Origin of the sequence: Candidatus Enterococcus huntleyi (assembly GCF_009933175.1) — a bacterium.
GTDB classification, from domain to species: Bacteria; Bacillota; Bacilli; order Lactobacillales; family Enterococcaceae; genus Enterococcus_K; species Enterococcus_K huntleyi.
Window position 1 is genome coordinate 1 of the sequence record NZ_MAEJ01000001.1, and the last position, 57,671, is coordinate 57,671.

The window sequence follows — 57,671 nt, forward strand, 5'->3', positions numbered from 1 at the left end:
TTTCTGGGAATTGAAAGTTTTTGTCTGTTAAACCAAGTAATTTTTTAGTATGATAGTCCATGAGAGATATCCTCCTTGATGATTGTTTTGTGGTGACTCAATTCTATCAATTTGGCTATCTCTCTTTCTATTTATTTGCTTACAAAAATAGTGTTGGGAGAAGATTCGAAAATCTTCCACCAACACTAAATATTATAGAACCAAAAGAAATAGGTGACTTTCACAAGAAAGGTTGCCTATTTCTTTTTTTTGATACGAACAAACTTTCGTTTTTTTAGTGACGATTTTTTTGGAAAATGGTATGATAAGTAAAAGAAATAGGTAGGGGGATTCCATTTCATGGTTAAGTTTATTCATGCAGCAGATTTACATTTAGATCGTTCATTTGAAGGGTTAGTCGGAATGAACAGGAACAGTCAAATGGAATTTTTGAAAGTAAATCAAAAAGTTTTAGAAAATCTTGTAGATATAGCAATCACGGAAGAAATTGATTGCCTTATTTTAGCGGGGGACACTTTCCATCAAAGTCGGCCTTCTTTACGCACACAGAAACATTTTTTTGAACAAATGACACGTTTATCGGAGAAGCAAATTCCGGTTTTCTTAATTTTTGGAAATCATGATTACTATCAAAGTGATCGCTATTGGTTCGAGTTTCCCGAAAATGTTGCCCTTTTTACTTCAGAGACAGTCGAAACTAAGCAATGGGTGACGCGTCATGGAGAATCAATTGCAATTAGTGGCTTTAGCTACACGAATCAGTGGTTGCAAAGGACAAAAGTAGATGAATTTCCGCCACGTTTTCAAGTAGATATTCACCTAGGTATTTATCATGGTGAACTAGGTAAAGCGGGGAATTATGCACCCTTCCAACTGGCCGATATGACCCAGAAAGGCTATGATTATTGGGCTTTAGGCCATATTCATGTACCAACTGAATTGAGTCTTCAACCACCGATTATTTACCCAGGTACGCCGCAAGGGCATTCACAAAAAGAAGAGCGAGTAGCAGGGGTTCTTCTAGTGGAGATTCAGCAGGGCGAAGTGATAAAGAAAGCTGTACCGATTGCTGAAGTCGCTTGGATAACCAAAGAAGTGTCACTGAAAAATTGCCGAACGAGTCAAGAAGCATTGGCTCAGATGGCACAAACTGATCAGATAGGACATTCTGTGGAGTCAACTGATCAAGGTTTGCAGAGTAACCAACGAGCATTAATTCAACTGAAGCTTAAGGATTTTGAACAGTTGGGAACGGATTTTCAAACGAGTATTGAAAATCATGAAGTTGTGCAGTATTTATTAGATAAAACACAGCAACGAATGAGTGATTCCTATCCAAATGCTTCCCTTGTTTGGTCAATTGAGCTTGTACATCAGTCAGATGAGCGCAAAATAAAGGTGGAAACATCGAGAGAATTGGCCAATCAGCTTTTCAGTGTGTATCATGATCCGGAGCAATTTCAACAAATTTTATCAGAAATTTATAGTCATCCAATCGCGCATCGCTTAGTAGCTGAATCAAAAGAATTTCAACAAGAGGTTCTACAAAAGGCTCAGCAGCAGATTGATGCGGACTTTACGATGGGAGGGTCTGAAATATGAGGTTGATAAAGGCAGAAATCACCGCTTTTGGAAAATGGCGCAATCAGGTGTTTGATTTTGAACAGGATAACCAGCTTTTTTATGGACGTAACGAAGCTGGGAAATCAACGTTGTATCAGTTTATTAGTGCGATGTTGTTTGGTTTTCCAACCAAGAATAAGAAGAAAAAGGATTATACACCGAAGGACGGGGCTGCATTTGGTGGCCGCTTATGGCTGACGTTACCGACTTATGGAGAAGTCATGATTGAGCGTTACAGACAACAAAATAAAGGACAGGCAAAAGTGACCATCGGTGAGCAGGTGGGCGATGAACAACTGCTAAAACAACTGCTCGCTCCATTAACAAAAGAACTGTTCCAACAAGTTTTTACTTTTCAACAGGAACAACTGACGGAACTTGAAGCACTAAAGGAAAATGAATTACACGAGTCGCTGATTTCTTTGGGAATTTCTGGGAGTACTCATTTATTTCAAAAAAGGCAGGCTTATCATACAAAGGCCCAACATTTGTTTAAAAAGAAAGGGCAAAAGTTACCGTTAAATCAGGCTTTATTGCAGTGGCAGGAGTTGCAGCAGCAGATTCAAAAAAAACAAGCACAAGAGGCGGAGTTTAGTGAATTGATTCGCCAGCAACAGCAGATGGAAATGACGTATGGACAGACCAGAAAAGAGCTGGCACAAGGCGAGAAAAAACTGAGTGAACTGCGTCAGCAGCAGCTGAATTTACCACTATATAAAGAGTGGGTTCAGCTGAAGAGTTTGCTGAAAAAACCGACCTTAACGACTGAGCAAAAGCAACAGTTACAAGAGGTTTATCAACAGCAGCAACAGCTTTCTAGGCAATTGGAAGAGCTGGAGCAGCAGTTAGAGAAGCAGAGTGGCATGGATCAACAGTCTGCGCGTTACTATTTTTATTTGGAGCACGAAGAACAGATTCAGACGTTAGTGAAGCAGCAGATGGCGACGCAATTAATGGTGGATGAACAAAGTCGCTTAGCGCAGCAGTATCAGGAATTGACCTTTGAGTTAACGAGGCTTGCGCAACAATGGGACTGGGCTGAAAATCAGCCACCTAGGCCGGTTAATCAAGAGGATTTTGCGCAATTAGCTGCGCAAATGGATCAACTTGAGGAGGCGCGAGTACAGGGAGCCGTGCGGCGTGAGATGATTCAGGAGCAGCGTAACCAGGTGGAGGACGAGGTTAATCAATTCGAAACCAATCATCCGGAGCTGTTTGAACGGGAAAATAAAAAAACGAAGCACTCACCGATTCCTTGGCTGATTGCAGGCATCGGCTTAGTCGGTGGCATTATGTTGTCTGGCTTATTACGAGTTGTATTTTTACTGCTGATGATTGGCGGTGCAGGGGGCGGTTTATGGACCATTTTTGGCAAAAAACAAGCCTCCCCTCAGGTAGTAAGAGAACAGTGGCAAGAGAAGTTAAATCAGCTGGATATTTATGAAGAAAAATTGGCGCAAGAGCTGGCCCAAGAGGAACGGATTAGAGAGAAATTCCAGCAGCTAACGGATCAGTTGGCGGCTTATGTTGACGCGCATCATCTAGGGCAAATGAAGACAGTACCGCTGATTAAGGAAAATGCGTATCAGGTTACGCAGTATTTGGCCTGGGTGAAAGAGCAACAAACGGTTCGTGAGCAAAGCTTACAGCAACAAGCTGAGCTAGATAAGTGGACGGCTGCTTGTCAGTTCTTGCAAGAGTGGTTGCCGTTACAAGATAAGTCGCTGACTGAGAAAATGACGCTGATTCATCAGTTTGCAAAAGAAATGGAGCAACTAAAATTTGCGCGGAGCTATCAGCAAAATACCTTGTTGAAACAGCAGATGAATCAACTGCGTAAGAAACAAAAAGAAGGGCTTGCTCAACAGGCAGAACTGTTTAAAGAAACAGCTATTACGTATTTGGCTGAGATTCCGGCGCGATTGCAACAAGAAGAACTGGCGCAGAAAAATCAAAAGCGGTATGAAGAGCTGACAAAAACCATCGGTCAGCTCTTCAAAAGTGAGCTGACGGAAGCTTCTTTATTGCAGATGATTGAAGAGACAGAAGCTGTGCAGCAGCAATTAAATGACAAGAAAAATCAACTGTCAGAACTGCGTCAGCGTAATAAGCTGCAAGTTGAAATGCTTCAATCGGATGGTACGCTGGATCAGTTGTACCAAGAGGAAAGCCAGCAAAAAGCCGTCTTACTGGAGTTAGCGACACAGTGGGGGGCCTTAGAAGTAGCCTCTGAATTTTTAGGAGATTTATCGACAGAGCTATCCGAGCGGCAATTGCCACAATTACTAAAAAAAGCCGGGGAATATCTAGCCATCTTAACGAATGATCGTTATCGGGAATTAACCTTAGAAGAGGGTGTGCTGGCGATAATGAATCAGCAACAGGCATTTTCGGTCTATGAACTTTCGACAGGAACAAAAGATCAATTAATGATGGCGATTCGTTTTGCGTATCTTTCATTAGAAGGCGAGCGGATATTAGCACCAGTCATGATTGATGATGGTTGGTTACATTATGATCATCAAAGAAAACAGTGCTTAGCCAAACTCTTACAGGAATTTAGTGAAAAATATCAGGTGATTTGTTTTTCTTCTGACAAAGAAATGGTAAGCTATTACCAAGAGCTGAATCAGCCGGTGATAAGAATAGGAGACGAACGATGAAAAAAATTCGAGAATTATCTGTGGATGATCAATTTGAACTACTTGTATTAATTAAGAACGCGGATGTGCGGTTGGCAAAGAACAATAAAAAGTTTATTGCCTTTACTTTCCAAGATACATCGGGGACAATCGATGGGAAATATTGGGGCGCTTCTGAGGAAGATATTGAAGCCTTTAAAGCGGGAAAAGTTGTTTCACTGATGGGTAAAAGAGAAGTCTATCAAGGCAACCCACAAGTAAAGATTTTGAATTTACGCTTGCCCAACCCGACTGAGTCTGCAGACCCAACTTTGTTTATGGAAAGAGCACCATTGAAAAAAGAAGAGATGGAAGAAGAAATTAACAAGACGTTATTTGAGATTACGAATGCTCATTGGAATCGAATTGTTCGCTTCTTGTTGAATAAGTATCAAAAACAATTTTTTGACTATCCAGCGGCTAAGAGAAATCATCATGCGTTTGCCAGTGGTCTAGCGTATCATACGGTTACGATGTTACGTATAGGGAAGTCTTTGGTCAATGAGTACCCAGAACTGAACCATTCGTTGTTATATGCAGGGATTATTCTGCATGACTTAGGTAAAGTAATCGAGCTGTCAGGTGCGATGTCAACTGAGTATACACTGGCTGGAAATCTAGTGGGTCATTTAGTGTTAGTGGATGAAGAAATTACCAAAGCTTGCCTCGAGTTAAAGATTGATGAAGCCGCTGAAGATGTCGTGGTGTTACGGCATATGGTGCTAGCTCATCATGGTTTGTTGGAGTATGGTTCACCCGTGCGTCCTCGAATTATGGAAGCAGAAGTGCTGCATCAGATTGATAATATGGATGCCTCTATGCAAATGATGCTGACAGCGATTCGCCAAGCAACACCTGGTGAGTATACAGACCGTATCTTTGGGATGGATAATCGTAGTTTTTATGTGCCTAAAGAAATTTAATGCAGTAGGATTTTGACTACTACCCTTTTATAATAAGACAAATGCCTCCTTCAATTGACTTAGTTGAGTCGATTGAAGGAGGCATTTGTCTTTTAGTTCATAAGATTTTTTTGCAACTACTTCTTACTTGTAAAGTTGTTGGTTTGGCGATACTTCAATGGGGTCATACCAACGATTTGCTTAAATATTTTTTGAAAGTAACTTTGACTGGAGAAAGAGAGTTGTTCTGAAATATCAGAAATTGGGCGATCACTTAAAGCGAGCTGGCGCTGGGCTTCATTGACACGCTTTTCATTAATGAACTGAGGGAGATTTTTCCCTGTAACTTTTTTGAATTTAGTTGAGAGATATTCTGGTGAGTAACCAATATATTCAGCAATATCACCCACAGACAACTTTTCTCTAAAATGATCAGAGATATAGTTGATGCATCGATTAATCTCTTCATCCTCGATGGTATCTAATTGATTCTGCAAAGGTTGGACGGTCTTCACTCGTTGGCAATAATCTTTCACCATGGTACTGGAGAGAACATTTAGTTCTTGAATACTACTACTGGCCTCAATGTTACTGATATAAATTCCGCCAAGCCGATAACAAATATCTGAGTCGACACCTCCCGCAATGGCGGCTCTTAAGGCGAGTGAATTTAAAATAATAGCAGCATTTTTTGAATGGCGTAGCGCATCTGGACCTAAGCGATTAAGTGTGTGTGAAAAGCTGTCTAAAATTTGCTTCAATGCTTCTAAATCACCTTGTCGAATACAATAAGCAATCTTTTCTTCGTAATTAACTGTGTTTGTATGCTCGTTATTGTACTGATTTTCTTGCTCGAATTCATTGAGCTTACTTTGGATTTGGATAAGTAATGAATCATCCTCACTAGGTGAGGTTACAAGGGCTTGAGGTTGCACAATTTTCTGATTAACGAAGCATTCTGCTGCACAAATCGCATGTAAGAAAAATTCTAATGAGGTGTTTTCAAGCTTCGCCGCAGCGGGCAGAACCTGTTGCTCTAAGAGTTGCGTCGTTGTGTTTATCTTATTCTGCAATTCTTCTAATTCAGTCGGGTTGAAGATGCCAACTGTTCCGGGACCAATAATAATTTCTAACGCTTCTTCAGAAGAAATATAGCCGTAGAGAAAATAATCCTCCGTAATTAAGAAGTCTAATTTACTTTCTTCACTGGCATATTGAAATTTTGGTAGGACTTTGCAAATAGATTCTTGAAAAGCAGAATTACTAAAAATTAGCTGTTTATTCTGAAAAATACTATAACCTAATTTTTGGTTTTTCGTTTGTAAATTAAAAAAATGAATGAGTAAGTCTATTTTTTTATCCATTTTACCCTCCCTTTTCGTTTGAATATTACAATAAATGTTAAAAAATAGCAAGAATGCGTTTTCTGATTATGTTATTCTTTGATTATTGATAGCCATACATAATCATTTCAAAAAGATAAATGCCAGATGAAAGGGTAGATTCTCTTCTTTTTATCTGAGAGAAGCAGCAAAATCCATTTGAAGTTGGAGGTGAATATGACGGATAGAGAGGATCTAGTTGTTAATTATTTGAGTATGGGAGGGGAAAGAATTACTAAGTGTGATTCAAGGAAAAGCAATTATTTGTTCGTTCTACAGTAAATGAATCAAGGAGATGGATTTTATGGATAATGTACAAGAACCTCAAGTTATAGAAAAGAAGGAAGATAAATTAAGCTTAGGGAAGTTTTTTGTTTGGAAAGGTCGAGACGTTTCGCTTTCAGGTTTACAGGTAATTGTAACCGGATACTTGTTATTGTTTAGTACAGATGTATTAGGCTTATCGCCAGCTTTTGTCGGCAGTTTATTGATGGTGAGTAAGATTATTAATGCTTTTACCAATTTATTTGCGGGTTATTTGGTTGATAACACAAATACGCGTTTGGGACGTGGTCGACCGTATGAGTTTGCCGTAATTGGCGCGTGGATTTGTACGATTCTGTTGTTTAGTTGCCCACCAGGTTGGGGAACAACCGTCAAGGCAGTCTGGATTGTTGTGATGTACTTCTTTATTTTTTCCGTATTTAATTCGCTATTATTTGCTGCTCAAACACCCTATATGGTTCGAGCGTTTCCTTCAAGATCACAGGTCATTAAAGTCTCATCTTATGGCGGCGTTATTTCAATGTTGGGTGCGATGATCGTGAGTATTTCATTTCCAATTATGATGGGTAAATTAGCAACTTCAGATGCAGGATGGCGCTCGTTAATCTTAATCTATGCAATCCCGCTCGCTCTGATTGGAATTATGCGTTTAATTTTTGTGAAAGAAGATCAGTCAATCAATGCGGCTGAGGCTGGGGAAAAATTGAGCGTTAAAGAAATCAAAGACATGTTTTTCAACAATAAATATGTTTGGTTGTATGCAGCGATTGTTGGCTTGTTTAATGTGATTCAAGGAATGAATATCGCAGCCCAATATTTTACTTATGTTGTAGGAAATATTTCTCTGCAAGGGATTATGGGTATGTTATCGATGGTTATGTTACCGATTATGTTTGTTTTCCCTAAATTAATGAAAAAGATGAGTGTGGCCAATTTAATTCAGCTCAGTGCGGTTCTTTCTGGTATTGGTTATCTTGTCAATTTCTTTGCAGTAGGAAATATTCCAGCGCTGATTGTCGGGAATGTTCTTGCCAGCTTAGTCATGTTGCCACTTTCATATCTGGGAAATGTCATTATTATGAACTTAGCAACCTATAATGAGTCATTAGGTATGAAACGAATGGAGGGAAGTACCAACGTAAGTATTGGTTTTGTAGGAGCTGTGTCAAATGGCTTAGGGACAGGTCTGATTGGTTTGTTGCTAGCTGTTTCCGGTTATGTTGGGACAAATGCCGTTCAAACGCCTGGCGCTCTATTAATGATTCGCGGAATTTATGCGCTGATTCCGTTAGCCTGTATGGTAGGGATTTTCTTCTTAGCTTGGCGCTTTGGTAAATTAGAAAAATTGACTGCTGAATTAGATAAAAACGAATGATCGAAAAGAGTTTGATGTATTTGAAAGAGACTAGTTGACTGTATGAATTAGTTAACAAAAATTGCAAGCGAATCAATAGAGAGTGGTGAAGGTAATGGTAGATAAAGGAATTCAACAACTGCAGCTACGTCAAGAATTTACTTCAGAAAGTCGTGCCTTAAGTGCGCTACAAGCTGTGAAAGAAGCAGGCTATGACGGCATCGAATTAAATGGCTTCATGATGCAAAAAATGTCGTTAGGTGTACGAGCATTGTTACGAGCATCGGGTATGCCAGTTGGTAAAACGGGGAGTTTAAATTGGCCGTATTTACTGAAAGAAAGTCAGTTGAAAGTTATTAGTATCCATCAATATTTGAATGGATTAGAGACAGAGCCACAGAAATATATCGAAGAAGCACGAAACTTCCAAACAAACAAAATTGTTCTGACAGGCATGCGTCGCTTTGACTATAGTGATGAGGCGGAAGTTATAAAGTTGTGCGAACGATTAAATAAGATAGGAGCTACACTTGCTCAAGCGGACATACAGTTTCTCTATCATAATCACAACTGCGAATTTGTCAAACTGTCTAATAATAGGACAGCTTTTGATGTAATTATAGAAAATACGGATCCTGAGTTTGTTCAATTTGAGTTTGATTCTTTTTGGGCAGCTGAAACAGGCTGTGATGTGGAAGCTTTGATGCAAAAAATGGGCACACGTCTTAAGCTGTATCATATCTGTGATCGAGGAGTTCCAGCCAAAGAAGCGACCTCATCCATTGTGAAATCTGACAGTACAGAATTAGGGTATGGCAACATGAATCTTGAAAAATATGTAAATCTAGTCAATAACCATGTGGATGCGATTGTCGTGGAGACACTTAAAAACTGGGTAGATAATAGTGGGCTGAAGTCGATGCAGAAAAGTGCCGATTTTATGAATAAATTTGTCAAATAAAAGCGAAGGGAATGAATGAGTTTGGAAGAATTGAAAAAGCATTTTATTACATCAGAAAACGCAGAGTACACAGAAGGAGCGGTGACTGTTTTTGGTCAACAGCTACATTTAACAGAAAAACCTATAGCTGCGGAATTAAAGATGACGGCCTTGGGAATTTATGAGGCAGAGATAGATGGCGTAAAAATTGGTGATCAACTTTTTGCACCTGGTTATACGTATTATCCTAAAGATTTGTTTTATCAGACCTATGATATCTTGGATTACCTGACACCAGGAAGTCATGAATTAAAGGTCTATTTAGGCCAAGGCTGGTATAGTGGTCGCTTCACGCATGAAAATCAAGTGAAAATTTATGGGGATCGTACCGCTATTTCATGGGAGATTACTCTGACGTATGCAGCAGGAACGAGTGAAAAAATTTATTCTGATTCAACTGTAAAAGAATTGGCTTCACCTTACCAATATGCCGGTTTTTATGATGGTGAAATTTATGATAGTCGGATAGTAGAAGAAACCATTGGTCAGGTGGTTGAATTTACAGGAGCAATTCCTGAGAACCTATCGGAAACGCACCTAAAAGTTAAAATTCAAGAAGAGTTACCAATTCAAGAGGTAATTGTAAAAGAAGGCAAAACAATTATAGATTTCGGGCAGAACTTTGCTGGGATTGTTGAAATTAATCTGGATAAACTGCCAAAAGATGCCCATGTTAAGCTACGACATGCGGAGATTTTAACAGAAGATCAAGAATTATATACAGCGAATCTGCGTAAAGCTAAGGCTGAAACAGTCATCTTTGCAAATGGTGATTCTGGCTGGTACCGTCCAAGATTTACGTATATGGGCTTTCGCTATGTGGAATTGACGGGCGTTACCTATCAGGAAGGTTTGCTAGTCGGAAAGGCCATTTATAGTGAAATGCCAAGAACGGGCTCTTTCTCTTCAGCAAACAAAAAAATCGAACGCCTCTTTAACAATCAATTATGGGGACAAAAATCTAATTATGTCGAAGTGCCAACTGATTGTCCACAACGGGATGAACGGATGGGCTACACAGGCGATGGGCAAGCCTTTGCTTTGACTGGTAGCTACAATTTTGACACTGAGAATTTTTGGCGGAAATTCTTTAAAGATATTCGCTTTTCTCAGATGGATAACTCAGAAGATTTTGTTGCGCCAACGGTTCCTGCAACAGGGCCAGCGGGGATTGGGTTCCTTAACATGCTAGGGTGGGGAAATGCGGTGACGATTATCCCTGAAATGTTGTACTGGCAATATGGATCTTCAAAATTACAAGAAGAGCAGTATGAAAGTATGAAGAAATTTGTGGACAGTGAAATCCGTCATATGGAAAATGACTTATGGTTAGCACCTAATTTAGGCGATTGGTTAATGCCAGGAAAAGATATGGCTTGGATGGCTGTTAACAATGGTCCTGTATCGAATGCCTTTATTGTTAATGACTTAGTTATTTTAACTAGATTGGCTGAACGTTTAGGTCAGACTGAAGATGCCGCTTATTATGGACAGCAATTAGCCAAAACTCGAGCAGCTTATACGAAACAGTTCATTGATGAAGATGGTGTCGTAGCTGGTGATTACCAAGGTGCCTATGTGATGGCTATCCAATATGGCGATGTGACGCCTGAATTACGCCAAAAATTATTGGCTAATTTGGTGAAAGATGTAGAGAAGAATGGCTTGAATACTGGCTTCTTTGCTACGGAATATCTATTGCCACTACTAGTTGAGACAGGAGAAGAGAAATTGGCGTTTGATGTACTCTTAGATGAAGGTTGTCCAGGATGGATGTACCAAGTCAATAATGGCGCCACAACTATCTGGGAGCGTTGGGATGCGTTGAAGGAAGATGGCTCGGTAAATGATGTGAAAATCGAACATAGTAACGAGAACATGGTGTCCTTTAATCATTATGCTTTTGGGAGCGTTGGGAAATTCTACTATCAATATATTTTAGGGATTCAACCACTTGAACCTGGCTATCGTAAAATCTTGATTAAGCCATTTATCGATCCTAGAATTGGTGAAGTAGCCGGACAGTTTAACTCAAGAGCTGGAGAGATTAAGAGTGCCTGGAAGTATCTGACGGACGAAACAGTTGAATTTACGATTGTTACCCCACAACCAACCAAGATTGAATTACCAAACGGTGAAACTCACGAAGTCGAAGCCGGTGAATACAGTTACCAAATAAATATATAGGTCGTTGTAACAGAAGCTACTTCTAGCACAGTTTTTTATTTAGAAAAAAAGGATAGGACAAGATTTTTGTCACATAACAAAGCTCAAGCGAAACCAATAACACAACCACAAAAAGCAAAGCCTAAACAAAAAATACAACCACAAAATACAGTGAAAAAGGAGAATCATTATGGTCTTTTATATTGGCGCATCAACAGCAGCACATCAAATTGAGGGAAATAACAAAAATAGCGATTTTTGGACGCAAGAACAGTTGCCACATTCAATCTTTAAGGAGCCTTCATTAGATGCAGTCGACCACTACAATCGTTATGAAGAGGACATTGATTTATTGAAAGAGGCCGGCTTAAATGCCTACCGTTTTTCAATCGAATGGGCTAGAATTGAGCCTGAAAAAGGACGGTTTGATGAGAAAGAGGTTGCTCACTATCAAGCTGTGATTGATTATTGTAAAAAGAATGGGGTAGAACCGTTTGTCACGCTGCATCATTTTTCAAGTCCCAAATGGCTGATTACAGAGGGCGGCTGGGAGTCTGAAAAAACAGTAGAGTACTTTAGACGTTATGCTGAGTATATTATCACACAGCTAGGCGACTCATTGAACTTTGTGTGTACGATTAATGAAGCTAATATGGGTATCCAACTAGCGGCAATCATCAAAAGAATTTTAACGCAGATGGGGATCAACATCCAGGTTGGTGTTAACATGGCTTTAGGTGAGGAACAGCAGGTACAAATGAAGGAGAATGCTGAAGCATTTGGCCTAGCAGAAAATGAACAAGCGAATACCTTCCTTTCTCAGCGTACAGAAAAAGGCGATCAAATTATTATTGATGCACATATTGCAGCGCGTGAAGCAATCCGTTCAGTAAACAAAAACATTAAGGTGGGACTGACATTAAGTTTACATGATCTGCAATTAGGGGATGATAGTGAGAAGGCCAAGGAGCTGGTTGCCAAAGCTTGGAATGATGAATTTTTACATTATTTACCTGCCATTGAAGAAGACGATTTCTTAGGTGTCCAAAATTATACACGAGAAATATATACAGAAAACGGTGTGGCAAAGGTAGAGGATGAGACTCATTTGACAGAAATGGGCTATGAAAATTATCCACAAGCATTAGCCAATGTGATCCGTAAAGTAGCAGAAGTCTTCAAGAAAGACATTTATATTACAGAGAATGGTATTGCCGCATCTGACGATCGCCAGCGTGTAGAATTTATCGATACAGTGATGTCAGGAGTCAGTGATGTGATAAATGAGGGACTACCAGTTAAAGGCTATTTCCACTGGAGTTTAATGGATAACTTTGAATGGCAAAAAGGCTTTTCAATGAAATTTGGCTTAATTGAAGTGGAGCGAGCAACACAAAAAAGAACGCCTAAGCCTAGTTTGGCTTATTTAGGTGAACGAGGTAAAGCATTCAACTAATATCTCTAAGAAAATAACTAGATAAAAAGACCATCAAGTCGCAATTGCTTGATGGTCTTACTTGTATGTGATTATTCAGCTGAAGAACTTGCTTCAGTTTCTGTTTCTTTTGTACTGCTTGATTTTTCTGTTGCACTAGAGCTTTCTTCTGTTTTGCTTGAAGATTCAGTTGTGCTAGATTCTTTCGTTTCAGCAGCAGCTGTAAATTGAGATAAGATGTCTTTGAAGGCATCATCTTTAATTTTCACATTGGCTTTGATTAGCTCTTCGCCGATTGATTTTAAGACAAATTGTTGATCAGAAATTTTTGTTTTTGTAGCAATTTCTTTAATGTCTTTTTCGTAAGGCTTCATGTCATTGCCTTTTGCTTTGTTTTTAGTCATTTTTACAATGTAGAAAGTTGATTGACCGGTTGAACTATTTGTGTAAGTAATTGGTTCAGAAACTTCGCCGTCTTTTAAGGCAAAGGCTTCAGCTGCTACAGATTGAGGAATAGTCGTTGATTGAGAATCAAATTTGATTTTTCCACCATCATCTTTTGTCGTTGTATCGACTGATTTTTCTTTAGCAATTTTATCAAAATCGCCTTTATTATCTAACTCTTTCTTGATAGCTTTTGCATCCTCTTCTGTAGAAGAAACGATGATTTGTGCTTCAACTTCTGGATGGAATGAATCCCAAGCAGCTTTTGTGTCAGCCTCTGTTAATTCAACGTGCGCGCGCAATGCCACATCAACTAACTGTTGTTGTCTTAACAGCGCACGGTAAGTTTTCTTTGTGTAGCCAGCTTGAGTAAGTTGAGATTCGAATGTATCCCCGTAAGTTTTTTCTTCTGCTTTGTAAAGTTCATCTATTTTCTTATCTGTAACTTTATCGCCATACGCCTTTTCTAACACTTCATTTAAAATTAGGTTTGTCAGAACAGTTGTACTAGTTGCTTGTGGTTGAGTCTTCGCTTCATTGTAGAAATCTTCTACAGTGATCGTTGAACCTTTCATTGTTGCAATATCTTTGTCTGTCCCATTTGAACATGCGGCAAGCATGAATACACTTAATGCACCTGCTATAGCCAAAGTAATTTTTTTCTTCATCTAATTAGCACTCCTATTTATTTATATGATATTTTGCGATAATCACAAGTAATACTATACCATACTCTTTTTTATAAAAGAAATAGTCCTGGGGATACTTTCAAATAAAATTCACAGTAAAAACATATTTATTAAGAGAAATTTATTGATTTTGCTGAATATCAGTAAAATCAGTCGATGATTCAGAATGGTTTGATAGCTAATCGAGATGGTCCAGCAATTTTTCTCGATAATGCTGAGGTGTTACTTGAGTGATTTTCTTGAAAATTTTAGTGAAATAGCTTTGATCAGTAAAATTTAAGGCGGCTGAGATATCAGAAACACTGATTTTGGTCTGTAAAAGTAGATGTTTAGCCTCTTCTACCTTGGTTTTCTGAATGAAAGTAGACAGAGAAATCTGCGTATCCTGTTTGAATATTTTTGAAAGATAGGGAGCACTTACCCCAACATAATCAGCAATGTCAGTATGGGAAAAGGATTGATACAAATTGGCATAAACAAACTTAATCGCTTGTTTAACAATCGTTGAGTAGTCTGCTTCTTGATTTTCCCGGACCATTTTTGTAAAAACTTCCAGCATTTCTGCGACTGTCGCGTATAAATCTTCTCGAGAGAGTCCTTCCTCAATCTTTAGGATATATTCATCGCATAAACGCAAAGCTAATTCACTATGCAAGCCACCTTCAATAGCGGCTCGTGAAGTTAAAGCTGCTAACGTAATCAGATGGTTTTTTAGTGAACGCAGAAAGCTAACTTTTGAATAGAGTGCTTGTGACTGTTCTTCTTTAAAATAGGCGTGATTTGCTAAATTTTCAACTTCGCCATTTCGAACGATTTTAAGAATCTTCGTTTCAAATAAGCGATCATGCTGGAGATTGAACTTTGAACTGTAATCCAGCGTGTCTAATTTAACACTAGGTGCTTGCTTTTTTGATTGAAGATAATCTTTTTGGATAATCTGACTGGAAACAACTTCACCATTCAAAAGATAGTACAAAAGGACACTCAGGTTGATGAGTAGATTGATGGAATAGATAGGCATCTTTTGATAATAGTCCATCACTGTACCGATCACATGAAATACTTGATAGTCTTTGGCCAAGGCGAAGATTTGCTCATCGGTTAACGGCATAGATATGGTTGGCCCAACAATAAGCGTCCCTTTAAATTCATCCTCTTCAAAGATACTGAATAGAATGAAATTTTCCATAAATTCATTTTGTCGAATACGAGGAAATCTAATGGGTGAATCGAAAAAATCAATCGATAAAATTAACGATAAATTCTCAGAATAAAAGGGATTATAAGAAAAATCGTCGCCAAAAGTGAGTAGCTGAAATTCATCTGTCTCTAGATAACTCGTGGGAATATTGAAATTCGTCGTGATTAATTGTGAGATTGTTTCAATTTTATTCATCAAACGCTCCTTTTTTATTGTTCATGTTAATAAAATACCAAAAATGTTAACAAAATACAATTATATAAAGGTGAAAGGAAGTAATATATCAGTATAAGAAAGCGCTTTTATATAAGTGGGTAGAGGAGGAGAACAATGCGCAATATCGAGAATAAAAATTCGGATTGGTTCTTTTATAAAGGGGAACAAACGATAACACAAGTGAATGAACATTATTCAGAATGGGAGAACATTGACTTACCACATACTTGGAATGCGATTGATGGTAATAATGGCTTTGATTATTACCGAGGAGTAGGCTGGTATGTAAAAGAAGTTCACTTTTCTGAAATGGAACGCAACAATCAGCAATTTATTGAATTTTTGGGTGCCAATAGTGTGACAGAGCTCTATGTGAATAATCAGTATGTTGGTCAACACAAAGGAGGCTATGCGACGTTCCGATTTGATATTACCGAATATTTGACTTTTGGAGCAACGAATCTTATTCAAGTCAAAGTAGATAATGCAGAATATCAAGAGGTCTATCCATTAAGAGCCGATTTTACCTTTTATGGGGGGATTTATCGGGATGTTAACCTAATTTCGGTTAATCCATTGCACATTGACTTAGAGGATTTTGGCTCCAGTGGTGTGTATATTCAGCAAGAGGAGGTCACAAAAGAGCTTGCTGAATTGACAATTAAAACACGGCTGAAAAATAAGACCAATACGAGTCATAAAGTTCGTGTCTGGTATGAAATCCTGAATACACAAGATCAGCTAGTTACCTATGGTGCACAAGAAGTGTTATTTGATGAAACGCAAGAGGGGACGTCAATTGCTTTTGATTTGGCTATCAAAAATCCGCATTTGTGGAATGGTAAGAGAGATCCTTATCTCTATAGCTTGCATATCAAATTACAGCAATTTAATGACACGATAGACGAAGTGCGTATTCCTTTTGGTGTGCGATACTTTTCAGTTGATCCAGAAGAAGGATTCTACCTGAATGGGGAATCTTTACGTTTAAATGGTGTTTCTAGACATCAAGATAAGATGACGAAAGGCTGGGCCATCTCAAAAGAAGATCAGCGACAGGATATGGAGTTAATTAAAGAAATAGGGGCAACATCGATCCGGTTAGCTCACTATCAACATGATGGTTATTTTTATGATTTATGTGATCAGGCAGGAATGATTGTCTGGGCCGAGATTCCTTTTATTACCGAGGTTTCAAAATCCGACACGCCACAAGAAAATGCGGAGCAGCAATTGATTGAACTAATCAGACAAAATTTTAATCACCCAGCTATTTGTTTCTGGGGTGTTCAAAATGAAATTCAAATCGATCATGTCAGCGACAAAACTGCACGGGAAATTGTCAAAAATTTAATTGAGATAGCTAAAAAAGAAGATCCGACCCGTTTAACGACGATGGCGAATGTCTTAACCGTCTCTGATACGGACGAGTATAACTATTTGACAGACATTATTGGTTATAACAAATATTATGGCTGGTACATGGGCAAAGCCGAGGATTTTGCTGGCTGGATTGATGGCTATCATGAAACGAATCCACAAACAGCATTAGCAATCTCAGAATATGGTGCAGAAGGGATCGTCGAATATCACAATGACCATCCTCAGGTAAATGATTACAGCGAAGAATATCATGCGCTATTCCATGAAAAAGTCTGGTCTATTTTTTCGAAAAGAAAATTCTTATGGGCGACCTACGTTTGGAATATGTTTGATTTTGGTGCCAATGTTCGTGATGAAGGGGGCGTCAAAGGCCGGAATAATAAAGGGCTAGTGACGTTTGATAGAAAAATTAAAAAAGATGCATTTTACATGTATAAGGCTCACTGGTCAGATCAACCGTTCATTCACATTGCTAGTAAGCGCTACGTCGAGCGTGCGAGCCAAACAATCAACCTAGTCATTTATACCAATTGTCAAGAAGTCGAAGTATTTCTGAACGATCAGTCAGTTGGCACGTATCAAGCGGAAAATAAAAAAGTGACTATTCCAGATATCCAGTTGAATGGAGAACATAATCAGTTCAGTGTTCAAGCGTTAAATCAATCAGAGACAATTCAGGATACCGCTTATTTCCATCAGGTGTCAGAGCCATTTAAAGCGTATGAATTAGAGGATGATCGAGCAGGTGAGAATGTCGAAAACTGGTTTGAAATACCTGAGATTGATGAGAGTCAGCCGCTAGTTGAGGTTGAAATCACTGATGATGTGTATTCATCTAGAGACTCCGTTGAAACGTTAATGAATAACGAGCAAACAAGAGTGTGTATGGTGGAAACATTAGGTGACTTAACGCAAATTCCGATGTACGGCATGATGAAGAACATGACGTTAGATGTCTTAATGGAGATGGATTCAGAGGGTAAGAATTTTTCAAAAGCGCGAGTGAATAAACTCAACCAGAGTCTGACAAAAATCAAAAAGGTCTAGTACGTAGAGGTAAAATAGGAGGATACCATGAAATATAAAAATCCAATCATTTCAGGATTTTATCCTGATCCGAGTATCTGTCGTAATGACAAAGAGGAATATTTTTTAGTCAATAGTTCCTTTGAATATTTTCCGGCGATTCCACTTTTTAAAAGTACCGATTTAGTGAATTGGGAACAGATTGATCATGTGCTGACGAGAGAATCCCAACTTGATCTAGAAAGAGTCAGAGATTTCCCGGTATCACAAGGAGTCTATGCACCAACTATTCGCTATTACCAAGGCAAGTATTACGTAATTACTACCAATAATACCACCATGAAAACTTTTTACGTCTGGACGGAAGATCCGTTTGGCGAGTGGTCAGAGCCCATCTATATTGATGGGCTGATGGGCTACGATCCTTCCCTTTATTTTGAAGGTGAGACGGTTTATTTAACCGCTTCGGCTTATCCCATCCCTGGAGCAAAAGAGGGAATTATTCAAGCGACAATTGATCTTCAAACAGGTAAACTAACAAGTGAGTTGCAGCATATTTGGGCTGGGACAGGTCACAGTGCACCAGAAGGTCCTCATTTGTATAAAAAAGATCACTATTATTATTTGTTGGTTGCTGAAGGTGGAACAGAATTTGGTCATATGGTGACAATCGCGCGAGGAACTCAGCCATTTGGTCCTTTTGAAAGTTGTCCGCAGAACCCAATCGCGAGTAATCGCAGTACCTCATTGCCGATTCAAGCAACCGGACATGCGGACATGATTGAAAGCGTTGCCGGCGAATGGGTGGCGGTCATACTGGGGATTCGTCCGTTGGCTCGTCACAAAATCCACCATCTTGGGCGAGAAACGAGTCTTGTTCCGGTTACTTGGACAGATGATCAGTGGCCAATTCTGGGAGACAATGGCAGAGTTCTAGTAGAACATGAAATCAGTGGAGCGGGTGAGCAAATGATTGAGACGAATTGGTCTGATGATTTCTCTAGCCGCCAACTACACAATCGGTGGAATACGATTCGGCAGCTGGAACAGTCTGCTTGGAAGTTTTCAGCAGGACTTAGCCTCTATGGCAAAGCAGCCACTTTAAATAACACAGACACCGCACCTGTTTTTATTGGTTGCCGCCAAACATCACCGATCTGTGAAGTGTCTGTTGACTTCACTTTTTCACCAAACAATGAAGGGGAAGAAGCGGGTGTAACCATTTATATGAACGAAAATTTTCATTATGATGTCTTTCGTATGAACAAAGATGGACGACAAGTACTTAGCTTACGCAAGCAAGTGGGAGATATCTGTTACCTGGCTAACAGTTTGGATTATTCAGGCGAAAATGTCACACTAATCATCCAAGCGAAAGAGGACAAATATTATTGGTCAGTCAAAGAACCAAGTGGAAAAGAGCACCTACTAGGTGAAGGCGAGGCAAGATTATTAAGTAAAGAAATTGCCGGTGGTTTTACGGGCGTTTATCTAGGCATGTATGCGACAGGAAATGGCAAAATGTCGCAGACTCCGGCCGTATTTACTCATTTTTCATATGATAAAAAATAAACAAGCGACATACAAGAAAGCTAGAATGCTTATAATAGGGTGAAAGGAATGAATTAAAATGGCGACAGTTAATGTCAGTGAGCAAAACGAAATCAATGTAGAAAAAATAAGTCAACCCTCAGAAGTAGAGTATCGGCGTGCAAAAAATTGGGAAATTATCCTCTCTCAGTTTAATAATGCGTCTGCGATGGTCTTTTACACCTTAGTTGGGTTAATGAGTTATGTGGGAAATGAAGGCTATGGAATTGTGATGGCCGTGATGGGAATGATTCTAACGGTCAGCCGAGTATTTGACGGGTTGATTGATCCGTTTTTAGCAATCATGATTGATAGTATCAATACGCGTTTTGGTAAATTACGAATTCTCTTGGCGGTAGGTTGGGTTATTCGTTCAGTTGCCGTATTAATGCTCTTTACTTGGGGCTCTGGCGCGGGCCATGGCATGATTTATTTCATTACATTTTATGTCCTCTACATTATCGGTTCATCGGTATTTGATATTACGGGGAACATGATTCCCACGATTTTAACCAATGATCCTAAGCAACGACCAGCTGTTCAGGTTTGGAGTACCGTCTTTAGTTACGCGGTCCCTACCGCTTTAAGTTTAATCATGGTAATGGTCATGTTGCCACGCTTTAATAATCAGTACTCAGTCGAAATGTTGAAAGCAACAGCTGTACTATTTATTCTTATTTCGTTGGTTTTCACGACGCTATGTATCATTGGTGTTATGAAAATTGATAAGGCAGAAAATTTTGTTGGAATCCGAGCTTCTGGGGAAGAAACATCCGTGAATCTTAAGGACATGTTGGCTCTTTTCAAAGAAAATCGTCCGTTTCAAATGTATATCGTTTCTTCTGTTGCCGCAAAATTGGCGCAGCAAACAACTAGCCAAGCGATTGTGACTACCCTAATGTTTGGTATTCTAATCGGTAATATTCAAATTGGGACCATCATTAATACGGTCTCTATGCTACCAGCTATTCTTTTTGCCATTGTAGGCGCTCGGTATGCCGGGAAATTTGGGAATAAGGCGGCAACTGTCACGTGGACACGGATTTGTATTGTACTCTCAGTTGTCAGTGTGTTGTTCTTAGTCGCTATTGATATGCGGTCAATCGCTACGAACACCGTTCTGATGGTAGTATTCTTTGCTCTACTCCTTCTAACTAATGGAACAAAAATGGTGGTGACGATTGCAAATGGTGCGATGAGAAGTGACATTATTGACTTTGAGTTAGATAAATCGGGCCGCTTTATGCCTGCGGTTGTAACGGCTTCTTATAACTTCATCGATCAGCTAGTGACTTCTTTAGGAACCACGATTGCTGCGTTAGCTGTCTCTTTGATTGGTTATACAACAGTTTCACCGCAACCGACAGACGCACCAACACCCGCGATAAAATGGATGACTTTGTTCTTATTCTATGGGATTCCGATTATCGGTTGGCTGATTGGGCTAGTGGCGATGAAATATTATGACTTGAGTAGAGAAGAAATGGTCAATGTTCAAAGCCGAATTCATGATAAGAAACAAGCACTTAAGGAGAAAGCTGAATAAACTAGATTTAGCAGTATTCCATAAGGAAAACGTTGTAACCGTTTTCTATGAACCGTAATATATTAGCATAGTGGGTTAAAAAATGTTAAGAAGAAAAGAAGAAACAGACAGGGACAAAAATTCGCCCAGTCTGTTTCTTTTGGTTTATGTGAATTTATTCAGTTATACCTAAGGACGATTCAAATGAAATCGTTGACGCCCTTTTTGTTGTTCGCCAGAGAATTCGTTTGAGACTTGTTCAAGCTCTTCTGTCAGTTGATTGATTTGTTCTTGGATTTTAGCAATCCGTGGTTCTGCTTGGAATTTGAAGTCTTCAATATCTTTTTCTATGCCACTTTGAAAGACCGGCAATAATTCTGCGGCGGTTTCTTTTGTGACAATCAGCGCTTCTTTAAAACGCCCCAAGCTTTCGTTGACATTCATTGTTAAATCCGTGGTTTCGTCAATCTCTGAAATGATTTTTTCGCGAGTCTTTTTTCCACTGTCAGGAGCCAATAAAAGACCAGCCGCGGCACCAGTTAGGCTACCAAACAGTAAGCCTTTCATGAAGTTTTTAATCATTTTCGGCCACCTGCTTTGCAATTGTTTCAGCAATTTGGCTTAGTTCATGACTTTGATAGTCGTCTTGATGGTTGCCAAAATGTATAGAAAAGTCATCCTCTTTGCTATAACGAGGAATCAAATGAACATGTGAATGAAAGACGGATTGATAGGCTAATTCTTTATTATTATTAATCATGTTTAAGCCTTCCATTTCTGGAAAAGCTTTTTCGATAGCTTTGGCAATTTTTGGAATCCGTGCAAAGACAGCCGAAGCAAGCGCCTCATCATAGTCAAATAAATCAGTGACATGGGTTTTGGGAACGACTAGTGTATGGCCTTTTGTAACTTGTGAAATATCTAAAAAGGCATAAACAACGTCGTCTTCATATACTTTGTGGCTAGGGATCTTTTGATTGATAATTTTACAAAAAATACAATTTTCCATGAAGAACATCCTTTCATAACTCGAGAGTCAAAAATTCTTAGTAAGTTAACTTTACCACATCTTGAATTACTTGTAAGCGAAATAGGACGGGAAGTCGAAAAAAGTAACTAAGCGAGACCCTACAGCTATGGATTTCCATGCTCCAAAGAACCTCGCTCGTTTTCATCTAGGTTATTTTATTGATTCTTTCAGACTTTCTTTATTTCTTAGCGAGCAATTGCTGAACTTCTTCAAGACTCTTGGACTTAAGTAAACGTGTGACTTCACTTGCGACATTCTCTCTTTGGATTTTTGCAAAGAATAAATTTTTCATGGCTAACTCAACATATAAAGCTATTTCTTTTTCATTCATAAAAGTCCACCTCACATTTTTTCTAAAGTATAGCACGCATGAAATGACTTTGTATAATGGAAACCTAGATAGGCTTTATTTTTCTCTAGCAATTGTAATTTACGCCTAGTTAAAGCTAGGTATGTGATGATATTATTCATCTACAGAGTGTAATTTATATGATTAAGCAGAGACATAAAATAGGCAACTCAATATATAAAATAATTTTTTCTCCATTAAACGAGGTATTCTTTTAATATTTTCCAGAAAAATAAACCTTGATTTATAGGGTTTAGTAACATGTTTCTATGGTGTTTTTTTGCTTTAGTAGGTAGATTGGGTAGAGTAGATAAACAAATGATAGTAAGGTGAGGGTGTAAAAATTATGGAACTTAGTGAAACGTTGAAGGAAAAAAGAAAAGAATTATCAATGACACAAGAACAGGTTGCAGAAAAAATTTTTGTATCTCAAAAGTCTGTTTCAAATTGGGAAACTAAAAAGACATTTCCTGATATTGAAAGTTTAATCCGTTTAGCTCATTTGTACGACTTATTTTTAGATCATTTATTACTGGAGGGATCAGATATCGTGAAAGATATTAAGGTTCAAGCTGAACTAAGCACAATGAAAAAACTATCCATACCACCGTTTATTACCAATATTAGTTTAGTGATTTTATTAGTAAGTCAAAAATGGTGGGGGAATCTTTCAACACAAGCAACGATTATTATTGCAATCAGCCTATTTTCTAATTTTATACCACTGTTCTATTTTAAAAGTAGAGCTGTTAATTTAAAGAATGAATTAAAGAATAGTAAAATTAGTAACTGGTTTGTAGTTCCTTTGTTAGTGATGATTATAATTTTTGCAGTAGGGTTGATTATTTTTACTCCCACACTTTTTAAAAAATAATTTATCAGTTAAATTTGTAGAAGAGCAGTAAGCGGTTAAACGGTTAATAAGTCTCGAATATTTTGTTTTAAATTAGCTGTATAAAAATAATATCAAATGGAGGTGAGCTGATTTTTATAGGGTTCAAAGGCTATGAATAAAAAGTAACTAAATAATTTTATGGTGGCGTTAATAGGTTGAGAAAAAGTGAAGATTCTTTAGTGAAGACATGTACGCAAATTTTTTCCGTTTGGTTCTAAAAATGTTTATACATGTTTATACATACTGACGGAAACGTGCTATAATAGACTAAGAGCTGAAGGAGGTATTGAGATGAAAATTGCGATTAAAGAAATTAAGAAGTGGGGCAATTCGAAAGGGATCTTACTTTCAAAAGCCGATTTGGAACAACTAGGAGCTAAGGATAACAATAAGCTTCAAATGACGATTAGCAATGGAAAAATAACGCTGGTCCCAATTACTGATGAGCCAAAAACATTCGATGATTTATTCATTGGTTATGACGGGGAACCGTTAGGCGATAGTGACTGTTTTGAGTGGGGTGGAAATGTTGGGAGAGAAATTCTGTGATGAAAAATGATTATCAGAAATTAAGACAAGGCGATATATTCTATTTAGACTTTGACCCAACCCAAGGACATGAACAACGAGGGAAGCGACCCTGTATCATGCTGACAAGTACCAATAAACATATGGGCTATATGATTGGTGTTGCACCAATCACTTCAAAATCAAAGCTATTCCCCCTACATGTCTCATTGCCAGAGAGCGCTAAAATTCAAGGGCAGATACTGCTTGAACATCACCGTATGGTTGACATTCAAACAAGAGGTTTTCAATTTGTCGAAACTGCGCCTAAAAAAGTGACAACAAAATGTTTAGAAATCATGCGATTAATGTATAGCGAAAATAATCATGAATAAAAGGCAAAGCCGTAGTTGAGGGTTTGTCTTTTTTTATTGTATTTTTGAGTTTGATCTTGGATAGATAGATTAATTTTCTGATGTGAGATTTAATCGAACCACAGATTGTTGGAGAATTCCTGTAGAAGCAACCTTTTCACTGGATGTTTCACTTTGAACAAACGTGCGAATGAAAACTAATTAAAAAAATCGATAGTTCACTTTTACTCGAAATGTAACATACTCATTTTCACTTTGTATAATGGAAACCTTAATCTAGCTGACCTAAAAATAATAGGATAGTCATTTCAAAAAAATGCTATAATAATCTTAATGAAAAACTGGAGGAACGAAGATGAGTTTGAAGATTGAGCAAGTGACAGGTGGCTATGGCCATATTCCTGTTTTGAAAGATATAAGTTTTGACGTCAATAATGGCGAAATGGTTGGGCTGATTGGGCTGAATGGTGCTGGGAAAAGTACCACGATTAAAAATGTGATTGGTTTATTAACGCCACAAAAAGGCAAAATCACGATTGATGATTTGACGATAAAGAGTCAACCAGAAGACTACCGTAAAAAAATTGGTTACATACCAGAAACGCCTTCTTTATATGAAGAGTTGACGTTGAAGGAGCATATTGAAGTGACGGCGATGGCTTATGATATTCCTCAGGAGGAAGCTTTTAAGCGAGCTGATAAATTGTTAAAGACGTTTCGTTTAGAAAATAAATTAGAGTGGTTTCCAGCTAATTTTTCTAAAGGGATGAAACAAAAAGTCATGGTTCTGTGTGCCTTTTTAATTGAGCCGAGTTTGTACATTATCGATGAGCCATTTCTAGGGTTGGATCCATTAGCGATTCACGCGTTGTTAGAGTTAATGGACGAGATGCGTCGTGACGGAGCGGCGATTCTAATGTCGACACATATTTTAGCGACGGCTGAAAAATATTGTGATCGCTTTGTGGTGCTGCATAATGGCGAGGTTCGAGCGCAAGGAACAATGGCCGAATTACGTCAAGAATTCCAGTTGCCAGATTCTTCATTAGATGAAATCTATGTGGCGTTGACAAAGGAGCAAGACCATGAGTGATTTTTTTCAAAAACGCTTAGCTCGTCATCAGAAGCGTATGATGCGCTATATGCGTTATGTATTTAACGACCACTTCGTGTTAGTCTGTCTATTTTTACTGGGTGGGGTTGGTTTTTATTATTCTAATCTCTTGAAAACTTTGCCAGATAATTTTTTCTGGGGCAATGGAATTGTTGCGCTGATTTGGCTAGCTAGTTTATATGTAGGGAGTTTTGTAACCCTAGCTGAGCCAGCAGATATGGTCTTTTTATTACCTAAAGAAAATGAGATGGGTGCCTATTTTAAGCGAAGTTTTGCCTATTCGTGTCTCGTTCCTTTCTTTTTATTAGTACTTGTTAGTGGGTTTTTGATGCCGTTATTAGTAATCTCAGGTGGGTTTCAGTTTGGAGAGTTTTTTTGGTTTTTACTGATGTTGTGGAGTCTGAAATTTAGTCAGTTACAAGTGCAACGCTACGGGCTTTATCAAATTAGTCAGACCGAAAAGAATACCAGTCGGATCCTGTGGCTAGTCTCAGCAATTGTGATTTTATTTGTCGGTGTGTACACCTTTTCTTGGCTAGGGGCTATTCTTGGTGTGGCACAAGCAGTGGGCGTTTCATTCTACTTCAAGCGACGACTTTCTGCTGGCTTGGATTGGGAAGCGATGGTAGATAAAGAACAGAACCGTTTGCATCGTTTGTATCAATTCATTAATTTGTTTACAGATGTACCAGAGATTACAGCGACTGTTAAACGTCGGAAATATTTGGATGGCGTATTAAATTTCATTCCACGTCAGCATAAACAAACCTATCTTTATCTGTATGCGAGACGGATGCTTCGCGGATCAGAGTTTAGTGGCTTATATTTAAGACTCGTAGCTATCGGTAGTCTGTTTCTATATTTTCTTGATTCGCTATGGTTTAGTGTTGGTTTAGGAGTTGTTTTTCTCTATCTAATTGGCTTCCAATTGATTCCTTTATATAACCAATTTCATTATATGGTTCTGACGCAGCTATATCCCGTTTCCAGTGGGCAAAAAGGGCGAGCTATTCAGTCCTTGATTGGCTTGTTACTGCTTGTTGCAGCGGTGATCTTTGGTTTGTTTGCTTTGGTTGGTTTAAAAAATCTTCAAGAGGCTGGTATTTCTTTAGCAAGTTATTTAGTCGTCGTGCTAGGCTTTACTAAATTGTACGTTCCATCCCGAATTAAGAAGATGGAACGCTAGGCTTTCTTGATTTTATAGTAAAGTTCTGGTATCTTTCGACAAAAATGACTGGATAGGTGCTTGACGGTGGTGTTTTAGGGAGATAGAATAGTAGATACTGCGAAAACTAGTAGATAGGAGACAGTACCGATGGAGTTTCAGTTGGACCAAGAGTGGCGAGTCCGCCCGATAAAAGGGGACACAGGAAAAACATATATAGGTATGCGCAATAATGACCGTGTGTTCATTAAACGCAATACCACCCCCATGCTGGCTGCTCTATCGAGAGAAGGGATTACGCCGAGGCTTGTTTGGACAAAGAGAACCGGCAATGGCGATACCTTGACAGCCCAAGAGTGGATGGAAGGCCGTATCCTAACGCCTGATGAGATTGGTCGTCGAAACGACGTAATCGATGTATTGTACCATTTGCACCATTCTTCTACTTTAAAGACGATGATGGAAAAAATTGGTGGGAAATTTGTAACGCCAGAACTAATGTTGCAAGAATACCAACAGCAAATGCCAGATGCCATCAAGAAAAATAAATTTTTAGAGCTTGTCCTTCGTTATTTAAAGAGACAAATGCCGAGTTATAATAAAGAACAGTATACAGTGGTGCATGGCGATGTGAATCATCGAAACTGGATGGTTTGTCAAAATTATCTGTATCTTGTCGATTGGGATTCAATTATGTTTGCTGATCCAGCTGTTGATATAGGAACGATTCTAGGTCATTATGTGCCGCTATCGAGTTGGAGCCAGTGGTTAGTGAGTTATGGAATTCGTTCGTCAGATGAAACGTTGGAGCGGATGCATTGGTATGCGGTAATGAATCTTTTGCAAGAAGTTTCAAGGTTATATAAACGGAACGATTTCAAACGGATGAATGCTGAAATTTTACAGTTAAAACGAATATTTAGTGGCTGAAAAATAATTAAATAAATTAAGTAGAATTGAATACAGAAAAGTTACAGGCTTGGATGATTAATTGGATCCAAGCTTGTTCCTTGCCTGATAATAGTTTGAGCTAGGATAGCTTGAAAAGAGAGGAACGAGAGAGAAGATGCGTGTAAGATATCGTCAAGGAGCAGATGAATTAGTTGCTGCTCATCCAAATTATGTAGTGCAAAACCCAGAGGAATGGAAAGGGCGTTGGCATGAACGTTTTGGTAATCAAAACCCGATTCATATTGAGATTGGCACAGGAAAAGGTCAATTTCTTACAGAAATGGCAAAAATCCATCCAGAAATTAATTATATTGGTGTAGAAATGCAGTTGAGTGTTGTTTCGATGGCATTGGACCGTTTGGTGGAAGCTGGAATTACGAACTTACAATTGTTGCATGTTGATGGATCTGCGTTAACCAACTATTTTGCAGATAGTGAAGTGGATCAAATTTATTTAAACTTTTCAGATCCTTGGCCAAAAAAACGTCATGAGAAACGTCGCTTAACCTTCAAAACATTCCTCGAAACGGATGAACAAATTTTAAAACCAGCTGGCGAAATTCATTTTAAAACAGATAATCAAGGGCTCTTTGAATATTCACTAGCAAGCTTTTCTCAATATGGTATGAGTCTGCAAAAAGTTTGGTTAGACCTTCATACAAGTGATTATGAGGGAAATATTATGACTGAATATGAAGAAAAGTTTTCTTCGCGAGGACAACGTATCTATCGTGTAGAGGCCCGTTTCCAAGATAAAACTAAAAAATAGCCAGTGCACTAGGATTAGTTTACTAAAAGCAAGGCTAGACTAAATTGACTTAAAACAGTTTAAATAAAGAGACCTAGATAAATTAGTAAATAAGTTTAAAGAATAAAACGGTCATTTGATAGAACTAAAATAGAATTTACCTAGAAAGTTCTTTGTAGTAGTGATTTAAAATCCTACTACAAGGGACTTTTTTGTCTATTCTGAAGAAAATCAGGCTAAGAATAACCAAAAGGACTAGGGCTCAGTAAGCTATTGAAAATAGGAGAGATTGGTTTGTGGAACTATAAAAGGAGGTAGAAAATAGGAAGAAGTATCGAGATGTTTAGGGAAATAGGGCGAACAAGTCTTAGTGAGATGGGTAGAAAGCTGAGGCAGAATAGTTTGCGAAAAAATTTGAGGAAATGATTATTTTCAAAAAAACAAAAGATTGTTTGCGTATGTAAGTGATGAGAGGGCATGAAATAAAGTCGTTAAAGTAGAGGAGGATTTCTAAAAAAGAGGACGAAGAGAAGAAGCGAGGAGCGATTTCGGTGGTTACAGCGCTAGGTTTCTCGAAATGAGAACAGGCATAAGGAGGGAAGCTGATTTGACAGAGCATGTAACTTTTATAAAATAGTAAAAATAAACTTTCGAGCTATTTAGTGAGCGTCTGCAAAATTGACCAGAATAAACAGGGGAAACAAGCCTGGTGAGTAAGCAGGAAAAAGCTGAGAGCAGGAACGTTAAATGGCACTGTTTTATAGAGTTCTGGCAACGGGTATAGCATGATTCAACAGTTATCAGATGAATTAGTGATAGAAGGAAAAATAAAGCAGGTGCAAGATGTCTATGTGTTACCGAAGGGTCAAGAATATCAAATTATCTATCGAAGAAATGATCAATGGCAGGTACAGCAGCAGATTGAGGAGTCTCTCGCAGAACAGTTGATTAGTCGCTTTAAATATTTAGGCCAAATGGACGTTGGAGAGCGACGGAAAGCTCAGTTGGGTGCCTGTACGTATCTTGTTAATGGTGAAGTGCAACGGTTGCGCATTTCCACAGTTGGAAATTATCGACAACAGGAAAGTCTGGTACTTAGATTTCTACATGCATTTGGGGAAAGTCAGCTTTTATATTTCTGTCCAGAGGTGTTAGAAAAAATTCGAGAAGAGACGAATCGTCGAGGATTATATTTATTTGGCGGGCCTGTCGGTTCCGGTAAGACCACGCTAATGTATGCATTAGCCAAAAAAGTACATGCGCAAGTGATTACGATTGAAGATCCTGTAGAAATTGAAGAAGAACAATTCTTACAGCTGCAGATTAATCATAAAATTCAACAAGATTACGAAACGTTGATTAAGCTTTCGCTTAGACATCATCCTGATGTCTTAATTATCGGTGAAATAAGAGATCGACAGACGGCGTTGGCTGCTATTCGTGCGGCTTTGACGGGACATCGAGTCTATGCCACAATCCATGCCAAGAGTTTAACGGGAATTAGAGAACGCTTGGAGGAACTTACTCAAGGACAAGCGACCGAGGAAATTGATAATTGCTTGAACGGAATTATCTATCAACGACTCCTTACAGATCACTCAGATTCATTAGTGAAGGGATTGGTTGCGTACCAGTTGTATCATTGCCAGCAAACGACTGCGATAGACTGGAATACACAACTGAAGGAATTGTATGAAGAAGGGCGAGTTGATGAGGAAACCTACAAAATGGAAGAAGAATAAGCGCAGCCAACAACAACTTTTTTTACTGTTTTTTTCTGAGCTCCTCCAAAATGGTTTTAGTATCCAAGAAGCGTTACATTTTATCCAAAAAATGAACCAATTTCCCAATATTTTATTGGAACAATTCCAAGTGAACTTGAATGAGGGACAGAGCTTAGCGGCATGCTTTACTGATGCCGAATTCAATGCTCAACAAATCGTCCAAATTGAGTTGGCACAAGTTCACGGCAATTTTGTGAGTACGCTGCGCTCAATGGCTACTCAAATGAATTTACTGGAAACACAACGGAAAAACTTTCTTAAGCTATGTAGTTATCCAGCGTTGTTATTATTCTTTATGACCGGCGTGCTTGTTGGCATGCGTCAGGTTCTTTTACCCCAGCTTTTGTTATCTGAGATGGTGGATAAAAATCATTTGGGGATTCAATTTATTGAGAAAGGACCGATTTATTTTGGTTTGTTTTTTCTACTAATAGGAATAATCGCTGTAGTTTTTCATTTATTAATGCATCGGCGTACAGCTCTTCAAAAGGCTAAATTCTATAGTCGTCTATGGGGAATTGGTGCGTTCTATAGAAGCTATCTTTCAGCGTATGTCTCGTTAGAATGGGGTAAATTATTTCAAGAAGGATTGGAGTTAAAGCAGATTATTGAATGCATGGCAGTCACCAAAGAGGGAAGTGTAATGCAGGAGCTGGCAGATGATTTGAAAAGTGCTCTTCAACAAGGTAAGCCACTAGCTAAACAATTAGAAGAGTACCTGTTTTTGACAAAAGAGATGAGTCGTATTGTTATTCAAGGAGAGGCTAAAGGGAAATTAGGGGAGGAACTACTTTTCTATAGTGCATTTATGTGGCGCGAATTTTTCAAGAAAGTCGAGCGTTCATTGCAATGGATTCAGCCGATTATATTTTTAGTGATTGCCGTATTAATCGTTAGTATTTATGGAGCAATGTTATTACCAATTTATGGGAATATGGAAGGGGTGTACAAATGATAACAAGTTTGAAAAAAAATATGTATAGAGGATTTACATTAATAGAAATGCTCATTGTATTGCTGATCATTAGTGTTTTAATTCTCTTATTTGTCCCTAATTTATCTAAGCATAGAGACACGGTAAATGAAGAGAGTAATCAGGCGATTGTCAAAGTTGTCGAAACGCAAATGGAGCTATATTCGATTGAAAAGGATAGTGCGGTACCAGATACCGAAACTTTACTGAAGGAGGGTTATATCACCAAAGACCAGAAAGAGAAATATGATAAATTGCATGAGGTAACACCGTGATCAGAAGGCAGCTGAAGGGTTTTACCCTGATTGAAACATTAATTGCCTTGATGGTGGTGACCAGTTTTGTTTTTATTCCGACCCTAGCCAGCGCACCATTGCAAAAAAAGATTGAGGTAGAACAATTTTTTACGACTTTAGAGAAGCGGGTATTAGCTAGCCAACAAGCAGCCATTACAGGGATGCTGCCGTCGGAGGTTCAGATAAGTGCGCATTCTATTTATTTTCGAACGATGATCTCAACGGGGATTAAATGGGCAAATTTAGAGATTCCTAAAGAGTTAATCTATACGGGAACGCCAAAAATCGTCTTTGCGATGAACTCAGGTAATAATAGTAGCTTGAAAAAAATGAGCTTTTACTGGCAGGCGGAAAATAAAGTGATTAGCTATCAGTTTCAGTTGGGAAGTGGCCGGTATATTAAAAAAATCGCAGAATAAAGGCTATATTCTATTTGAAGCGATTCTTTCCTTTATTGTCTTTTCAACGATTATCTTATCCTTTGTTTATGCAGAAAGCTTACTGATGCAAAGAGGGAAGGCACAAATGCGTACAGTTGAGCTGTGTCGTGTTTTATATGAAGAAACGAGGGATTATCGCTTTCATCAAGGAGAGAAGGAGCGAGAAAAAAACTTTTCTAGACAATACCAAGTAAGTATACAGCAGAGTGCTTCTTATCAGTCCGCACAAATAATTGCTGGGGAGGAGCAATTGTTGATTGAATCAAAAAATCCATAAATCATACTCGGGTTTTACTTTATTAGAATGCTTAATTGCTTTGATTGTTTTGAGTGGGTTGTTTCTTCTCATCGGACCCTTTATCCAGATTACTCAGGAAACACATCAGCAACTGCAACAGACAAAGGAAAAAGAGTGGGAAATATTTCTTGTCCAGCTGGAGTATGAATTACAGGAGGATCTGTTTGTAAAAGTTGAAGGGGATACCTTCTATTTGAAAAATTCTACGGGTGGCGATGTCCTAATTGAACCCTATCAACACTTAATTCGTAAAAAAGAAAATGGCGGCCATCAACCTATGCTAACGGAAGTTGCGACATTTAAGGCGAAACAAGAGAATAAACAGATTCGATTGGAGGTGGTGTTTTTAGATGGACACAAACACTGGGGTCAATGGGAAATTCCAGAATAAACAGCATGGAGGGATTTTCCTTTCTGTTCTACTATTTTTTAGTCTAACCACTAGTTTACTCATTCTTATTTTAGAAGATGAAAAGTTAACAAGTGATTTTACGATTCGTACCACCAATCTGTATTATGCAAAAACCATGAAAGAATTATTCTTGATTGATTACTACCAGCAATCCGCAGACTCAAAAACAGTGGATAAAACAACAGACGAACAAAGCATCGGACTAGTAGCGGAAGAACCTTCTGAAAAGGGAAAACGTCTCTATAATAAAGGGGAACTGACCTATCAAATAGTTGCCGAAAAGATCAACATCACGATAAAAATAGATGGGAATTACTATAATTTTGAAGAGAAAGTACAACAGCCATCCACCTGATATTGTTAAAATGGATGGGCTGTGTAAGCAATTTTTAGACCGTTAAACTGACTAACAGCTTTCGCAAACTATAGAGTTTTTTGCTAGAATAGTATATAGTAATGAGCAGAGAGCGAGGGATAAACATGGGGTTTTTCGGAAATATTGATTTCAATTCATTATCTGCTACTGATCAGGCTATTTATCATTATATGAGTAGCAACGTGGATAAGGTTCCTTATATGCGGTTGAGAGATATTGCGAAAGAATCTCATACTTCGGCTTCTTCGGTGATGCGTCTGATTCGTAAACTGGGGTATGAGAGCTATACAGAATTTCGTAGCCAGTTTAGTATTGAGTCGGTTGAAAGTGATCGATTTGATGATGCCTTGAATATACTGAGTAGAAATCATTTTCCGCGAAATGTTGAGAGCAAATTGAATCAGATCGTTGAACGTATCCAGTATTGTGAGAATATTATTTTCTTTGGGATTGGTGCTTCGGGGTCCATTTGTGAGTATGCAGCGAGACGGTTTGCTTCTATTGGGTATAATAGCTTTGCGCTCATTGATCATACGTATCCAATTATGTCGAAACTGAAGAATACCAGTGATAATATTTTAGTTACGCTATCGGTGTCGGGAATGACCACTGAGGTTGTGGAAGTTGCTAATGGATTTCGGAATAAAGATGATTTTGTGACAGTAGCTATTACGGCAGATATTAATTCTACGCTGGCTAAAATGTCAGATTTTGTATTAGATTATCACGTAGATATCAGGCGTGTAAGAAAACATGAAGATTTAACGAGTCAGATTCCTTGTATCTTCTTGATTGAGCAGTTAGCCAATCGTTTACAGGAATAGTAAATGAAAAATAGGTAAGCATCACAGTTGGTACAACTTGTACCAATGTGATGCTTTTTTCTATTTGGTTGATTGGTAACCAGAGTGCTTAAGAACTATTGAATCGGAAAAAATCAACCACTATACTAGCTGTAATAAATAGACGAGGTGAGTGGATAATGATGAAACAATTTCCAAAGGATTTCTTATGGGGCGGCGCAGTAGCTGCCCATCAAGTAGAAGGTGCATGGGACCAAGAGGGGAAAGGCGTAAGTATCGCGGATGTAATGACAGCAGGGGCGAATGGTGTTTCTCGGAAAATTACAGAAGGTGTGCTAGAAGGAGAAAACTATCCGAACCACGAAGCGATTGATTTTTATCATCGTTACAAAGAAGATATTCAATTATTCAAAGAATTAGGACTAAAAGCGTTTCGGACATCTATCAACTGGACCCGGATTTTTCCTTTGGGGGATGAAGTAGAGCCAAATGAAGCAGGTTTACAATTTTATGATGATTTATTTGATGAATTGTTGAAAAATGGTATCGAGCCAGTAATTACATTGTCACATTTCGAAATTCCTTATCATTTGTACGAGCAATATGGGGGCTTTAGAAATAAAAAAGTCATCGACTTCTTTGTTCATTTTTCCAAGACCGTGATGACTCGCTATAAGGATAAAGTTAAGTATTGGATGACTTTCAATGAGATTAATAATCAAGCGGATGGCCAACATGATCTCCATACGTGGACGAACTCGGCGATGCGTTTTAAAGAAGGCGAAAATAGAGAAGCGTTGACCTTCCAAGCAGGTGTTAATGAGTTAATTGCTAGTGCAAAAGCAGTAAAAATAGGGCACGAAATCAATCCTGATTTTCAAATTGGCTGTATGATGGCCTATGTTCCGGTCTATCCGTATTCTTGTAACCCCGAAGACTTGATGGCTTCGGTCAAAGTTATGAATCGCCGTTTCTTTTATTCAGATGTCCATGTTCGCGGCAAAATTCCTACTTATACACAGAAATATTGGGAACAAAAAGGCTATGTCATTGATATTTCTGACGAAGAACGCCAAGCTTTACTTGAAGGAACGGTTGATTATATTGGATTTAGCTATTATATGTCTGGCGCTGTGACGACATTAGAAGACGTCGCAGGCGATCCGATAGAAGAATATCCGCATGCTAAGCTTGTTAATAATCCCTATGTAAATGCGAGTGATTGGGGTTGGCAAATTGACCCAGTTGGTCTGCGCTATACGCTGAATGTAATTTATGAACGCTATAATTTACCAATGTTCATTGTTGAAAATGGCTTTGGTGCCTACGATAAAATTGAAGATGGAAAAATCCATGATGATTATCGCATCGAATATCTGCAAAAGCACATTAATCAAATGGCTCTGGCTGTAACTGTTGATGGGGTTGAATTAATGGGTTATACACCTTGGGGCATTATTGATATTGTCAGCTTTGGTACGGGGGAAATGGAAAAACGTTACGGCTTTATTTATGTCGATAAAGATAATCAAGGAAACGGAACGTTGGAACGTCGGAAAAAAGATTCGTTTGACTGGTACAAGCAGTTGATTCAAACACAAACAAATCAAGATGAGGCATAATTATGGAAATTGAAAAGTTAAAGCAACGATTACTAAGTCTTTCTCTTGAAGAAAAAGTAGGACAATTGGTTCAAGTGACTCCTGATTTTTTTGGTAATAAAGGTGAAATCACGGGGCCATTGGGACAAAAAATTGCTGATTCGACACGTTATCAGATTGGTTCAGTGTTAGGGACTCATCGTGCAGCAGAGGTCAAACAAATTCAGGCTGATTATTTGGCGCATAGCAAACACCAAATTCCGCTCTTGTTTATGGCGGATGTGATTCATGGATATGAAACAATTTTTCCAATTCCTTTAGCTTTAGCATCTTCTTTTGATGAGGAATTAATCGAAAGAGTCGCACAGAATTCGGCAGTGGAAGCTGCTAGTGAAGGGATACATGTAACTTTTTCACCGATGGCTGATTACGTCAAGGATCCACGATGGGGAAGAGTGCTAGAAAGTAATGGCGAGGATCCTCGTCTATCTACGGCATTAACGAAAGCTTATGTTCGAGGATATCAAGGCGATGATTTGAAAAAGGAAACGAGTTTAGCTGCTTGTGTTAAACACTTCATTGGGTATGGAGCTGCTGAAGGCGGTAGGGACTATAACACCGTTGATATTTCAGATGTTGAATTGCATCAAAATTATCTACCGGCTTTTGAAGGAGCCATCTCAGCTGGCGTTCAACTGGTGATGACTTCATTTAATAGCGTGCATGGCGTTCCGGTGACGGCTAACAAAGCATTGATACAATCTGTTTTACGTGGGAAATTGAGATTTGATGGAGTTTTGATATCAGACTGGGCGGCTATTGCGGAATTAAAAAATCATCGAGTTGCTCAGACGTCACGCGATGCTGCAAAGAAAGCCTTTGATGCATCCGTCGATATTGATATGATGACCGACTGTTATTCGGAAGAGTTGGCTGCAATCGTGGAAGAAAATCACTTGATGCCACAGTTAGATGCTGCAGTTTGGCGGATCTTATTACTAAAAAATGAATTAGGTTTATTCGAAAATCCTTATCGTGGTTTAGAAAACAAGGTTGATAAGGACCAACTGAAAGTAGAGGCATTTGAAGTAGCGACTCGCTCAGCCGTTCTTTTGAAAAATGAAGCGATTCTTCCGTTAAAAAAAGAAGACAAGCTGTTAGTCGTCGGCACAAAAGCGGCGACCACAGATGTCTTAGGTGCTTGGTCATGGATTGGTGATTCAGATACGGCTATTTCATTAGCAGCAGGTTTAGAAAAAGAGTGTTCAGCAATTGAAATCATTGCTATTGACGATGAAAAAACTGACTGGTCTAAAATAAAATTGGCCGCTCATGCAGCCGAAAAAGTCGTAATCGCAGTTGGAGAAGATAGTCAAGAAGCGGGTGAGGCTGCAAGTCGGGCCAAGTTAAATTTATCAGCCATCGAACAAGAGTTGATTGATGTCATTTCTCACGAGAATAGCGAAAGTATCTTGGTGACGTTCAGCGGACGACCACTAGTATTGACGGATGTTGAAGAAAAAGTTAAAGCGATTGTAGTAGCTTGGTTCTTAGGTAACCAAACTGGGACAGCTTTGGCAGCTCTTTTAACAGGGCAGAAAAATTTCAGTGGTCATTTACCAATGAGCTTCCCTAGAAGCGTCGGTCAATTGCCTTATTCCTACCAAGAAATGTCTACGGGTAGACCAATGACTGAGGAAAATGCTGATCAGAAATATATTTCTCGTTATTTAGACGAAGAGAATAGTCCGCTTTACGCGTTTGGTCACGGACTATCTTATAGTGCGTTTACCTATAGTGAATTGCGCGTTTCGACGGATGAATTACGTAGTGGTTGTGAGCTGGAATTATCGTTTGAAGTCACAAACGAATCAGAGTTGGCAGGTTATGCATTACCGCAAATTTATTTTACAGATGAATATACAGAAGTGATTCGACCGAAACGAGAGCTATTAGCTTGGCAACAGGTTCAGCTGGATTGCGGAGAAACGAAAACTATTCATTTTACCATTCGACCTGAAGACTTGGCATATGTTCACAGTGATTTATCACGTACCACTGATCCTGGCGAGTTTCGTTTTTATTTGGCTAAGAGCGCGCTAGATATAGTATCTGCCGTATCTGTTACCTATGTAGAGTAAGAGGCAACAGCCTAAAAGTCGATCGGTGGTACAGCCTGTACCACCGTGACTGTTTTGTCAAAAGCGTGGTGTAACATGCCAGACTGACGTGGGACTATTGTTTTTGAAAACGTTTTTATTTATACTCTGTTTATAAATTAAAAAAGGATTCTTTTTATTAACTAAAAATAAAAACGTTTTTATTTTGGAGGTAACTATGAAAGAACGAGTAACAATTCGAGATGTTGCCCGGGAAGCCAATGTTTCAATAGCCACAGTCTCTAAGGCACTAAATGGCCTGGATGTCGTGAAACCCAAAACAATCGAAAAAGTAACAGAAGCGGCTAAAAAATTACATTACACACCGAACTTAATGGGTAAACAACTAAAAACTAAGACGACAAAAATGATTGGGCTATATACACATACGACGACTGGACCTTATTTCAACACATTAATCGAAGCAATTGTTGAAGAGGCTGAAAAACATCAGTATGGCGTCAATGTTGTAATCTCTTCAGATAAGCAAGTGTTAACCTCTCATTTATTGGGAAATATGGTAGATGGCTTTATCGGATTTGAAGAGTTGATTGATGAAACATCACTAAGTACCATTCGGGCAGAAGGAATTAAAGCGGTTTTCGTGGATCGGAAAATTAAGGACGAGAGCATTAGTAGTGTCGTGTTTGATTCCCGTAAAGCTGGTCGGATAGCTACCCAACATTTGATAGATCGCGGCCATCAAAAAATCGGTTTTTTATTAGGACATGTCAATGTATATGACAGTGATGAACGGTACAAAGGGTTTCGAGAAATCATGAAAGAGCAAAACTTGGCTGTAAATGATGATTGGGTTATTAGAGGACTGTTTGAAGAAAAAGAGAGTTACCTGAAAATTAAAGAGTACTTGTTACAAGTACCGAAAGCACAATGGCCAACTGCTTGGTTAGCAGGGAATGATTTATCAGCTATCGGTGTGATTAAAGCCATCGAAGAAGTTGGGCTTATGGTACCTCAGGATTTTAGTGTCGTAGGATTTGATGATATTGAATTGCTAGGATATTTCAAACCGAGCATTACAACTGTCCAAAATCCGATTCAAGAGCAAGGGAAACAAGCGGTTAAGGAACTACTTAGATTGATTGCTCATCAGAAAAAAGGCATGAATAAAGTTTTAGATTGCGGTTTGATTATACGAGAAACAACGAGTAACAATCAGTAAACAAGTAGCAATTATTGTAGTGGAAATGATGTAGGTCAAGGGATATAGAGGAGGAAAAAGGGTGGAAGCAAAAAATAATAAACCAACCACAGCAAGCCGTTTATCAAAATGGTGGCAAACATTTGGACGGCAGTGGCAACTGCAAACGATGGCAATTCCAGGAGTCGTCTATATGATTATCTTTAGTTTTATTCCTATTTATGGATTAGTCATTGCGTTCAAAAACTATACAGTTATTGACACGATAGAGAGTGCGCAGTGGGTTGGGTTTGAAAACTTCAAGATTATTATGGAAGATAAATATTTCTGGGAATCGGTAATTAATACTCTCGGAATTAGTGGTCTAAAATTAGCGTTTGGCTTTGTTTTACCAATTATTATTGCTGTGATGATTTATGAATTGCGAGATAGTGTCTTTAAACGAGTGGTTCAAACAATTTCTTATCTGCCTCATTTTCTGTCATGGATTATCCTTGGCGGTATGATCATTACTTGGTTCTCATCCAATGGTATGATCAATGAGCTGTTGAACTTTATCGGCATTCAGACTAAGCAAAATCATATGCTAGATGTCGGCAAATATTGGTGGATCGCTTCTTTATCTGATGTCTGGAAAGAAGCGGGTTGGGGAACAATCTTGTATCTAGCAACGATGTCTAAGATTGATCCAACTTATTATGAAGCAGCCAAAATGGATGGTGCGAGTAGACTTCGTCAGATTTGGAGCATTACGATTCCGATGATTCGAAACATCATTTCGTTGAATTTGATTTTAAGTGTCAGTGGCTTATTTAATTCAAATCTTGACCAAACCTTGGTCTTGATGAATTCTCAGAATCAACCTAAATCAGAAGTCATTAATTCTTATGTGTACCGTGTCGGTCTGATGCAGGGAGACTTCTCTTATGCAACAGCAGTTGGTTTGGGTATTTCGATTATTTCAGTCATCTTACTTGTATTAACTAATATTATAACTAAAAAACTGAATGACAATCAGTCAGTGCTGTAAGGAGGGAAAACATGAAAAAACGGAGTTTATCATTAGCAAAACCGAAGAGTAATGTTGTGCAGGATAAAGATAGCAAACTCTTTAACTTAGTGAATGTATTATTATTGTTAGCTTTTACGATCGTGATTATCGTACCGGTGTGGAATATCGTAGCTTCCTCATTTGCCTCAAGTGATGCACTGGCAAAAGGCGATTTTGTCTTCTGGCCTTCAGAGATAGCGACAGATAACTATCGCAAAGTTTTAGGCGATTCAACGATGTGGCAAGCATTAATCATTTCTATCGGCAAAACAGTCCTCGGCGTGTTAGCCCATACCGCTTTTTGTGCGATTATGGCGTATGCCTTATCTAAACGTAATTTAAAGGGACGTAATTTATATGCGACGATGGGAATTATCACCATGTTTTTCTCAGGCGGGATGATTCCAACTTATCTATTGATAAAATCGTTAAATTTACTGAATACTTTTTGGGTGTATATCATTCCTGCTTTGTTGAGCTACTATGATGTCATTATTTTGATGAATTTCTTTAGAGATGTGCCAACTTCTTTAGAGGAGTCAGCCAAAATTGATGGAGCCAGTGACTGGAGTGTATTCTTGAAGATTTTTGTACCATTATCTAAACCAGCTTTAGCCACGATTGCCTTATTTCATGGCGTCTGGCAATGGAATGATTTTATGACAACGAAATTATATGTTACAGATAAAGCTCTCTATCCTTTACAAATGAAGCTGTATGAAATCATCACGCAGTCTCAAGCAGCTTCGCAGCAAGGGTTAAATGCAGCAGTCGAAATTAGCACTACTTCAAAAGGGGTACAACTGGCAACAATCGTCGTTACGACGGTGCCAATTTTAATAATTTATCCACTGTTACAACGGCATTTTATCTCAGGCATGATGCTTGGGGCAGTAAAAGAATAGGAGGAGATAGAAATGTTTAAACTATCAAGAAAAAAATTAGTGGGTGTAGTTACGTTAGCGAGTGTCATGTTGTTGGGAGCTTGTGGGAATAGTAAATCTGATGAAAGCAAAGATAAAGAGGTTAGTTTACCTTCGATTGAAGACCGATACACACCAGATAAAGCGACACCAGCCTGGCAATTAGATACTAAAAAAGAATCGACTAAAATTAAATGGTATGTGAATGCCGATTGGTGGAATACTGAATTTGGTAAAGATATGGTGACAAAAAAAGTCAAAGAAGATTTGAATATTGATATCGAGTTTATCACAGGCGACGATACGAAGCTAAACACCTATTTTGCGGGTGGCGACATGCCAGACATCGTGACAATTTTTGATTCTAACTCACAAGTGGCACGTAAAGCAGATTCATGGGCGTTGCCTCTACAAGATTTAGCAGAAAAGTATGATCCTTATTTCACTGAAGTAGCTCGTGAAGAAACATTAAACTGGTACAAATTAGGTGATGATAAGTCATATGGCTATCCTGATTATTCAAATACACAAGCTGATTTTGATAGTGGCGATATTTTTGCCAGAGATGCCTTCATTATTAGAAAAGATGTCTATGAAGCAATCGGTAAACCTGATTTTACAACGCCAGAAGGGTTTATTGCAGGCATGAACAAAATTAAAGAAAAATATCCTGATTTAATTCCATTTGGCTTTAATGATTTTGCTAAAGATGGCTCTGCAAATGGGTCAATGGATGGGGTTATCCAAGATATGTTGGGTGTCCCTTATACAAAAGATGGTAAATATTATGACCGTAACTTGGATGAAGATTACATTAATTGGGTAAAAGCTTTCCGTCAAGTACATGAAGAAGGCAATATTTCTGATGATACATTTACAGATGATGGCGATAAATTTAAAGAAAAATTGCAAACTGGTAAATATGCGACAGTCATGATTGGTTCATTTGTAAACCAAGGAATTCCATTACAAACATTTAAAGCTAGTAACCCTGACGCGGAATATATTGCAGTTGATGGGATTCAAAGCACAGTTGGCAATGAACCTACTTTAACACAAGCAGGTATTTCAGGTTGGATGATTAACTACATTGGGAAAAATTGTGCGGATCCTGCAAAAGCGATTCAATTGTTCACGTATTTACTGAGTGATGAAGGTGAAATGTTAACAAACTTTGGGATTGAAGGAGAAACATATACTGTTAGTGACGATAACAAGGTACAATGGACAGATGAAGCGAGAAAAATTCAACAAGAAGATCCAGAAAAATGGCAATTAGAATATCGTATGGGTGAATTCATTCAATTTGGACATGACCGTTTCAAAGCAATGAATGACTCTTCTTATGTGGATGCAGTGAAACAAATGCAAGAATGGGGCGATGGTAAATTAACGTCTCAATTCCCAACTGAAAATATTGGTCCGGATGCTGGAACTCAAGAAGCGCGTGCCTTGAGCGCAATTCAAACGAACTGGGGCACAACTCTTGTCGGCATGCTTAGAGCCAAAGATGAGAAAGAATTAGACAGTCTATTAGAAGGATATAAATCTTTCCAAAAAGACAACAAAATTGAAGAAATCAATAAGGTTCGGAATGAAAAAATCGAAGAAAATAAGAAAAAGCTTGGCATGTAAGATAGTGGATTAGATAGATAATCTTGTTTCTTGACGAAGAAGAGTAGTGAAAATAATCAGTGAGAGTAATCGATTTTAGAAGGAAGTATCTGATTGAGAGAAGACGGAGGTAGGAGTATGTCAAAATTATTTAGTACAGAAGGGAAAATTTATAGTGGAATGGAACGGATTTACCAAATTTTACTTTTGAATATTATTTTTGTCATCTCTTGCCTACCACTGATTACGATTGGAGCGGCATTAGCAAGTGCTTATGGGACAGCCTATAAGATGACAACACATAGTGAAGGCGTGTTATATAAGGAATATCTACACCAATTTAAAATGAATGTTGTGCCAGCGACCAAAGCTTGGCTAGGTATCGTAGCATTGATTGCGGCAGGTTTTTGGCTATTTCCTTATTTGCAAGGATACATGGTGGGAAATAAAATTGCTTATTATGTAGTGATGGTATTGGTGACACTTGTCGTGCTGATGAGTCTGTACGTCTTTCCTTTAATTGCTCGATTCCAAAATACCTTATCGGGCACGGTGGTCAATGCAATGATTCTGTCATTGAAGCATCTCCCGTTGAGTATTATTATCTTTTTTATTACAATCATTGGAACAATTATCGTGCCCCTCTATTTACCTAAATTATTATTTGTTTGGTTATTTATGGGTGTTGGCACAGTTATCTATAGCAATTCGACTATTTTTATGAAAATATTCAATCGTTATGAAATAGTTGAGGAAGGGATTTGAAGGTATGTACGTTGGATTTGATATTGGTGGAACAAGTGTGAAGTATGGCGTGTTGGATGAAAATGGCGTGGTGTTAGAGAAAGCGGCGATTCCGACAAATTATGATTTGTCCGAGTTTATCAACGAGTTATGTGAAATAATCGAAAAAGCTGAAGCCTCATATTCGGAGATTAAAGGCATTGGGATTAGCGCGCCTGGGATTATTCAAAAAGATGGCTTTATGCTGACAGCTGGGGCAATTAAACCTTTTTATGGCGCGAATATCAAGCGTGAATTAGAGGAGCGGACTGGGTTAGCGGTGAGTATCGAGAATGATGCGAATGCGGCGGCTATTGCTGAACGTTGGATTGGCAATGCTCAAGGTCTGGATAATTATTTGTGTATCGTGCTTGGTACGGGTATCGGTGGCGGAATTATTATTAATGGCCAAGTGTTTCGAGGAAGTCATGGGATGGCTGGCGAATTTGGCTGGAGTATGATTGATTCAATTCCGACTACTGGTGATATCGAAGAGGTTTCGTTGAATAGACGGGCAGCGACGGTTAGTGGTCTATGCTATCAATACAATCTAGCGCAGAAAAGAAAGAATCCTGAGGCTGAAGAGATTTTTGATGCCAAAGAAATCCTGTGCAGAGAGGCGGCTGGCGAAGTTCTGGCGACAGAGATATTGGCACGTTACTTCACGGACTTATCTGTAGGTTTGTTAAATTTGATTAGTTGCTTTGATCCAGAAGTTATTTTAATCGGTGGCGGTATTAGTTCAAATGAACAATTCAATGAACGATTGCAACAGCGGTTGTCAGAGCTGATTGAGAGACATGAATCGATTAATTATCTGAAAGAAAAAACGATTGCTCCTGTCAAACCTGCGAAATTACAAAATGATGCGGGAATGATTGGTGCCGTGTATCAAATTCATCAACAGCTTACACAATAGGAGAAGCAGTTTGTGCGGCGAGAAGCAAGTTGCAAGAAGAGTTATTTCTTGTGTTATGTAACAGAGTGATAAATAAATGATACAGCATCCAAAAAAATCCATGTAAATGGATTTTTTTGTTTTTCATGAAGAAGTAGCATTTTAATATTTGTTCTTTTATTCACAAAGAAAAAACACTGAAAATAGCGAAATGGATTGAAATTTTTAAGAATATTGGGTAGAATTAAACAGGTATAAAAATTGTTATATTTTTGCTTTGGAATGAGGGTGAAGAGTGTTGCCTGAAAAAATTGAACAAGTCTTTACTTTGAATGTGGAAGCTATCCAATTGCTTCAAAATGCGCTGGATACTTCTTTTTTGGATGCGTATATTGAAAACGCTGAGAATTTGATTGATAATTATCAAGTGCGTGTGATTGATGGGCACCCAGATGCCAAGACAGCACAACGATTGACAGAGATTTATCAACAAATGAAAGAAAACCAATTGGCACCTGAAGAATGGCGTAAGCTTAGCCAACTTTTGTTGTTAAAGGGGAGCAAAGAAGAACATTTGCAACCTAATCATCAACTAACACCAGATACGATTGGCTACCTGTTTGTTTATTTGATTGAACAATTATTTCCAAATAAAAAACAGCCACTGACAATACTGGATGTTGCTTCTGGTATGGGGAATTTGCTTTTGACGAGTCTTTTGAATCTGCAAATTGCTACGTATCAAGCGGCCGGAATTGGCGTTGATATTGATGATACACTGTTGTCGATTGCAGCTTCAACTAGTGAACTGACTGAAGCAGATGTCCAATTTTTCCATCAAGATGGTTTACAAGATCTATTGATTGAACCGGTGGATGTCGCAATGAGTGATTTACCGATTGGGTATTATCCAAATAATCAAAAAGCAGCTGATTTTCTGACAAAAGCAGAAGAAGGCCATAGTTATGCACATCATCTTTTGATGGAGCAAGCGATGAAGTATGTCAAAGAAGCTGGCTTTGGGCTCTTTTTAGTCCCAAGCAATTTTTTGGAAACCGATCAAAGTGACTATCTTAAAAAATGGCTCGTTAGTGAAGTCTATCTTCAAGGAGCTGTTCAACTACCAGATGAGCTATTTAAAACGAAAGAGTCAAGTAAAAGTATTTTGATCCTTCAGAAGAAGGGACACACGGCGAAACAAGTCGATGAAGTGTTAGTAGCAAAGATTGCTTCTATTAAAAATACGGATACGATTATGGAATTCTTTAAGCAATTTGAAAACTGGAAAAACAAAAATTTCTAATTATAAAAAAGGGAGAGTATTATGTCTAAAACAATCGCAATCAATGCAGGAAGCTCAAGTTTAAAATGGCAATTATATCAAATGCCAGCGGAAGAAGTTATCGCTAAAGGAATCGTTGAACGAATTGGCTTAAATGATTCTATTTTTACAATTAAATATGGAGATGATCAAAAATTCGAACAAATTATTGACATCAACGACCATGAAGTAGCTGTAAAAATGTTATTAGACCAATTAATCGACTTAAAAATTCTAGCATCTTACGATGAAATCACTGGTGTTGGCCATCGTGTGGTTGCTGGGGGCGAATACTTCAAAGATTCAACAGTTATTGAAGGCGATGTCTTAGAAAAAATTGAAGAGTTAGCTGATTTAGCACCATTACACAATCCAGCGAATGCAATGGGAATCAGAGCATTTAAGAAAATTTTACCTGACATCATCAGCGTAGCAGTCTTTGATACAGCTTTCCATACAACAATGCCAAAACATAATTTCTTATATAGCATCCCAACTGAATATTATGAAAAATTCTCAGCACGTAAATACGGCGCGCATGGTACGAGCCATCAATACGTTTCACAACGTGCAGCTGAATTATTGGGTCGTCCAATCGAAGAATTGAAAATCATTACTTGTCATTTAGGAAATGGCGCGTCAATCACAGCAGTTGATGGCGGTAAATCAGTTGATACATCAATGGGCTTCACACCTTTAGCAGGTGTAACGATGGGCACACGTTCTGGTGATATCGATCCATCATTATTGCCTTACCTAATGAACAAACTTGGTTTAACTGATGTTCAAGAAATGATCAATATTTTAAATAAACAATCTGGGTTACTAGGATTGACTGGCCTATCAAGTGATATGCGTGATCTTGAAGCAAACTTAGATAAACCTGAAGTTCAAACAGCGTATGATGTCTTTACTGACCGTATCCGTAAATATATCGGTAGCTATGTGACTGTTATGAACGGTGTTGATGCAATCGTCTTTACAGCTGGTATCGGTGAAAATGATGCACACGTACGTAGCGAAGTTATCAACAATATGTCTTGGTTCGGTTGTGAAATCGATCCTGAGAAAAATAACCAACGTGGTCAAGAAGTTGAAATTTCAACTGATGACTCAAAAGTAAAAGTATTATTAATTCCAACAGATGAAGAATTAGTCATTGCTCGTGACGTAGAACGTTTACGTAAATAAGCAAATAATAAGTAATTGTAAAAAGATGGTTCTCTTAGGAGCCATCTTTTTTCCTACATAATCTGGAAAAATCTGAGCGATAAATGGGAAATAGTGAGAATTATTGTCATAATTTTTCGGGTAAATTAATTACAACCAATCTGTGTCAATAAACAAGATAAAGAAGTAAGAAGGAGGCCACTATGCAAGATTTGACGATCCAGTTGGACCAAGGAATGCTGAATATCCGGGCCTGTGCCATAATAAAATGCCAGGATAGTTATTTATTTCATCGAGGGGCAAAGGATAATTATTGGACGTTTGTTGGTGGACGAGTCCAATTTGGCGAAGATAGCTGGAGTGCGTTGAAAAGGGAATTACAAGAAGAATTGACTTATCAGGTGACAGGCTCAGAATCACTGGCTTTTATAGTGGAACAGTTTTTTAGCTACAAAAAACAGCTTTGTCATGAGTTTAATTATGGCTACTTCATCGAAGTGCCTACAGAGGAAATACTTCAGCCAATCCGACAGGCGGATGGAGAAATACTGGTTTTCGAATGGAAGACAGCCGAAGAGATTCAGGGAGTAACGGTGTACCCCGAGGTGGCAAAGGAAATGATTCAAAGGCAAGACTTTCAGTTCCAACATGTGATTCATAAACGAGTCTGAAAAGCAGAAAATAAAATAATCAATCCGCAATTAACCTATCTTCCACGATTGGCTAGTTGTGGATTGATTTTTATTTTTATCCGAATGCACAAAGTTGTTAAAGATAATGTTTACTACTGGTGACTGACGTGGCAAGAACCGTGATGTCACCGCGGTCGTAGCGATGTCTGGTTTGTGAATATTCAAAGGGTGTTCCGTTATCGAGATAGACGGTTTGCTCGACTTCCAGAATGGGATCGTCTGGCTGACAGTCTAAGTATTTGATATCGTATTTATCAGGTTTATCGGCTTTGATTCTGCGCGGTGAGGGGCCGAAGTGTAATTTTAATTCTTCATGAATATATTGATAAATGGAGCCATGGAGAATTTCTTCAGTGATACCGGGAATCACGAGAACAGGCATGATGGTATATTCAAGCATCAATGGCACGTCGTCGAGCGTACGCAGACGGATAATATCATAAATCGGATCGTTCTTATTTATTTTGAGTTTTTCTTGTTCTTTTTCATTTGGAAAACTCACGCTGAACGAGACAATCGTACTGGTTAATTTTCCCAAATGACCCAATCGTTTGGTCATGCCACCGTAAATGCTCGTATCAAAATCGTAGACAGATTCAGGTCCTTTAACAAAAGAACCAGAGCCTTGCTTTCCTTCAATCAAGCCTTCGAGGTAGAGTAAATTTAAGGCCTTTTGGACCGTTACACGACTGGTGGAAAATTGGCGCGCTAGCTCGGCTTGATTCGGTAAACGGCTACCTTTCGCATAGATACCATCAAAAATCTTTTTCCGGATGTCTTGTGCAATGAATTGATATAGAACCATTAGATGCCACTCCTTTTACTATTTTCTGCTTATTAAGCCAGTTGATAACTTGAGAGTTTACAACTTTTGCGAGATATGTTCGCTTTGGTTTACAAATCATCGAAGCTATATTAAATTGAAGTTGTAATCGATTACAGAGGGTTTAAGTGTCGAATAAAAGCATTAAATAGGAATCACTTTTACTCAAAGTTGTAAGCTAATTATAACATAGTTGATAAGTTGCGAGGGCTTGTTTTTTCAAGGAGGAAGAGTAGAATGCAAACAGGATTTATGGGTAAATTAGCAGATGTTTTAGGTAGATTTGCTACAAAGGTCAACTCTCTACGTTATATTATGGTCATCAAAAATGCGTTTGCGGCATTGATTCCAGTTATTATTACGGGGGCCTTTGGGACGCTATTTTCAGCGATGGTTTTCGATAACGAGAATGGCCTTGCACAAATTAATGGCTTGGGTTTTCTAGTTGATTTAAAGCCGATTTCTTCAGCCATTAGTTATGTCACGTTGAGTTTTCTAACGATTTATGCCGTCTTTCTGATCGGGATTGAGTTGGCGAAGCTGAACAAAGTTTCCGGAGTTTTTCCGGGAGTAGTTGCCGTTATGAGTTATCTTTCTGTGAACCCTACTGTGTATGAATTTACCAATGCGGATAATCTTAAAGTAGTGGCAGAAAATGTTTTGGCGAAACAATATACGGATACAAAAGGCTTGTTCTTAGGGATGTTCGTGGCGATTGCATCGATTGAATTGTATTGTTGGTTAGGTCGTCAGGATAAATTACAAATTAAAATGCCTGATACTGTACCGACGAATGTTTCAACAAGTTTTTCCGCTTTGTTTCCGACAATTTTGACAGTAGCGATTATTGCGACAGTTGGTTTTATCATCAAAGCGGCTACTGGGATGTATGCTTATGATATTATTTATAACGTTGTTCAAAAACCGCTTGAAGGAATTGTGCAAGGATTACCGGGGATTTTATTACTTATGTTCATTGCCCAAGTTTTCTGGGTGATTGGGATTCACGGGAATCAAATGGTCAAACCTGTTCGCGAACCGTTATTATTAGCGGCCATTGCTGTGAATACGGAAGCCTTTGAAGCGGGTAAAGAGATTCCTAATATTATTACGATGCCATTCTGGGATATGTATATGAGTATGGGTGGTTCTGGAGTGACGATTGGCTTGCTGGTTGCGATTTTACTGGTTAGTAAACGTGATGATATGCGTCAAATTACGAAACTATCGCTAGCTCCTGGGATTTTTAATATTAATGAACCAGTGATTTTCGGGATGCCAATTATGCTTAACCCAATTTTGGCAATTCCATTTATTGTTACCCCGTTAGTAACTGGAACGATTGGTTATGTAGCAACCTCTCTAGGATTTGCTGCCAAAGCAGTTGTAATGGTTCCTTGGCCAATGCCACCGATTGTGAATGCTTATTTGGCAACAGCGGGTGATATTGGTGCGGTAATTACGCAAATTATCTGTATTATCGTTTCTATACTAATTTATTTACCATTTGTAAAAGTATCAAATAAAGTGACGACTGAGGTTGCTTGATAGGAGGATTTATCGATGAATATTACTATTCCTGAAAAATTTGTACTAGGGGCAGCGTCGTCTGCTTGGCAAACGGAAGGCTGGCAAGGGAAAAAAGAAGGACAGGATTCATTTATTGATAGTTGGTATAAAAATGAAAAATTCGTTTGGCATCAGGGTTATGGTCCAGCGGTGGCGACGAATTTCATGGAAAATTATCAAGAAGACATAGACCAGATGAAAGAGATTCATCTGACTCATTACCGGACATCAATTAATTGGTCGCGTTTTTTCACTGATTATGAACAATTAACGGTGGACGAGGAGTATGCGCAGCACATCGACCAGGTGATTGATCAGTTGATTGCGGCGGGTGTTGAGCCGATGATTTGTTTGGAGCATTATGAGGTGCCTAGTTTCCTAATGGATAAATATGATGGCTGGTCTTCAAAAGAAGTCGTTGAATTGTATGCAGGCTACGCCAAGATTGCTTTTGAACGCTACGGCGATCGAGTGAAGCACTGGTTTACCTTCAATGAACCGATTGTGGTTCAAACACGTTGCTATTTGGATGCGATTCGTTGGCCACATGAGCAGAATACGAAAAAATGGATGCTGTGGAATTATCATAAAGTCTTAGCAACCGCCCGGGCAGTCGAATTGTATCATGCGGTAAATTACGATGGGCGAATTGGCTGTATCTTGAATCCTGAGATGGTCTATCCTCGTTCATCTTCTAAAGAAGATCAAAAGGCCGCAGAGATGTATGATCTATTTTTTAATAGAGTCTATTTTGACCCGATGATTACAGGCGTTTATCCGAAAGAATTGATCACTTTGTGTCAGCAGCATGATATTTACTTTGATCCAACGGAAGAAGAGTTGCAAACAATCAAAGAAAATACGGTTGATTTTCTAGGGATTAATCAATATTATCCTAAACGTGTGCGGGCCCCTCGTTATGCTTGGAACGACCAGACACCATTTCATCCGGAAATGTATTATGAAACATTTGATTTGCCAGGTAAGCAAATGAATAATTCTCGTGGCTGGGAAATTTATCCGGAAATCATGTACGATATGTCGATGTATCTCAAAAAAAATTATCCACCAATTCCTTGGTTGATTACTGAAAATGGCATGGGCCGTGAGAATGAAGAAACGTATATGGATTCTCAAGGTGTGGTACAAGATGATTATCGGATTGCCTTTATTTCGAAGCATTTATACCAACTGATTCGTGGCGTGAAGGATGGTTCGACCTGTGAAGGGTATATGCTCTGGGCTTTTACTGATTGTGTGTCACCAATGAATGCCTTTAAAAATCGCTATGGATTAGTTCGAATTGAGTTAGATGAAGCGAGAACGCGGAGTCTTAAGAAATCAGGGCAGTGGTATCGCTCAATTATTGATACACGGTTAATGGAGTTAGAAGATCCCGCGCATCAAATAGAAAAATAAGCATTGTGAATCGTGAAAGATAAAATAATAGGTCCGTCGAGAAATTTCTCGACGGACCTATTAATATAAACACCTAAAGTTTCGTTTTTCTCAGTCAACCTGACTAGCTTAAACAAAAACTTATGAATTACTCTTCTTCTTCTTTAGGCATGTTGTTTTCTAAATCTGTCCGCACGACTAAGACGTCGCAGCTGGCATTTCTAATGACATATTCAGAAACAGACCCGATAAATAAACGTTCTACGGCGTTAAGACCCGTTGCTCCTAACATGATTAAGTCTACATCATGGTCTCCAGGGATTTCTTTTGCGATGATTGGTTTTGGTGAACCGTATTCAATGACTTGGGTAATTTTTTTGCACCCTTGGTCTTTAGCATAAGTTTCATAATCGGTTAGGGTTTGTTTAGCCATCTCAGTTGCTTGTTCAGCTAACATGCCGTCAAAAGATGAGACGGTTTGGAAAGCTCGTGTATCAATGACATGTGCTAGTACTAATTCTGCATCATTTCTTTTTGCGACGTTGACAGCTTTTTTAAAGGCTAATTCGGCTTCGCTTGAACCATCGACGGCCACCATGATTTTCGTATATTGTTGTAACATCCTATACACACTCCTCTCGAATAATTGCTCTATTTGTTGACACTTTAATTGTAAATCAAAAAAGCCAAAAAGAAAATTAATTCGCTAGTTGGGTTTTGACATTTTCTGCGAAAATAAGATGCCAAAGACTGCTGCGATGCACAGTAGAGCGATTAAAAAAATAATTGCATAAAATTTATCATTGGCAATTGCTACGATAATTCCTAATACGGCAAAAAATAAATAGATAGAGCCGAATTGCGATAAAAAGGCCTTATTTTCTTCATCATTAGAGATGAGTGACAGAAAAACGGCTTGTTTTCTTAGTAAATAGTAACCAACTACCAATAATAGCAGTGAGACAAGGCCTATTAAAAATTGAATCATGAAAAAATTTCCTCCATTTTTTATAGAAAAAAAGCAACTTGCCCAAAAGCAAATTGCTTCATTCAAAAGAATGGGTAAGATCCGTTAATGCCGTTACTCGTCCTGTAGTATTGATCCCGCAAATTCTAGCAGGTGGGTTCCACGGTCTAAGTATTGAACTACCAAATGATAAGGCATGTTACCAACTTTGACACAAGACAGATCCCAATATATCAATAAAAATGTTCGGTCAACACACAAAGAGGACAACTCGCACATCACAGATTTCCCACCCTTATAGTAGCATATGAAAATCAAAAGAGCAACGAGATACCCTTGAAAAAAGAAAGCGTAATCAGTTTTTTTATAGAATGACTGCTTCCATAATGTTCATGTGCTATAGAAAAATGTGCTAGTTTTCGGTTTCAGGAAGGGGCTTAGTTTGGCGATTTTTTTTCTTCCATTCTTGGATGCGGTAATATTGTTGCCCCAAGGCTTGCTCATATTTTCCGGTTGATTTTGGCTGGTAATAATGCGCATTTTTGATTTTGTTAGGGAGATATTGTTGATTGACCCACGCATCTTCGTAACCATGGGGATATTTATAGTCCACGCCGCGGTTCAATTCTTTGGCCCCTTTATAATGACTGTCTCTCAAATGGTCAGGGACATCGCCGGCTTTTCCTGCTCGAATATCTGAGATGGCGGCGTCTAATGCAACATAGGCAGCATTAGATTTCGGAGACAGGCAGAGATCAACGACGGTATCGGCCAATGGAATACGCGCTTCTGGTAAGCCTAAACGTTCGGCTGCTAATACGGCGTTGACTGTTCTGGCAGCGGCTGCTGGATTGGCTAAACCAATGTCTTCGTAGCCAATCACCATTAATCGTCGACAAATAATTGCTAAGTCACCTGCTTCGACCAAACGCCCTAAGTAATGGAGCGCCGCATCAACATCACTGCCACGAATTGATTTTTGAAAGGCCGAAATCACATCGTAATGGGCGTCGCCATCTTTGTCATGCGTTAAGGCTTTTCTCTGCACACATTCTTCAATGACGGATAGGCTCAATATAATTTTTCCATCTTCATTTGGTGGGGTCGATTTTACAGCGAGTTCCAAACCATTTAAGGCACTGCGCAAATCCCCATTGGTTGCTCTAGATAGATGAAGTAGGGCATTTTCCTCTAGTTCGACGGGATATTCGCCTAAGCCTCTTTCTGAATCGTGGAGGGCAGAGTCAATCGCTGTTCGAATATCTTCTTGAGTTAAAGGCTTAACTTCAAATATCTGTGTCCGACTGCGGATGGCGGGATTGATGGTAATATAAGGATTTTCGGTGGTTGCGCCGATTAAGATAATCCGACCACTTTCTAAATGAGGTAATAGAAAATCCTGTTTTGTTTTATCTAAACGATGGACTTCATCCAATAATAGGATAACCGTGCCACTCATTTTTGCTTCTTCAGCGACAATTTGTAAATCTTTTTTTGTATCTGTCGCGGCATTGAGCATCCGAAAGGCATATTGCGTTGAACCAGCAATTGCGCTGGCAATACTGGTTTTTCCTGTTCCTGGTGGGCCGTATAATATCATTGAGGAGAGCATAGAGGCTTCAACCATTCGGCGAATAATCTTGCCTTCACCAACAAGATGTTGTTGACCGACAACTTCCTCTAAATTTCTTGGACGCATTCGATAAGCTAAGGGTTGATGCATGAAATCCCTCCTTTTTAAAATAAGAATCATTCCCTTTAGTATAGCATGTTTTGACTGGAAAAGAGGAGGATTTGATTGTGTATAAGGAAAACAAAATCACGCATTCATCTGTCGTTTTCGTGCTTGTTTAATGGGGAGATTAAACAATAGAGTACAATGCGAAGTCTAAAAATTATCTGACGAAAAAATTTTCTGATTTACAAAGTATGAATAAATAACATATACTATAAATGGATAAGAAATCGCTTACTTTAAAATTGGAGGAACGTACATGAAATTAATTATTGTCAAAGATTACGAAGAAATGAGCCAAGTTGGGGCGGAAATCCTACTGGGAGAGATGCACGGACAGCATCGTAAAAATATCTCAATTACTGCGGGAGCTTCACCTCAGGGGATTTATGAACGGATGATTCCTCGTGTGAAGGACAAACCGTATTTTGAGCATGTCCATTATTATAATTTTGATGAGATTGATTTTAAAGGGGAAGACCGCGTGGGTGTGACGATGGGCAACCTGAAGAAGATGTACTTCGATCCTGCGAATATTAAGGAAGAAAATATTCACGCCTTGGATTCAGACAATTATCAAACGCAAGATGAACGTATCAAAGCGGATGGCGGATTAGATTTCATTTTACTAGGTGTGGGTGCAGATGGCCATTTCTGTGGCAATTTACCTGGAACAACAAAATTTGGTGATTTGACTAGTCGTGTGAATGAGGATGCGACGCCAACTATGAAAGAAGTATTATTGAATGAAGTTGGTGGGGTTGAAGCTTTACGCCCAGAATTTTACGTGACAATGGGACCAAAAAGTATTATGCAAGTGAAGAAATTATTGATGGTTGCTAGTGGAGAAAAGAAAGCAGCAATCGTCAAAGCTTTGGTAGACGGGGTTGTAACAGAAGATTTACCGTCAACTTTATTAACGACTCATCCGGACTTCACCTTGGTCGTAGATGAGGCAGCAGCTTCTTTACTGTAAGAAAGTTTCAGTCATAGGTCATTCGATAACTAAAATAAGATATACAACAATCAGGCTGGGTAATGTGCTCAGTCTGTTCTTTTTTTGCTAAAATTCTATTATGAATGGTCAGTTTTCATAGCGTCACATCTGATAATTGTGTATGATAGGAGAGGTGAAGAAGATGAAAGAATTAATGACTTTTTTTGAAACGAAAACAACTGAAGAGATTGCTGAATATTTGCTAGGGATGTACTTAGAACATGAGACGCCGGCTGGCAAATTAGCAGGTTATATTGTTGATGCCGAGGCTTATTTGGGTCCAGATGATCAAGCAGCGCATAGTTTTGGTATGCGAAAAACACCGCGATTAACTGCGATGTATCAAAAGCCGGGGACGATTTATTTGTATACGATGCATACTCATTTGTTATTGAATATTGTCACGCAACCCGAAGGTCATCCACAAGGGGTGATGATTCGTGGACTACAGCCGGTGGTTGGACTTGAACAAATGCAAGCCAATCGTGGTGGAAAAACCACTGCTGATATCAGTAATGGTCCAGGAAAATTAGTTGCGGCTCTGGGAATTACTAAGGAGTATTATGGACAGTCAATCTTTACGAGTGATTTACATCTGGTACCTGAGAAGAGAAAGTTTCCGAAAGAAATTGAAAAACTACCGCGCATCGGGATTCCCAATAAAGGGATTTGGACAGACCTACCCCTGCGTTATGTAGTGAAAGGAAATCCCTATATTTCCCAGCAAAAGAAAAATAGGATTGATGAAAAAAATTTTGGTTGGAGGACAGATAAATGAAAAAGCAAAGCATGTTGACTTATTTAGATGAGCGAATTAACAAAGTAATTACCGAATATGATGTGGCGATTGATTGGGATAAAGGCAATCACACGATTGAAGTAGTGGTCCGTTTATTTGGTGAAAATAAGAGCCAAGCAGCGATTGATGATGTGCAGGGTGTTGCATCGGAAGAGGAAATTATCGAGTTTGAGGATGGCGTTTTATTCTATAATCCAGAGAAGTCGAAAGTTTCAGCGGATGATTTCTTAGCAATTGTGCCATTTGAAGGTAAAAAAGGTTGCTCGAAAGCAACGATTAATGGCGTAGTTGATTATCTGAATGAAGTCTTGGATCAAGGCCAGAGTGACTTATTAGACTTTCTAGCAGATGACAGTGAGGACGCGGTATTTGAATTAGTATGGGCTGAAGACAAATTAGCTGCTCATATTGCTCAGTATGAAGGAAAAGACGGCGCAGAGTATCTAGCATACCCGAGCTATTAAAAAGGAGAATAATCGATGAAGTGGAATGAAGTAAAAGTGGAAACAGCCAGTGAGGCGGTTGAAGCTGTATCGAATATTATGATGGAAGCTGGCGCGAGTGGCGTGGCAATTGAAGACGCGCTAGATGTCGAAAATTTCAAAAGTGATGCGTATGGCGAGTTGTTGGATAAAGAAAATTTTGTTTATATTGAAGAAGGCGCGATTGTTGCGGCCTATTTCCCTGAAACGACGTTCTTACCGGAAATCTTACCGTTTATAAAAGATAGCATTACTGGCTTGCCAGAGTTTGGCTTGGAAATCGGCAAAAATGAAGTAACTGTCAGCGAAGTGGTGGAAAGTGATTGGGCGACGGCGTGGAAGAAATATTACCATCCAGTCAGAATTACTCGGTTCTTAACGATTGTCCCTAGCTGGGAAGCGTATGAACAAAGAGATTCGCTCGAAAAAATTATCACGCTAGATCCTGGAATGGCCTTTGGAACAGGAACGCATCCAACGACACGTTTAACGCTGCAAGCTTTAGAAACAGTCTTGCGCGGTGGCGAAACGGTTGTCGATGTGGGCACAGGCTCGGGCGTGTTGAGTATTGCTAGTAAACATTTTGGCGCAAAAGACGTTTACGCTTATGATTTAGATGAAGTAGCGGTCCGCGCAGCGAAAGAAAATATGGATATGAATCCGATCGCGGCAGATGTTCACGTTTCAGCGAATGATTTACTGACAGGCGTTGAACTATCCGCGGATGTGATTGTTGCGAACATTTTAGCAGATATCATTCTATTGATGATTCCTGATGCGTGGCGTGTGCTGAAAGATGATGGCACGTTGATTGTTTCGGGCATTATTGAAGAGAAAAAAGGCTTAGTGATTGAGGCGATGGAGCAACAAGGATTTGTGGTGGATCAAATTTTCCAACAAAAAGACTGGTATGCAATTGTCTTGAAAAAGTCTGAGGAAGTCTAAAATGCAACGATATTTTGTGGAAGAAAATTATACTGGAACCCCGACATTTGAAATTCAAGGGGAGAATTACCATCACATCGTTCGGGTGATGCGGATGAAGCCTGAGGATCAAGTATATTTGGTTTTTGAAAACCAAGTATCAGTGATTGCCGAGATTAGCGAGATTACTGAAGAATCAGTTTTCTTGACTGAGCTTGAAAAAGAGCTAGGTGAAAAAGAATTGCCGTCGCAACTGACGATTGCTAGTGGCTATCCGAAAGGTGACAAACTGGAATGGATTGTCCAAAAAGGCACGGAACTGGGCGCGCATGCATTTGTCGGCTTTCCTGCAGATGCCTCAGTGGTGAAGTGGGATGGCAAGAAGCTAGCTAAAAAGCAACAACGCTTAGAAAAAATTGCTAAAGAAGCAGCCGAACAATCTCATCGACAATATGCGCCAAAGCTGCAGTTATTTGAGCATAAAAATGAATTTTACAATTACTTAAAAGAATTCGATGCAGTGATTGTTGCCTATGAAGAATCAGCCAAACAAGGAGAACAAGCCAAGCTGGCTCAAGTGCTTCAAAGTGTAGCTAAAGGCAGCCGTGTGTTAGCTATTTTTGGACCAGAAGGTGGCTTATCTCCAAAAGAAATTGAGATTTTTGAAGAAGCAAATGCGGTGATCTGTGGCTTAGGTCCAAGAATTTTACGTACAGAAACAGCGCCACTTTACCTGCTCAGTGCAGCTAGCTATCAGTGGGAATTGCTGTAGAAAAAGGTTGTGCTAGATGAAGCTACTTCTAGCACACCGTTTATTTGTTAAGAGGGAGATGGCAATTTTTGTCGCCTCTCTTTTTTTTTAATCAAATCTGTTGTCCAACTTGATTTATGTACTAAATTAATTGAATGAAAATCAAATTATCCGAACAATTGCTGTAGCAGGTCACAAGAATCGTGAAACTTCGATAGAATTAGGTTTGATAGAATTGAAAAATGCTAGGATTCTTTGTATAATGAGAACAATCATCATTTAAAACAGGTAAAAAGGGTGTGCCAGAAATTATTTTTGGAGCACCATTAAAATACCGTTTATTCGGAAAAAAAGAGGAAGACAAAAATTTTGTCAGAGCCTCGAGTGGATATAGACTGGGACATGCGATTCGTTCAATGATGTCTCAGCTTATTT

At 38.8% G+C, this 57,671-nt stretch carries 53 protein-coding genes and 1 other RNA gene; 43 read left to right on the forward strand and 11 right to left on the reverse strand.

Translation table 11 applies throughout. The annotated features are described in order from the left end of the window. Positions 1-339: 339 nt before the first annotated feature. Genes BAU15_RS00005 through BAU15_RS00015 form a run of 3 tightly spaced genes read left to right on the forward strand, consistent with a single transcriptional unit; the run spans position 340 to position 5,227 of the window. Entirely contained in the window at positions 340-1,602 is a 1,263-nt protein-coding gene (locus tag BAU15_RS00005; protein ID WP_161840699.1) for a metallophosphoesterase family protein, read from the forward strand. Then, complete coding sequence (locus BAU15_RS00010; protein WP_161840700.1) at positions 1,599-4,286, forward strand: ATP-binding protein; 2,688 nt, start codon at positions 1,599-1,601, stop codon at positions 4,284-4,286. The genes BAU15_RS00005 and BAU15_RS00010 overlap by 4 nt, the downstream gene beginning before the upstream one ends. Then, entirely contained in the window at positions 4,283-5,227 is a 945-nt protein-coding gene (locus tag BAU15_RS00015) for a 3'-5' exoribonuclease YhaM family protein (protein ID WP_161840701.1), read from the forward strand. Before BAU15_RS00010 ends, BAU15_RS00015 begins: the two co-directional genes overlap by 4 nt. A gap of 116 nt (positions 5,228-5,343) precedes the next feature. On the opposite strand, the gene BAU15_RS00020 is transcribed toward BAU15_RS00015, so the two are convergent. After that, positions 5,344-6,570, reverse strand: a complete 1,227-nt coding sequence (locus BAU15_RS00020; RefSeq protein WP_161840702.1) for a helix-turn-helix transcriptional regulator — start codon at positions 6,568-6,570, stop codon at positions 5,344-5,346. Between the two features lie 322 nt (positions 6,571-6,892). On the opposite strand from BAU15_RS00020, the gene BAU15_RS00025 reads away from it, so the two are divergent. The 4 genes from BAU15_RS00025 to BAU15_RS00040 all read left to right on the forward strand — a co-directional run bounded on the left by BAU15_RS00025 (position 6,893) and on the right by BAU15_RS00040 (position 12,849). Beyond that, entirely contained in the window at positions 6,893-8,248 is a 1,356-nt protein-coding gene (locus BAU15_RS00025; protein ID WP_161840703.1) for an MFS transporter, read from the forward strand. 94 nt (positions 8,249-8,342) lie between these two features. Beyond that, positions 8,343-9,188, forward strand: a complete 846-nt coding sequence (locus BAU15_RS00030; RefSeq protein ID WP_161840704.1) for a sugar phosphate isomerase/epimerase family protein — start codon at positions 8,343-8,345, stop codon at positions 9,186-9,188. A 15-nt stretch (positions 9,189-9,203) separates the two neighbouring features. Further along, positions 9,204-11,414 carry an alpha-L-rhamnosidase gene (locus BAU15_RS00035; RefSeq protein ID WP_161840705.1) on the forward strand — a complete coding sequence of 737 codons (2,211 nt, stop codon included), beginning with the start codon at positions 9,204-9,206 and terminating at the stop codon, positions 11,412-11,414. Between the two features lie 169 nt (positions 11,415-11,583). Next, the gene (locus BAU15_RS00040; RefSeq protein WP_161840706.1) at positions 11,584-12,849 is read left to right on the forward strand and encodes a glycoside hydrolase family 1 protein; all 1,266 of its coding nucleotides are present in this window, start codon (positions 11,584-11,586) and stop codon (positions 12,847-12,849) included. A gap of 71 nt (positions 12,850-12,920) precedes the next feature. Here BAU15_RS00040 and BAU15_RS00045 read toward each other — a convergent pair whose 3' ends face one another. Together BAU15_RS00045 and BAU15_RS00050 are read right to left on the reverse strand one after the other, a co-directional pair. Further along, a complete protein-coding gene (locus BAU15_RS00045) occupies positions 12,921-13,940 on the reverse strand; it encodes a peptidylprolyl isomerase (RefSeq protein ID WP_161840707.1) in 1,020 nt (339 codons plus the stop codon). Positions 13,941-14,139: 199 nt separating this feature from the next. Next, the gene (locus tag BAU15_RS00050) at positions 14,140-15,357 is read right to left on the reverse strand and encodes a helix-turn-helix domain-containing protein (protein ID WP_161840708.1); all 1,218 of its coding nucleotides are present in this window, start codon (positions 15,355-15,357) and stop codon (positions 14,140-14,142) included. 135 nt (positions 15,358-15,492) lie between these two features. Between BAU15_RS00050 and BAU15_RS00055 the strand changes: the two genes are divergently transcribed. The 3 genes from BAU15_RS00055 to BAU15_RS00065 are packed head-to-tail and all read left to right on the forward strand — an operon-like array spanning position 15,493 to position 20,923. After that, positions 15,493-17,808 carry a glycoside hydrolase family 2 protein gene (locus BAU15_RS00055; protein ID WP_161840709.1) on the forward strand — a complete coding sequence of 772 codons (2,316 nt, stop codon included), beginning with the start codon at positions 15,493-15,495 and terminating at the stop codon, positions 17,806-17,808. A gap of 27 nt (positions 17,809-17,835) precedes the next feature. After that, on the forward strand, positions 17,836-19,359 hold the full coding sequence (locus BAU15_RS00060; protein ID WP_161840710.1) for a glycoside hydrolase family 43 protein: 1,524 nt from the start codon (positions 17,836-17,838) through the stop codon (positions 19,357-19,359). Positions 19,360-19,417: 58 nt separating this feature from the next. Next, positions 19,418-20,923, forward strand: coding sequence for an MFS transporter (locus BAU15_RS00065; RefSeq protein ID WP_161840711.1), 1,506 nt, complete (start codon positions 19,418-19,420; stop codon positions 20,921-20,923). A gap of 168 nt (positions 20,924-21,091) precedes the next feature. On the opposite strand, the gene BAU15_RS00070 is transcribed toward BAU15_RS00065, so the two are convergent. The 3 genes from BAU15_RS00070 to BAU15_RS15545 form a co-directional block, all read right to left on the reverse strand. Then, positions 21,092-21,484, reverse strand: a complete 393-nt coding sequence (locus BAU15_RS00070; protein ID WP_161840712.1) for a YtxH domain-containing protein — start codon at positions 21,482-21,484, stop codon at positions 21,092-21,094. Then, positions 21,477-21,911, reverse strand: a complete 435-nt coding sequence (locus BAU15_RS00075; RefSeq protein ID WP_161840713.1) for an HIT family protein — start codon at positions 21,909-21,911, stop codon at positions 21,477-21,479. The genes BAU15_RS00070 and BAU15_RS00075 overlap by 8 nt, the downstream gene beginning before the upstream one ends. 199 nt (positions 21,912-22,110) lie before the next feature. Beyond that, on the reverse strand, positions 22,111-22,263 hold the full coding sequence (locus BAU15_RS15545; RefSeq protein WP_202622679.1) for a hypothetical protein: 153 nt from the start codon (positions 22,261-22,263) through the stop codon (positions 22,111-22,113). A 364-nt stretch (positions 22,264-22,627) separates the two neighbouring features. On the opposite strand from BAU15_RS15545, the gene BAU15_RS00080 reads away from it, so the two are divergent. The 26 genes from BAU15_RS00080 (at position 22,628) to BAU15_RS00205 (ending at position 46,770) form a co-directional block, all read left to right on the forward strand. Then, the gene (locus tag BAU15_RS00080) at positions 22,628-23,155 is read left to right on the forward strand and encodes a helix-turn-helix transcriptional regulator (RefSeq protein ID WP_161840714.1); all 528 of its coding nucleotides are present in this window, start codon (positions 22,628-22,630) and stop codon (positions 23,153-23,155) included. A gap of 312 nt (positions 23,156-23,467) precedes the next feature. Next, a complete protein-coding gene (locus BAU15_RS00085; protein WP_161840715.1) occupies positions 23,468-23,725 on the forward strand; it encodes an AbrB/MazE/SpoVT family DNA-binding domain-containing protein in 258 nt (85 codons plus the stop codon). Next, the gene (locus BAU15_RS00090) at positions 23,725-24,078 is read left to right on the forward strand and encodes a type II toxin-antitoxin system PemK/MazF family toxin (RefSeq protein ID WP_161841264.1); all 354 of its coding nucleotides are present in this window, start codon (positions 23,725-23,727) and stop codon (positions 24,076-24,078) included. Before BAU15_RS00085 ends, BAU15_RS00090 begins: the two co-directional genes overlap by 1 nt. Positions 24,079-24,412: 334 nt before the next feature. Then, positions 24,413-25,150: an ABC transporter ATP-binding protein gene (locus BAU15_RS00095; protein ID WP_161840716.1), complete on the forward strand. Its 738-nt coding sequence runs from the start codon at positions 24,413-24,415 to the stop codon at positions 25,148-25,150. Beyond that, on the forward strand, positions 25,143-26,357 hold the full coding sequence (locus BAU15_RS00100) for an ABC transporter permease (RefSeq protein ID WP_161840717.1): 1,215 nt from the start codon (positions 25,143-25,145) through the stop codon (positions 26,355-26,357). Before BAU15_RS00095 ends, BAU15_RS00100 begins: the two co-directional genes overlap by 8 nt. Before the next feature lie 129 nt (positions 26,358-26,486). After that, on the forward strand, positions 26,487-27,266 hold the full coding sequence (locus tag BAU15_RS00105) for a phosphotransferase family protein (protein ID WP_161840718.1): 780 nt from the start codon (positions 26,487-26,489) through the stop codon (positions 27,264-27,266). A 136-nt stretch (positions 27,267-27,402) separates the two neighbouring features. Next, positions 27,403-28,056 (forward strand): tRNA (guanosine(46)-N7)-methyltransferase TrmB, encoded by a 654-nt coding sequence (trmB, locus tag BAU15_RS00110; RefSeq protein ID WP_161840719.1) that lies wholly within the window; start codon positions 27,403-27,405, stop codon positions 28,054-28,056. A 764-nt stretch (positions 28,057-28,820) separates the two neighbouring features. Further along, complete coding sequence (gene comGA, locus BAU15_RS00115; protein WP_161840720.1) at positions 28,821-29,777, forward strand: competence type IV pilus ATPase ComGA; 957 nt, start codon at positions 28,821-28,823, stop codon at positions 29,775-29,777. Further along, on the forward strand, positions 29,746-30,774 hold the full coding sequence (gene comGB / locus BAU15_RS00120) for a competence type IV pilus assembly protein ComGB (RefSeq protein ID WP_161840721.1): 1,029 nt from the start codon (positions 29,746-29,748) through the stop codon (positions 30,772-30,774). The genes comGA and comGB overlap by 32 nt, the downstream gene beginning before the upstream one ends. Next, entirely contained in the window at positions 30,771-31,067 is a 297-nt protein-coding gene (gene comGC, locus BAU15_RS00125; protein WP_202622680.1) for a competence type IV pilus major pilin ComGC, read from the forward strand. Before comGB ends, comGC begins: the two co-directional genes overlap by 4 nt. Next, positions 31,064-31,507 carry a competence type IV pilus minor pilin ComGD gene (gene comGD / locus BAU15_RS00130; protein WP_161840722.1) on the forward strand — a complete coding sequence of 148 codons (444 nt, stop codon included), beginning with the start codon at positions 31,064-31,066 and terminating at the stop codon, positions 31,505-31,507. Before comGC ends, comGD begins: the two co-directional genes overlap by 4 nt. Further along, on the forward strand, positions 31,476-31,805 hold the full coding sequence (locus tag BAU15_RS00135; RefSeq protein WP_161840723.1) for a hypothetical protein: 330 nt from the start codon (positions 31,476-31,478) through the stop codon (positions 31,803-31,805). Before comGD ends, BAU15_RS00135 begins: the two co-directional genes overlap by 32 nt. Beyond that, positions 31,786-32,217: a competence type IV pilus minor pilin ComGF gene (gene comGF, locus BAU15_RS00140; protein WP_161841266.1), complete on the forward strand. Its 432-nt coding sequence runs from the start codon at positions 31,786-31,788 to the stop codon at positions 32,215-32,217. The genes BAU15_RS00135 and comGF overlap by 20 nt, the downstream gene beginning before the upstream one ends. Beyond that, a complete protein-coding gene (gene comGG, locus BAU15_RS00145) occupies positions 32,177-32,593 on the forward strand; it encodes a competence type IV pilus minor pilin ComGG (RefSeq protein WP_161840724.1) in 417 nt (138 codons plus the stop codon). The genes comGF and comGG overlap by 41 nt, the downstream gene beginning before the upstream one ends. Positions 32,594-32,718: 125 nt before the next feature. Next, positions 32,719-33,438, forward strand: coding sequence for a MurR/RpiR family transcriptional regulator (locus tag BAU15_RS00150; RefSeq protein WP_161840725.1), 720 nt, complete (start codon positions 32,719-32,721; stop codon positions 33,436-33,438). A gap of 158 nt (positions 33,439-33,596) precedes the next feature. Further along, entirely contained in the window at positions 33,597-35,039 is a 1,443-nt protein-coding gene (locus BAU15_RS00155; protein ID WP_161840726.1) for a 6-phospho-beta-glucosidase, read from the forward strand. A gap of 2 nt (positions 35,040-35,041) precedes the next feature. Next, positions 35,042-37,159 carry a glycoside hydrolase family 3 N-terminal domain-containing protein gene (locus BAU15_RS00160; RefSeq protein WP_161840727.1) on the forward strand — a complete coding sequence of 706 codons (2,118 nt, stop codon included), beginning with the start codon at positions 35,042-35,044 and terminating at the stop codon, positions 37,157-37,159. A gap of 196 nt (positions 37,160-37,355) precedes the next feature. Beyond that, positions 37,356-38,360, forward strand: a complete 1,005-nt coding sequence (locus BAU15_RS00165) for a LacI family DNA-binding transcriptional regulator (protein WP_161840728.1) — start codon at positions 37,356-37,358, stop codon at positions 38,358-38,360. A 148-nt stretch (positions 38,361-38,508) separates the two neighbouring features. Then, positions 38,509-39,369, forward strand: coding sequence for an ABC transporter permease (locus tag BAU15_RS00170; RefSeq protein WP_202622694.1), 861 nt, complete (start codon positions 38,509-38,511; stop codon positions 39,367-39,369). Positions 39,370-39,380: 11 nt separating this feature from the next. Continuing rightward, entirely contained in the window at positions 39,381-40,295 is a 915-nt protein-coding gene (locus BAU15_RS00175) for a carbohydrate ABC transporter permease (RefSeq protein WP_161840730.1), read from the forward strand. 12 nt (positions 40,296-40,307) lie between these two features. Beyond that, on the forward strand, positions 40,308-41,948 hold the full coding sequence (locus BAU15_RS00180; RefSeq protein WP_161840731.1) for a type 2 periplasmic-binding domain-containing protein: 1,641 nt from the start codon (positions 40,308-40,310) through the stop codon (positions 41,946-41,948). Positions 41,949-42,065: 117 nt separating this feature from the next. Next, positions 42,066-42,692 (forward strand): DUF624 domain-containing protein, encoded by a 627-nt coding sequence (locus BAU15_RS00185; protein ID WP_161840732.1) that lies wholly within the window; start codon positions 42,066-42,068, stop codon positions 42,690-42,692. A gap of 4 nt (positions 42,693-42,696) precedes the next feature. Then, entirely contained in the window at positions 42,697-43,629 is a 933-nt protein-coding gene (locus BAU15_RS00190) for an ROK family protein (RefSeq protein WP_161840733.1), read from the forward strand. A 274-nt stretch (positions 43,630-43,903) separates the two neighbouring features. Next, a complete protein-coding gene (locus BAU15_RS00195) occupies positions 43,904-44,911 on the forward strand; it encodes a class I SAM-dependent methyltransferase (protein ID WP_161840734.1) in 1,008 nt (335 codons plus the stop codon). A gap of 21 nt (positions 44,912-44,932) precedes the next feature. Beyond that, positions 44,933-46,120, forward strand: a complete 1,188-nt coding sequence (locus tag BAU15_RS00200; RefSeq protein ID WP_161840735.1) for an acetate/propionate family kinase — start codon at positions 44,933-44,935, stop codon at positions 46,118-46,120. Positions 46,121-46,302: 182 nt separating this feature from the next. Then, entirely contained in the window at positions 46,303-46,770 is a 468-nt protein-coding gene (locus tag BAU15_RS00205; RefSeq protein WP_161840736.1) for an NUDIX hydrolase, read from the forward strand. A 97-nt stretch (positions 46,771-46,867) separates the two neighbouring features. Here BAU15_RS00205 and BAU15_RS00210 read toward each other — a convergent pair whose 3' ends face one another. Further along, the gene (locus tag BAU15_RS00210) at positions 46,868-47,596 is read right to left on the reverse strand and encodes a GntR family transcriptional regulator (RefSeq protein WP_161840737.1); all 729 of its coding nucleotides are present in this window, start codon (positions 47,594-47,596) and stop codon (positions 46,868-46,870) included. Between the two features lie 255 nt (positions 47,597-47,851). On the opposite strand from BAU15_RS00210, the gene BAU15_RS00215 reads away from it, so the two are divergent. Both BAU15_RS00215 and BAU15_RS00220 read left to right on the forward strand, forming a co-directional pair. Beyond that, positions 47,852-49,162, forward strand: coding sequence for a PTS sugar transporter subunit IIC (locus BAU15_RS00215; protein WP_161840738.1), 1,311 nt, complete (start codon positions 47,852-47,854; stop codon positions 49,160-49,162). Between the two features lie 15 nt (positions 49,163-49,177). After that, a complete protein-coding gene (locus BAU15_RS00220) occupies positions 49,178-50,602 on the forward strand; it encodes a glycoside hydrolase family 1 protein (protein WP_161840739.1) in 1,425 nt (474 codons plus the stop codon). A gap of 127 nt (positions 50,603-50,729) precedes the next feature. Here the strand turns inward: BAU15_RS00220 and BAU15_RS00225 are convergent, their stop codons facing one another. From BAU15_RS00225 to BAU15_RS00240, 4 genes are all read right to left on the reverse strand, one after another. Then, positions 50,730-51,203 (reverse strand): universal stress protein, encoded by a 474-nt coding sequence (locus BAU15_RS00225; RefSeq protein WP_161840740.1) that lies wholly within the window; start codon positions 51,201-51,203, stop codon positions 50,730-50,732. Positions 51,204-51,287: 84 nt separating this feature from the next. Further along, positions 51,288-51,569: a hypothetical protein gene (locus BAU15_RS00230; RefSeq protein ID WP_161840741.1), complete on the reverse strand. Its 282-nt coding sequence runs from the start codon at positions 51,567-51,569 to the stop codon at positions 51,288-51,290. 74 nt (positions 51,570-51,643) lie between these two features. Next, a non-coding RNA gene (gene ssrS, locus BAU15_RS00235) (6S RNA) lies at positions 51,644-51,838 on the reverse strand. Positions 51,839-51,960: 122 nt separating this feature from the next. After that, positions 51,961-53,271, reverse strand: coding sequence for a replication-associated recombination protein A (locus BAU15_RS00240; protein WP_161840742.1), 1,311 nt, complete (start codon positions 53,269-53,271; stop codon positions 51,961-51,963). Positions 53,272-53,542: 271 nt separating this feature from the next. Between BAU15_RS00240 and BAU15_RS00245 the strand changes: the two genes are divergently transcribed. The 5 genes from BAU15_RS00245 (at position 53,543) to BAU15_RS00265 (ending at position 57,257) form a co-directional block, all read left to right on the forward strand. Next, positions 53,543-54,259: a glucosamine-6-phosphate deaminase gene (locus BAU15_RS00245; protein WP_161840743.1), complete on the forward strand. Its 717-nt coding sequence runs from the start codon at positions 53,543-53,545 to the stop codon at positions 54,257-54,259. A 163-nt stretch (positions 54,260-54,422) separates the two neighbouring features. Beyond that, complete coding sequence (locus BAU15_RS00250) at positions 54,423-55,058, forward strand: DNA-3-methyladenine glycosylase (protein WP_202622681.1); 636 nt, start codon at positions 54,423-54,425, stop codon at positions 55,056-55,058. Then, entirely contained in the window at positions 55,055-55,543 is a 489-nt protein-coding gene (locus BAU15_RS00255) for a DUF3013 family protein (protein ID WP_161840745.1), read from the forward strand. Before BAU15_RS00250 ends, BAU15_RS00255 begins: the two co-directional genes overlap by 4 nt. 15 nt (positions 55,544-55,558) lie before the next feature. Further along, positions 55,559-56,506, forward strand: coding sequence for a 50S ribosomal protein L11 methyltransferase (gene prmA, locus BAU15_RS00260; RefSeq protein ID WP_161840746.1), 948 nt, complete (start codon positions 55,559-55,561; stop codon positions 56,504-56,506). 1 nt (position 56,507) lies between these two features. Then, positions 56,508-57,257: a 16S rRNA (uracil(1498)-N(3))-methyltransferase gene (locus BAU15_RS00265; RefSeq protein WP_161840747.1), complete on the forward strand. Its 750-nt coding sequence runs from the start codon at positions 56,508-56,510 to the stop codon at positions 57,255-57,257. Positions 57,258-57,671 lie beyond the last annotated feature (414 nt).

Bases quoted from the DNA above. Each gene is read 5' to 3' on its own strand.
- BAU15_RS00265 (WP_161840747.1), top strand. From the start codon at position 56,508: ATGCAACGATATTTTGTGGAAGAAAATTATACTGGAACCCCGACATTT.
- BAU15_RS00095 (WP_161840716.1), top strand. From the start codon at position 24,413: ATGAGTTTGAAGATTGAGCAAGTGACAGGTGGCTATGGCCATATTCCT.
- BAU15_RS00160 (WP_161840727.1), top strand. From the start codon at position 35,042: ATGGAAATTGAAAAGTTAAAGCAACGATTACTAAGTCTTTCTCTTGAA.
- BAU15_RS00190 (WP_161840733.1), top strand. From the start codon at position 42,697: ATGTACGTTGGATTTGATATTGGTGGAACAAGTGTGAAGTATGGCGTG.
- BAU15_RS00030 (WP_161840704.1), top strand. From the start codon at position 8,343: ATGGTAGATAAAGGAATTCAACAACTGCAGCTACGTCAAGAATTTACT.
- BAU15_RS00025 (WP_161840703.1), top strand. From the start codon at position 6,893: ATGGATAATGTACAAGAACCTCAAGTTATAGAAAAGAAGGAAGATAAA.
- BAU15_RS00210 (WP_161840737.1), bottom strand. From the start codon at position 47,596: ATGGTTCTATATCAATTCATTGCACAAGACATCCGGAAAAAGATTTTT.
- BAU15_RS00055 (WP_161840709.1), top strand. From the start codon at position 15,493: ATGCGCAATATCGAGAATAAAAATTCGGATTGGTTCTTTTATAAAGGG.
- BAU15_RS00070 (WP_161840712.1), bottom strand. From the start codon at position 21,484: ATGATTAAAAACTTCATGAAAGGCTTACTGTTTGGTAGCCTAACTGGT.
- BAU15_RS00085 (WP_161840715.1), top strand. From the start codon at position 23,468: ATGAAAATTGCGATTAAAGAAATTAAGAAGTGGGGCAATTCGAAAGGG.
- BAU15_RS00215 (WP_161840738.1), top strand. From the start codon at position 47,852: ATGCAAACAGGATTTATGGGTAAATTAGCAGATGTTTTAGGTAGATTT.
- BAU15_RS00020 (WP_161840702.1), bottom strand. From the start codon at position 6,570: ATGGATAAAAAAATAGACTTACTCATTCATTTTTTTAATTTACAAACG.
- comGG (WP_161840724.1), top strand. From the start codon at position 32,177: ATGGACACAAACACTGGGGTCAATGGGAAATTCCAGAATAAACAGCAT.
- BAU15_RS00080 (WP_161840714.1), top strand. From the start codon at position 22,628: ATGGAACTTAGTGAAACGTTGAAGGAAAAAAGAAAAGAATTATCAATG.
- BAU15_RS00060 (WP_161840710.1), top strand. From the start codon at position 17,836: ATGAAATATAAAAATCCAATCATTTCAGGATTTTATCCTGATCCGAGT.
- BAU15_RS00005 (WP_161840699.1), top strand. From the start codon at position 340: ATGGTTAAGTTTATTCATGCAGCAGATTTACATTTAGATCGTTCATTT.
- trmB (WP_161840719.1), top strand. From the start codon at position 27,403: ATGCGTGTAAGATATCGTCAAGGAGCAGATGAATTAGTTGCTGCTCAT.
- BAU15_RS00240 (WP_161840742.1), bottom strand. From the start codon at position 53,271: ATGCATCAACCCTTAGCTTATCGAATGCGTCCAAGAAATTTAGAGGAA.
- comGC (WP_202622680.1), top strand. From the start codon at position 30,771: ATGATAACAAGTTTGAAAAAAAATATGTATAGAGGATTTACATTAATA.
- BAU15_RS00250 (WP_202622681.1), top strand. From the start codon at position 54,423: ATGAAAGAATTAATGACTTTTTTTGAAACGAAAACAACTGAAGAGATT.
- comGA (WP_161840720.1), top strand. From the start codon at position 28,821: ATGATTCAACAGTTATCAGATGAATTAGTGATAGAAGGAAAAATAAAG.
- BAU15_RS00185 (WP_161840732.1), top strand. From the start codon at position 42,066: ATGTCAAAATTATTTAGTACAGAAGGGAAAATTTATAGTGGAATGGAA.
- BAU15_RS00230 (WP_161840741.1), bottom strand. From the start codon at position 51,569: ATGATTCAATTTTTAATAGGCCTTGTCTCACTGCTATTATTGGTAGTT.
- BAU15_RS00045 (WP_161840707.1), bottom strand. From the start codon at position 13,940: ATGAAGAAAAAAATTACTTTGGCTATAGCAGGTGCATTAAGTGTATTC.
- BAU15_RS00180 (WP_161840731.1), top strand. From the start codon at position 40,308: ATGTTTAAACTATCAAGAAAAAAATTAGTGGGTGTAGTTACGTTAGCG.
- BAU15_RS00065 (WP_161840711.1), top strand. From the start codon at position 19,418: ATGGCGACAGTTAATGTCAGTGAGCAAAACGAAATCAATGTAGAAAAA.
- BAU15_RS00015 (WP_161840701.1), top strand. From the start codon at position 4,283: ATGAAAAAAATTCGAGAATTATCTGTGGATGATCAATTTGAACTACTT.
- BAU15_RS00220 (WP_161840739.1), top strand. From the start codon at position 49,178: ATGAATATTACTATTCCTGAAAAATTTGTACTAGGGGCAGCGTCGTCT.
- BAU15_RS00155 (WP_161840726.1), top strand. From the start codon at position 33,597: ATGATGAAACAATTTCCAAAGGATTTCTTATGGGGCGGCGCAGTAGCT.
- BAU15_RS00205 (WP_161840736.1), top strand. From the start codon at position 46,303: ATGCAAGATTTGACGATCCAGTTGGACCAAGGAATGCTGAATATCCGG.
- BAU15_RS00100 (WP_161840717.1), top strand. From the start codon at position 25,143: ATGAGTGATTTTTTTCAAAAACGCTTAGCTCGTCATCAGAAGCGTATG.
- BAU15_RS00040 (WP_161840706.1), top strand. From the start codon at position 11,584: ATGGTCTTTTATATTGGCGCATCAACAGCAGCACATCAAATTGAGGGA.
- BAU15_RS00035 (WP_161840705.1), top strand. From the start codon at position 9,204: ATGAGTTTGGAAGAATTGAAAAAGCATTTTATTACATCAGAAAACGCA.
- BAU15_RS00105 (WP_161840718.1), top strand. From the start codon at position 26,487: ATGGAGTTTCAGTTGGACCAAGAGTGGCGAGTCCGCCCGATAAAAGGG.
- BAU15_RS00075 (WP_161840713.1), bottom strand. From the start codon at position 21,911: ATGGAAAATTGTATTTTTTGTAAAATTATCAATCAAAAGATCCCTAGC.
- BAU15_RS00090 (WP_161841264.1), top strand. From the start codon at position 23,725: ATGAAAAATGATTATCAGAAATTAAGACAAGGCGATATATTCTATTTA.
- BAU15_RS00200 (WP_161840735.1), top strand. From the start codon at position 44,933: ATGTCTAAAACAATCGCAATCAATGCAGGAAGCTCAAGTTTAAAATGG.
- comGB (WP_161840721.1), top strand. From the start codon at position 29,746: ATGAGGAAACCTACAAAATGGAAGAAGAATAAGCGCAGCCAACAACAA.
- BAU15_RS00175 (WP_161840730.1), top strand. From the start codon at position 39,381: ATGAAAAAACGGAGTTTATCATTAGCAAAACCGAAGAGTAATGTTGTG.
- BAU15_RS00255 (WP_161840745.1), top strand. From the start codon at position 55,055: ATGAAAAAGCAAAGCATGTTGACTTATTTAGATGAGCGAATTAACAAA.
- BAU15_RS00170 (WP_202622694.1), top strand. From the start codon at position 38,509: ATGGCAATTCCAGGAGTCGTCTATATGATTATCTTTAGTTTTATTCCT.
- BAU15_RS00010 (WP_161840700.1), top strand. From the start codon at position 1,599: ATGAGGTTGATAAAGGCAGAAATCACCGCTTTTGGAAAATGGCGCAAT.
- BAU15_RS00050 (WP_161840708.1), bottom strand. From the start codon at position 15,357: ATGAATAAAATTGAAACAATCTCACAATTAATCACGACGAATTTCAAT.
- prmA (WP_161840746.1), top strand. From the start codon at position 55,559: ATGAAGTGGAATGAAGTAAAAGTGGAAACAGCCAGTGAGGCGGTTGAA.
- BAU15_RS00165 (WP_161840728.1), top strand. From the start codon at position 37,356: ATGAAAGAACGAGTAACAATTCGAGATGTTGCCCGGGAAGCCAATGTT.
- BAU15_RS00225 (WP_161840740.1), bottom strand. From the start codon at position 51,203: ATGTTACAACAATATACGAAAATCATGGTGGCCGTCGATGGTTCAAGC.
- BAU15_RS00150 (WP_161840725.1), top strand. From the start codon at position 32,719: ATGGGGTTTTTCGGAAATATTGATTTCAATTCATTATCTGCTACTGAT.
- BAU15_RS15545 (WP_202622679.1), bottom strand. From the start codon at position 22,263: ATGAATGAAAAAGAAATAGCTTTATATGTTGAGTTAGCCATGAAAAAT.
- BAU15_RS00245 (WP_161840743.1), top strand. From the start codon at position 53,543: ATGAAATTAATTATTGTCAAAGATTACGAAGAAATGAGCCAAGTTGGG.